Source organism: Actinoplanes couchii (genome assembly GCF_016862075.1).
GTDB lineage: Bacteria > Actinomycetota > Actinomycetes > Mycobacteriales > Micromonosporaceae > Actinoplanes > Actinoplanes couchii.
The window spans coordinates 1-55,770 of sequence record NZ_BOMG01000097.1 but is presented as its reverse complement, the minus strand read 5'-3'; the positions used below and the strand labels follow the sequence as shown (position 1 = coordinate 55,770).

At 71.9% G+C, this 55,770-nt stretch carries 59 protein-coding genes (1 of these 59 only partly in view); 39 read left to right on the top strand and 20 right to left on the bottom strand.

The genetic code is table 11. From position 1 onward, the window contains the following. Together Aco03nite_RS38995 and Aco03nite_RS38990 are read left to right on the top strand one after the other, a co-directional pair. Positions 1-805 carry the 3' portion of a sensor histidine kinase gene (locus Aco03nite_RS38995; RefSeq protein WP_203805562.1) on the top strand. It extends 356 nt beyond the left edge of the window, so the window shows 805 of its 1,161 coding nt (coding positions 357-1,161); its start codon lies beyond the left edge, outside the window; the stop codon is at positions 803-805. After that, positions 802-1,455: a response regulator gene (locus Aco03nite_RS38990; protein WP_203805559.1), complete on the top strand. Its 654-nt coding sequence runs from the start codon at positions 802-804 to the stop codon at positions 1,453-1,455. The genes Aco03nite_RS38995 and Aco03nite_RS38990 overlap by 4 nt, the downstream gene beginning before the upstream one ends. A 2-nt stretch (positions 1,456-1,457) precedes the next feature. On the opposite strand, the gene Aco03nite_RS38985 is transcribed toward Aco03nite_RS38990, so the two are convergent. The 3 genes from Aco03nite_RS38985 to Aco03nite_RS38975 form a co-directional block, all read right to left on the bottom strand. Beyond that, entirely contained in the window at positions 1,458-1,910 is a 453-nt protein-coding gene (locus Aco03nite_RS38985) for a hypothetical protein (RefSeq protein WP_203805557.1), read from the bottom strand. Between the two features lie 61 nt (positions 1,911-1,971). Further along, on the bottom strand, positions 1,972-3,741 hold the full coding sequence (locus tag Aco03nite_RS38980) for a dynamin family protein (RefSeq protein ID WP_203805555.1): 1,770 nt from the start codon (positions 3,739-3,741) through the stop codon (positions 1,972-1,974). Next, positions 3,729-5,201, bottom strand: coding sequence for a dynamin family protein (locus Aco03nite_RS38975; protein WP_203805553.1), 1,473 nt, complete (start codon positions 5,199-5,201; stop codon positions 3,729-3,731). Before Aco03nite_RS38975 ends, Aco03nite_RS38980 begins: the two co-directional genes overlap by 13 nt. A gap of 176 nt (positions 5,202-5,377) precedes the next feature. On the opposite strand from Aco03nite_RS38975, the gene Aco03nite_RS38970 reads away from it, so the two are divergent. The 5 genes from Aco03nite_RS38970 to Aco03nite_RS38950 are packed head-to-tail and all read left to right on the top strand — an operon-like array spanning position 5,378 to position 10,518. Beyond that, entirely contained in the window at positions 5,378-7,858 is a 2,481-nt protein-coding gene (locus tag Aco03nite_RS38970; RefSeq protein ID WP_203805551.1) for a LuxR C-terminal-related transcriptional regulator, read from the top strand. Next, the gene (locus tag Aco03nite_RS38965) at positions 7,855-8,391 is read left to right on the top strand and encodes a LuxR family transcriptional regulator (RefSeq protein ID WP_239145799.1); all 537 of its coding nucleotides are present in this window, start codon (positions 7,855-7,857) and stop codon (positions 8,389-8,391) included. The genes Aco03nite_RS38970 and Aco03nite_RS38965 overlap by 4 nt, the downstream gene beginning before the upstream one ends. A 50-nt stretch (positions 8,392-8,441) precedes the next feature. Then, positions 8,442-9,257 (top strand): hypothetical protein, encoded by an 816-nt coding sequence (locus Aco03nite_RS38960; RefSeq protein ID WP_203805549.1) that lies wholly within the window; start codon positions 8,442-8,444, stop codon positions 9,255-9,257. Between the two features lie 45 nt (positions 9,258-9,302). Then, positions 9,303-9,707, top strand: coding sequence for a DUF7691 family protein (locus tag Aco03nite_RS38955; protein WP_203805547.1), 405 nt, complete (start codon positions 9,303-9,305; stop codon positions 9,705-9,707). A gap of 4 nt (positions 9,708-9,711) precedes the next feature. Next, positions 9,712-10,518 (top strand): hypothetical protein, encoded by an 807-nt coding sequence (locus Aco03nite_RS38950; protein ID WP_203805545.1) that lies wholly within the window; start codon positions 9,712-9,714, stop codon positions 10,516-10,518. On the opposite strand, the gene Aco03nite_RS38945 is transcribed toward Aco03nite_RS38950, so the two are convergent. Next, complete coding sequence (locus tag Aco03nite_RS38945) at positions 10,503-11,147, bottom strand: TetR/AcrR family transcriptional regulator (protein WP_203805543.1); 645 nt, start codon at positions 11,145-11,147, stop codon at positions 10,503-10,505. The genes Aco03nite_RS38950 and Aco03nite_RS38945 overlap by 16 nt on opposite strands. A 64-nt stretch (positions 11,148-11,211) precedes the next feature. On the opposite strand from Aco03nite_RS38945, the gene Aco03nite_RS38940 reads away from it, so the two are divergent. Continuing rightward, the gene (locus Aco03nite_RS38940; protein WP_203805542.1) at positions 11,212-12,531 is read left to right on the top strand and encodes an MFS transporter; all 1,320 of its coding nucleotides are present in this window, start codon (positions 11,212-11,214) and stop codon (positions 12,529-12,531) included. Here the strand turns inward: Aco03nite_RS38940 and Aco03nite_RS38935 are convergent. Then, entirely contained in the window at positions 12,518-13,183 is a 666-nt protein-coding gene (locus Aco03nite_RS38935; RefSeq protein ID WP_203805540.1) for a GDSL-type esterase/lipase family protein, read from the bottom strand. The genes Aco03nite_RS38940 and Aco03nite_RS38935 overlap by 14 nt on opposite strands. Positions 13,184-13,435: 252 nt before the next feature. Between Aco03nite_RS38935 and Aco03nite_RS38930 the strand changes: the two genes are divergently transcribed. Next, positions 13,436-14,026, top strand: a complete 591-nt coding sequence (locus Aco03nite_RS38930; RefSeq protein ID WP_239145798.1) for a P-loop nucleotide/nucleoside kinase family protein — start codon at positions 13,436-13,438, stop codon at positions 14,024-14,026. A 120-nt stretch (positions 14,027-14,146) separates the two neighbouring features. Further along, complete coding sequence (locus Aco03nite_RS38925) at positions 14,147-14,743, top strand: hypothetical protein (RefSeq protein ID WP_203805538.1); 597 nt, start codon at positions 14,147-14,149, stop codon at positions 14,741-14,743. A gap of 77 nt (positions 14,744-14,820) precedes the next feature. Here the strand turns inward: Aco03nite_RS38925 and Aco03nite_RS38920 are convergent, their stop codons facing one another. Both Aco03nite_RS38920 and Aco03nite_RS38915 read right to left on the bottom strand, forming a co-directional pair. Next, positions 14,821-15,537, bottom strand: a complete 717-nt coding sequence (locus tag Aco03nite_RS38920; protein WP_203805536.1) for a hypothetical protein — start codon at positions 15,535-15,537, stop codon at positions 14,821-14,823. Between the two features lie 189 nt (positions 15,538-15,726). Then, complete coding sequence (locus tag Aco03nite_RS38915; RefSeq protein WP_203805533.1) at positions 15,727-16,440, bottom strand: class I SAM-dependent DNA methyltransferase; 714 nt, start codon at positions 16,438-16,440, stop codon at positions 15,727-15,729. A 56-nt stretch (positions 16,441-16,496) separates the two neighbouring features. Between Aco03nite_RS38915 and Aco03nite_RS38910 the strand changes: the two genes are divergently transcribed. Then, on the top strand, positions 16,497-16,988 hold the full coding sequence (locus Aco03nite_RS38910; RefSeq protein ID WP_203805531.1) for an RBBP9/YdeN family alpha/beta hydrolase: 492 nt from the start codon (positions 16,497-16,499) through the stop codon (positions 16,986-16,988). Between the two features lie 48 nt (positions 16,989-17,036). On the opposite strand, the gene Aco03nite_RS38905 is transcribed toward Aco03nite_RS38910, so the two are convergent. From Aco03nite_RS38905 to Aco03nite_RS38895, 3 genes are all read right to left on the bottom strand, one after another. Further along, on the bottom strand, positions 17,037-17,873 hold the full coding sequence (locus Aco03nite_RS38905) for an undecaprenyl-diphosphate phosphatase (RefSeq protein WP_203805529.1): 837 nt from the start codon (positions 17,871-17,873) through the stop codon (positions 17,037-17,039). A gap of 70 nt (positions 17,874-17,943) precedes the next feature. Beyond that, on the bottom strand, positions 17,944-18,870 hold the full coding sequence (locus Aco03nite_RS38900) for a tyrosine-type recombinase/integrase (protein WP_203805527.1): 927 nt from the start codon (positions 18,868-18,870) through the stop codon (positions 17,944-17,946). 13 nt (positions 18,871-18,883) lie between these two features. Then, the gene (locus tag Aco03nite_RS38895; RefSeq protein WP_203805525.1) at positions 18,884-20,452 is read right to left on the bottom strand and encodes an ABC-F family ATP-binding cassette domain-containing protein; all 1,569 of its coding nucleotides are present in this window, start codon (positions 20,450-20,452) and stop codon (positions 18,884-18,886) included. A gap of 168 nt (positions 20,453-20,620) precedes the next feature. On the opposite strand from Aco03nite_RS38895, the gene Aco03nite_RS38890 reads away from it, so the two are divergent. The 4 genes from Aco03nite_RS38890 to Aco03nite_RS38875 all read left to right on the top strand — a co-directional run bounded on the left by Aco03nite_RS38890 (position 20,621) and on the right by Aco03nite_RS38875 (position 22,925). Beyond that, entirely contained in the window at positions 20,621-21,664 is a 1,044-nt protein-coding gene (locus Aco03nite_RS38890) for a hypothetical protein (RefSeq protein ID WP_203805523.1), read from the top strand. Beyond that, positions 21,664-21,993 carry a PadR family transcriptional regulator gene (locus tag Aco03nite_RS38885; RefSeq protein WP_203805521.1) on the top strand — a complete coding sequence of 110 codons (330 nt, stop codon included), beginning with the start codon at positions 21,664-21,666 and terminating at the stop codon, positions 21,991-21,993. Before Aco03nite_RS38890 ends, Aco03nite_RS38885 begins: the two co-directional genes overlap by 1 nt. A gap of 48 nt (positions 21,994-22,041) precedes the next feature. Beyond that, positions 22,042-22,269 carry an acyl-CoA-like ligand-binding transcription factor gene (locus Aco03nite_RS38880; protein WP_239145797.1) on the top strand — a complete coding sequence of 76 codons (228 nt, stop codon included), beginning with the start codon at positions 22,042-22,044 and terminating at the stop codon, positions 22,267-22,269. A 92-nt stretch (positions 22,270-22,361) separates the two neighbouring features. Next, positions 22,362-22,925, top strand: coding sequence for a YdcF family protein (locus Aco03nite_RS38875; protein WP_239145796.1), 564 nt, complete (start codon positions 22,362-22,364; stop codon positions 22,923-22,925). Here the strand turns inward: Aco03nite_RS38875 and Aco03nite_RS38870 are convergent. Further along, on the bottom strand, positions 22,824-23,615 hold the full coding sequence (locus Aco03nite_RS38870; RefSeq protein WP_203805519.1) for an endonuclease/exonuclease/phosphatase family protein: 792 nt from the start codon (positions 23,613-23,615) through the stop codon (positions 22,824-22,826). The genes Aco03nite_RS38875 and Aco03nite_RS38870 overlap by 102 nt on opposite strands. 116 nt (positions 23,616-23,731) lie before the next feature. Between Aco03nite_RS38870 and Aco03nite_RS38865 the strand changes: the two genes are divergently transcribed. The 3 genes from Aco03nite_RS38865 to Aco03nite_RS38855 all read left to right on the top strand — a co-directional run bounded on the left by Aco03nite_RS38865 (position 23,732) and on the right by Aco03nite_RS38855 (position 26,056). Next, positions 23,732-24,493: a sulfite exporter TauE/SafE family protein gene (locus Aco03nite_RS38865; protein WP_203805516.1), complete on the top strand. Its 762-nt coding sequence runs from the start codon at positions 23,732-23,734 to the stop codon at positions 24,491-24,493. A 72-nt stretch (positions 24,494-24,565) separates the two neighbouring features. Further along, positions 24,566-25,048 carry a heme-degrading domain-containing protein gene (locus tag Aco03nite_RS38860; protein WP_203805515.1) on the top strand — a complete coding sequence of 161 codons (483 nt, stop codon included), beginning with the start codon at positions 24,566-24,568 and terminating at the stop codon, positions 25,046-25,048. A gap of 39 nt (positions 25,049-25,087) precedes the next feature. After that, on the top strand, positions 25,088-26,056 hold the full coding sequence (locus Aco03nite_RS38855; protein ID WP_203805513.1) for an NAD-dependent epimerase/dehydratase family protein: 969 nt from the start codon (positions 25,088-25,090) through the stop codon (positions 26,054-26,056). On the opposite strand, the gene Aco03nite_RS38850 is transcribed toward Aco03nite_RS38855, so the two are convergent. Continuing rightward, positions 26,050-26,628 carry a hypothetical protein gene (locus Aco03nite_RS38850; protein WP_203805511.1) on the bottom strand — a complete coding sequence of 193 codons (579 nt, stop codon included), beginning with the start codon at positions 26,626-26,628 and terminating at the stop codon, positions 26,050-26,052. The genes Aco03nite_RS38855 and Aco03nite_RS38850 overlap by 7 nt on opposite strands. A 10-nt stretch (positions 26,629-26,638) precedes the next feature. Then, complete coding sequence (locus tag Aco03nite_RS38845; RefSeq protein ID WP_203805509.1) at positions 26,639-28,309, bottom strand: FAD-binding dehydrogenase; 1,671 nt, start codon at positions 28,307-28,309, stop codon at positions 26,639-26,641. A gap of 111 nt (positions 28,310-28,420) precedes the next feature. Between Aco03nite_RS38845 and Aco03nite_RS38840 the strand changes: the two genes are divergently transcribed. The 6 genes from Aco03nite_RS38840 (at position 28,421) to Aco03nite_RS38815 (ending at position 35,016) form a co-directional block, all read left to right on the top strand. Continuing rightward, on the top strand, positions 28,421-29,890 hold the full coding sequence (locus tag Aco03nite_RS38840) for an IucA/IucC family protein (RefSeq protein ID WP_203805507.1): 1,470 nt from the start codon (positions 28,421-28,423) through the stop codon (positions 29,888-29,890). Continuing rightward, positions 29,887-31,449, top strand: a complete 1,563-nt coding sequence (locus Aco03nite_RS38835) for an IucA/IucC family protein (RefSeq protein ID WP_203805505.1) — start codon at positions 29,887-29,889, stop codon at positions 31,447-31,449. Before Aco03nite_RS38840 ends, Aco03nite_RS38835 begins: the two co-directional genes overlap by 4 nt. Then, positions 31,442-32,569: a type III PLP-dependent enzyme domain-containing protein gene (locus tag Aco03nite_RS38830; RefSeq protein WP_203805503.1), complete on the top strand. Its 1,128-nt coding sequence runs from the start codon at positions 31,442-31,444 to the stop codon at positions 32,567-32,569. The genes Aco03nite_RS38835 and Aco03nite_RS38830 overlap by 8 nt, the downstream gene beginning before the upstream one ends. 10 nt (positions 32,570-32,579) lie before the next feature. After that, positions 32,580-33,140, top strand: a complete 561-nt coding sequence (locus tag Aco03nite_RS38825; protein ID WP_203805501.1) for a barstar family protein — start codon at positions 32,580-32,582, stop codon at positions 33,138-33,140. Between the two features lie 77 nt (positions 33,141-33,217). Then, the gene (locus Aco03nite_RS38820; protein WP_203805499.1) at positions 33,218-33,781 is read left to right on the top strand and encodes a hypothetical protein; all 564 of its coding nucleotides are present in this window, start codon (positions 33,218-33,220) and stop codon (positions 33,779-33,781) included. A 167-nt stretch (positions 33,782-33,948) separates the two neighbouring features. Next, positions 33,949-35,016: a lanthionine synthetase LanC family protein gene (locus tag Aco03nite_RS38815; RefSeq protein ID WP_275415949.1), complete on the top strand. Its 1,068-nt coding sequence runs from the start codon at positions 33,949-33,951 to the stop codon at positions 35,014-35,016. Here Aco03nite_RS38815 and Aco03nite_RS38810 read toward each other — a convergent pair. Then, complete coding sequence (locus tag Aco03nite_RS38810) at positions 35,007-35,669, bottom strand: MSMEG_1061 family FMN-dependent PPOX-type flavoprotein (protein ID WP_203805495.1); 663 nt, start codon at positions 35,667-35,669, stop codon at positions 35,007-35,009. The two genes, Aco03nite_RS38815 and Aco03nite_RS38810, sit on opposite strands and share 10 nt — an antisense overlap. Positions 35,670-35,775: 106 nt before the next feature. Next, positions 35,776-36,648 (bottom strand): aminoglycoside phosphotransferase family protein, encoded by an 873-nt coding sequence (locus Aco03nite_RS38805; protein WP_203805493.1) that lies wholly within the window; start codon positions 36,646-36,648, stop codon positions 35,776-35,778. 33 nt (positions 36,649-36,681) lie between these two features. Here Aco03nite_RS38805 and Aco03nite_RS38800 point away from each other — a divergent pair, with 33 nt between their 5' ends. From Aco03nite_RS38800 to Aco03nite_RS38785, 4 genes are read left to right on the top strand one after another with little or no spacing between them, the layout of a single operon-like run. Beyond that, positions 36,682-37,239 carry a sugar O-acetyltransferase gene (locus Aco03nite_RS38800; RefSeq protein ID WP_203805491.1) on the top strand — a complete coding sequence of 186 codons (558 nt, stop codon included), beginning with the start codon at positions 36,682-36,684 and terminating at the stop codon, positions 37,237-37,239. Further along, the gene (locus Aco03nite_RS38795; RefSeq protein WP_239145795.1) at positions 37,236-37,784 is read left to right on the top strand and encodes a TetR/AcrR family transcriptional regulator; all 549 of its coding nucleotides are present in this window, start codon (positions 37,236-37,238) and stop codon (positions 37,782-37,784) included. Before Aco03nite_RS38800 ends, Aco03nite_RS38795 begins: the two co-directional genes overlap by 4 nt. A 3-nt stretch (positions 37,785-37,787) precedes the next feature. Beyond that, entirely contained in the window at positions 37,788-38,984 is a 1,197-nt protein-coding gene (locus tag Aco03nite_RS38790; RefSeq protein WP_203805488.1) for an MFS transporter, read from the top strand. A gap of 51 nt (positions 38,985-39,035) precedes the next feature. Next, entirely contained in the window at positions 39,036-39,884 is an 849-nt protein-coding gene (locus Aco03nite_RS38785) for a GNAT family N-acetyltransferase (protein ID WP_203805486.1), read from the top strand. Here Aco03nite_RS38785 and Aco03nite_RS38780 read toward each other — a convergent pair. Continuing rightward, a complete protein-coding gene (locus tag Aco03nite_RS38780; RefSeq protein ID WP_203805817.1) occupies positions 39,869-40,864 on the bottom strand; it encodes an NADP-dependent oxidoreductase in 996 nt (331 codons plus the stop codon). The genes Aco03nite_RS38785 and Aco03nite_RS38780 overlap by 16 nt on opposite strands. Positions 40,865-40,987: 123 nt before the next feature. On the opposite strand from Aco03nite_RS38780, the gene Aco03nite_RS38775 reads away from it, so the two are divergent. Then, on the top strand, positions 40,988-41,848 hold the full coding sequence (locus Aco03nite_RS38775; protein WP_203805484.1) for a LysR family transcriptional regulator: 861 nt from the start codon (positions 40,988-40,990) through the stop codon (positions 41,846-41,848). Here the strand turns inward: Aco03nite_RS38775 and Aco03nite_RS38770 are convergent. After that, the gene (locus Aco03nite_RS38770; protein WP_203805815.1) at positions 41,835-42,506 is read right to left on the bottom strand and encodes an alpha/beta fold hydrolase; all 672 of its coding nucleotides are present in this window, start codon (positions 42,504-42,506) and stop codon (positions 41,835-41,837) included. The two genes, Aco03nite_RS38775 and Aco03nite_RS38770, sit on opposite strands and share 14 nt — an antisense overlap. Before the next feature lie 577 nt (positions 42,507-43,083). After that, a complete protein-coding gene (locus tag Aco03nite_RS38765; protein WP_239145794.1) occupies positions 43,084-43,866 on the bottom strand; it encodes a GNAT family N-acetyltransferase in 783 nt (260 codons plus the stop codon). 52 nt (positions 43,867-43,918) lie between these two features. On the opposite strand from Aco03nite_RS38765, the gene Aco03nite_RS38760 reads away from it, so the two are divergent. Genes Aco03nite_RS38760 through Aco03nite_RS38745 form a run of 4 tightly spaced genes read left to right on the top strand, consistent with a single transcriptional unit; the run spans position 43,919 to position 47,690 of the window. After that, positions 43,919-45,832: an endo-1,4-beta-xylanase gene (locus Aco03nite_RS38760; protein ID WP_203805482.1), complete on the top strand. Its 1,914-nt coding sequence runs from the start codon at positions 43,919-43,921 to the stop codon at positions 45,830-45,832. A gap of 50 nt (positions 45,833-45,882) precedes the next feature. Beyond that, the gene (locus tag Aco03nite_RS38755; protein ID WP_203805480.1) at positions 45,883-46,629 is read left to right on the top strand and encodes a hypothetical protein; all 747 of its coding nucleotides are present in this window, start codon (positions 45,883-45,885) and stop codon (positions 46,627-46,629) included. Between the two features lie 60 nt (positions 46,630-46,689). Further along, positions 46,690-47,469, top strand: coding sequence for an AfsR/SARP family transcriptional regulator (locus Aco03nite_RS38750; RefSeq protein ID WP_203805478.1), 780 nt, complete (start codon positions 46,690-46,692; stop codon positions 47,467-47,469). Between the two features lie 17 nt (positions 47,470-47,486). After that, complete coding sequence (locus Aco03nite_RS38745; protein WP_203805476.1) at positions 47,487-47,690, top strand: hypothetical protein; 204 nt, start codon at positions 47,487-47,489, stop codon at positions 47,688-47,690. 23 nt (positions 47,691-47,713) lie between these two features. Here the strand turns inward: Aco03nite_RS38745 and Aco03nite_RS38740 are convergent, their stop codons facing one another. Continuing rightward, on the bottom strand, positions 47,714-48,133 hold the full coding sequence (locus Aco03nite_RS38740; RefSeq protein WP_203805474.1) for a hypothetical protein: 420 nt from the start codon (positions 48,131-48,133) through the stop codon (positions 47,714-47,716). A gap of 114 nt (positions 48,134-48,247) precedes the next feature. Here Aco03nite_RS38740 and Aco03nite_RS38735 point away from each other — a divergent pair, with 114 nt between their 5' ends. The 4 genes from Aco03nite_RS38735 to Aco03nite_RS38720 are packed head-to-tail and all read left to right on the top strand — an operon-like array spanning position 48,248 to position 53,725. Then, complete coding sequence (locus Aco03nite_RS38735) at positions 48,248-51,028, top strand: AfsR/SARP family transcriptional regulator (RefSeq protein ID WP_203805472.1); 2,781 nt, start codon at positions 48,248-48,250, stop codon at positions 51,026-51,028. Between the two features lie 28 nt (positions 51,029-51,056). Next, complete coding sequence (locus tag Aco03nite_RS38730; RefSeq protein WP_203805470.1) at positions 51,057-51,353, top strand: hypothetical protein; 297 nt, start codon at positions 51,057-51,059, stop codon at positions 51,351-51,353. Then, positions 51,337-53,103, top strand: coding sequence for a RiPP maturation radical SAM C-methyltransferase (locus Aco03nite_RS38725; protein ID WP_239145793.1), 1,767 nt, complete (start codon positions 51,337-51,339; stop codon positions 53,101-53,103). Before Aco03nite_RS38730 ends, Aco03nite_RS38725 begins: the two co-directional genes overlap by 17 nt. A 22-nt stretch (positions 53,104-53,125) precedes the next feature. Beyond that, entirely contained in the window at positions 53,126-53,725 is a 600-nt protein-coding gene (locus Aco03nite_RS38720; RefSeq protein WP_203805467.1) for a cadmium resistance transporter, read from the top strand. A gap of 106 nt (positions 53,726-53,831) precedes the next feature. Here Aco03nite_RS38720 and Aco03nite_RS38715 read toward each other — a convergent pair whose 3' ends face one another. Further along, complete coding sequence (locus Aco03nite_RS38715) at positions 53,832-54,581, bottom strand: arginase family protein (RefSeq protein ID WP_203805465.1); 750 nt, start codon at positions 54,579-54,581, stop codon at positions 53,832-53,834. Between the two features lie 64 nt (positions 54,582-54,645). On the opposite strand from Aco03nite_RS38715, the gene lspA reads away from it, so the two are divergent. Both lspA and Aco03nite_RS38705 read left to right on the top strand, forming a co-directional pair. Beyond that, positions 54,646-55,182 (top strand): signal peptidase II, encoded by a 537-nt coding sequence (gene lspA, locus Aco03nite_RS38710; protein ID WP_203805463.1) that lies wholly within the window; start codon positions 54,646-54,648, stop codon positions 55,180-55,182. Continuing rightward, positions 55,179-55,679, top strand: a complete 501-nt coding sequence (locus tag Aco03nite_RS38705) for a hypothetical protein (RefSeq protein WP_203805461.1) — start codon at positions 55,179-55,181, stop codon at positions 55,677-55,679. The genes lspA and Aco03nite_RS38705 overlap by 4 nt, the downstream gene beginning before the upstream one ends. Positions 55,680-55,770 lie beyond the last annotated feature (91 nt).

The following is a 55,770-nucleotide window of genomic DNA, read 5'->3' as shown; positions in this document are numbered from 1 at the left end:
CGAGTTCCGGATGGCCGAGGCGGCCTGGTCGATGTTCAACGGGGTGCTCTTCCTGACCACCGCCGGCGCGATCGCGATCGCGGTCCGTCTGCAGCGCCGGTTCACCGACAGCCAGCGCCGCTATGTGGCCGCCCAGCGTGAGCAGGCCGCCGAGCGGGCGGTGACCGAGGAGCGGCTGCGGATCGCCCGGGAGCTGCACGACGTCCTGGCGCACGGGATGAGTGTGATCACCATCCAGGCGTCGGTGGCCCGGCACGTGTTCGAGCAGCGCCCGTGGGAGGCCCGGCGGGCCCTGGAGACCATCGAGGACAGCAGCCGCGGCAGCCTGGCCGAGTTGCGGCAGATGCTGACCGCGTTGCGGGCCGACCCGCTGCTGGATCCGGCGCCGACCCTGTCCGACCTGGAGGCGCTGGTGGCCCGGACGGCCGCGGCCGGGGTGCCGGTCGAGGTCCGTTCCCGCGGTGAGCAGCGCCCGTTGCCGGCCGGGATGGAGTTGTCGGTGTACCGGATCATTCAGGAGGCGTTGACCAACGTGGTCAAGCATGCCGGGCCGGCCCGGGCCGAGGTGCTGCTGTGGTATCAGCCGGAGTCGCTGACCGTCGAGGTCACCGACGACGGCGGCGGTTCGGTCGCGGATCGCCGGGATCGTGGTGGGGAGCCGGGGCACGGGCTGCTGGGCATGCGGGAACGGGTCGCGGTGTACGGTGGCCGGCTCGACGCCGGGCCGCTCCCGCCGCCGGGCCGGGGGTTCCGGGTCCACGCGCGACTGCCGTTGACGGCCCGGCGCGGGGAGGGAGACGCATGACGCGGGTGATGGTCGTCGACGATCAGGCTCTGGTACGGGTCAGTTTCAGCATTCTGATCGACGCGACACCGGGGCTGACCGTGGTCGGTGAGGCCGCCGACGGCATCGAGGCCGTCGACGTGTACGCCCGGGAGAAACCGGACGTGGTGCTGATGGACATCCGGATGCCCCGGCTCAACGGCATCGAGGCCACCCGCCGCATCGTCGCGGATCACCCCGATGCCCGGGTGCTGATGCTGACCACGTACGACCTGGACGAGTACGTGTATGCGGCGTTGCGGGCCGGGGCCAGTGGCTTCCTGCTCAAGGACGCCCCGCCGACCGATCTGCTGGCCGCGATCGACGTCCTCGCCGGTGGGGAGGCGATCCTGGCGCCGACGGTCACCCGCCGGCTGATCCGGGAGTTCGCCGACCGCCCGGAGCCGCGCCGTGCGTTGCCGCGGCAGTTGGACGGTGTCACCGACCGGGAGCGCGACGTGCTGCTGCTGGTCGCGCAGGGCCTGTCGAACACCGAGATCGCCGGGCGGCTGCACATCAGCACGGCCACCACGAAGACCCACGTCGCCCGGCTGCTGACCAAACTCGGTGCCCGCAACCGGATCAACCTGGTGATCGTCGCCTACGAGTCCGGTCTGGTCGAGGCCGGTTGAGGTCAGGACTGCTGGGTGGTCCACCAGCGGGCCAGGGCCGCGGTGGCCGGGTCCTCGGAGGTGGACAGGAAGGTCCAGGCGTCGGCGCCGGGCGGGATCTCGATGCCGGCGTGGGCCGCCAGTTCCTCCGGGGTGACCGCGTCGACCGGGGGGATGAACCCGCTGATGTCGGGGGCGCCCAGGGTGGCGGTGTCGACCCAGGGGAAACCGTCGACCGGTTCGGGGAGTTCGACGTCCAGCGCCGGCGGGAACAGGTCCTCGGTCACTGTACTCAGGGTGTCGGAGACGTCCGGGAGTTCGATGTCGCCGAGGTCGGGCAGGTGTGGCAGTTCGGGCAGATCCGGCAGGTCCAGGTCCGGGTGGTCCAGCGCGGGCAGCTCCGGGGTGACGTCGTCGTGGTGCGCGTCGTCCGGCAGGTCGTAGTCGAAGTCGTCGTGGTCCCAGTGGTCGGTCATCGGATTCCTTCGTCGAGGCGAGCGGCGGTCGAAGCGGCGGTGCGGTGGAACAGGACGGCGGTCATGACGGGTCCACGGGGGTGGGGGTCAGCGAGCGGGCCCGCATCAGGGCCTCGTCGGCCTGGCGCAGGCGCGTGGTGGCGGCGTCACGTTCGGCGGTGGCGGCGGCCCGGCGTTTGGCCCGGCCCGCGTTGTCTTCGGCGGCGGCCGCGTCGATCTCGGCGATCAGGGCGTCCAACTCGCGCAGCCGGCGTTCGATGGCGTCGTCCAGGGCCACCGCCAGGGAGTACTGCAGGTCGGTGAACCGGCCGCTGATCTCGTCGGTCAGGGCCGCGCGGGCTTCGGCCAGGACGTCACGCAGCCAGGTGTGGGCGTGCCTGCGGTCGGTGTGTACCCGCCGCCGGTAGATGACGTAGCCGCCGGCGGCCAGGCCGAGGCCGAGGCCGGCGAACGGGATCAGGAATCCGGCGCCGGCGACCGCGGACAGCCCGAGCATCGCGCCGCGGCCGGCGATCAGGGCGATACCGCCGGCGGACAGGGCGATCAGCAGGTTGTCGCCCGCGCCGTCGCGGGGTGGGCCGGCGGTCATGGTGTGCCGCAGGGTGGCGCTGACCAGGGCCGGGTCGAACGTGTCGGCGAGGACTTTCTCGGCGACGTCGCGGTAGGTGTCCTCCAGGGTGGCCGACATCTGCGCCGCGACCGCCTGCAGTTGGGTGTCCAGGTCGTCGGGCAGTGCGGTGAGGGCTTCGCCTCTGGCGGCGTCGATGCGGCGGGCGTAGTCGTGCTGGACCTCGGTGATCCGGGTCCGCAGGTGCCCGACGACGGCGACCCGGGCGTGCTGGATCTCGGTGTTGAGTTTCAGCGTCCACTGCCGGGACTCGGTGCGTTTGCGGGCGGCCAGCGCGGCGCGTTCGGCGCGGGTGGCGGCTTGCGCGGCCGGGTCCGCGGCGGTGGCCTGCACGCGTTGTTCGGCGTTGTCGCGTAGCCGGGTCAGGTCGCGGTGCGCGGCCCGCAGCACGTTGGCCAGGCGCAGTTGGTGGCCGCGGCCGGCGAGTTCGACCAGGGCGTGCTGCAGCGCCGGGATCTTGGATTCGCCTGCGAGGGCGTCGCGGGCGGCCGGGTCGGCGGTCAGGGCGATCTCGGCGAGACGGGCGGAGACCGGGAACCAGGGTGCGGCGGCGAACCTCGGTGCGTGGGCCTGCAGCAGGGACCGGTTGTCCTCGGCGATGGTCCGCCACTGCGGATACGCGTCGATCTTGGTGAGGGCGAAGACGACGGCGTCGACGCGTTCGGTGGCGGCGGCCAGGAAGTCCAGTTCCGGCTGGGACAGCGGGGCGGACGCGTCGGCGACGAACAGCAGGGCGGTGGCGCGGCGGACCGCGTCCAGGGCGATGGTGGCGTGCACCGGGTCCAGGCCGCCGGCGCCGGGGGTGTCCAGGAGGGTGAGGTACTGCAGCATCGGCGCCGGGTGGGTGACCTCGATCTTGCGGGTCTTCTGTTTGCCGCGGGCCCACTCCTGCAGGGAGTCGATCTCGATCTCTTCACCGCCGGGCAGCCACGCCCGGGCCGAGAACGCGGTGCCGGGCACAAAACTCAGGTAGGCCGCGGTGGTCACGGCCGCGTCGACAGGTGACAGGCCGGGCACCCCGAGCAGGGCGTTGACCAGGGAGCTCTTGCCGCGTTTGGTTTCGCCGACGACGACCACGCCGGGGCGGGTCAGGTGGGCGCGGCGCAGCTCGATCAGGTCGGCGGCCGCGTCCGGGTCGGCGGTACGCAGGTAGGAGACGATGTCGCGCACGGCCGTATCCAGAAGGGAGGTCAGGTCCTGCACTGGCGCACCTCCTGGGCGAGCAGCTGGTATCCGCGGTGGGCGACGTGGGCGAGCCGGGCCTGGGCCGGTCCGGCGCCGTCGACGGCGTACGCCCGCCAGCGTCCCGCGGCCCGCACCGCGGCGGTGGCCAGTTCCCCGGCGTCGGCTTCGGGCAGCCGCAGGATCCAGCGCGGATCGTCGGAGGTGGCCAGGCGGATCAGTTCCTGCTCCCACTCCGGCGGCAGCGGCACGGTGCCGGTGGCGGCACGCTGGGCGGCGTCCAAAAGCCGCAGCCGGTGGTAGGCCGGGTCACGCAGGGCCTCCTCCACGGCGTCGCGGATCACCGACCGGGACCGCTGGTCGAAGGAGGCCAGGCGTTCCAGCCGGGTCAGCGCCCAGCCGGCTTTGATGGCGTCGGAGCGCCAGCGGAAGGTCTGGTCGACGGTGGCGGTGAGCCGGTCCAGGCCCGACGCGGCGTTCAGCCGGCGCACCAGTTCACCGGTGCCCAGCCGTGGTTGGTCGGTCAGCAGGGCGCAGGCGTAGCCGATGCCGTACAGGTCGAGCCGGATCAGCAGGCGTTCGCGCTGGTCGGGGCCGATCGGTGCGGGCCGGGTGCGGAACAGGTCGGCCGACAGCAGCAGGATCTGCAGGTCCGCGGCGGGCAGCGCGGCCAGGGCGGCCAGGGCATCGCGGTCGGCGCCGGTGAGCCGTCCAGCGGTGGTGGTCTCGGCGATCAGCCCGGCGACCGGGACGACGTCACCGACCGTGCGCAGCAGCAGCCCGGCCTGCTGGCGGGCCAGGGGTTCGGCGACCGGCCACGGGTCGCCGGCGCCACCGACCAGGGTGTCGATCTTGCCGAGGACGCCGATGGCGTTGATCGGGCTGGTCGCCAGGCGGGCCGAGGCGGTGTGGAAGGCCTCCAGGGCGCGCACGTCGTCGGCACGCACGGCCTGGGTGAAGACGTAGACGACGGCTTCGGCGGCGGCGACCTCGTCGGCGGAGTCGTCGTCGATGCCGACGGCGGCTTCGGCGCGGGCGCTGCCGGCGGTGTCGGTGGACGCGAGACCCGGGGTGTCGACGACGGTCAGGTCACGCAGCCGGTCGGTGGTCAGGGCCACGTCGACGTACGCGATCCGGGTGGCGGGCACGCCGAGGCGGCCCGGGACCATGCCGTCCTCGTCAAGGGGCAGGCTGTGGCGTTCACCGTCACGGGTGACCACGTCGATGCGGTCGGCGGGCCCGTACCGGAACCGGGTGACCACCCGGGTGCACTCGCCGGCGGCGGTGGGGGCGACACGACGCCCGATCATGGCGTTGACTAGTGTCGACTTTCCGGCTTTCAAGCGGCCCGCGATCGCCACTCGTAACGGATCGTGAAGCCGGTTGCTGATCTGCCGGACCTGTTGACCAGCATCGGAGGAGACCCGGGTGACGATCTCGTGACACAGCGTCGCAATCCCGGTGGTGAGCTGACCGGTCACTGCGACTCGTCAGCGCAGCACACCGTCGGCGACAATGTGCGTATCGCGGCTGTCGTCGTCACGAAGGGACCTCTCGATCGCGCAAACAGTGGTTGTCGCACCACAGACTACGGACGCACCCGGCCCCGCCGGGATCCCGTGTTCGTGCCAGTGACGTCGTCAAGGGGGGAGCACAGGTGACGGACGAGCCAGAGGTGGCCGCCCGAACCGTGTTGCGCCAGGGGCCCGCCCTGGTCGTGCTCACCGGCCCGCCCGGTTGCGGTCGCTCCACCCTGCTGCGCCGCATCGCCGGCGCGGTTCCCGGCCCCGCCCACCTCGGCGGTGGCCTGGCCATGCTGTCCGAGGTCCCCGCCCTGGCCCTGTCGCGGGCGGTACGGGCCCGGCTGCCCGCCGACGACGTGCCGCTGCTGGCCGAGGCGGTGCGGTCCCGCGTACGCGGCGGCCTGCTGGTTCTGGACGATCTTCAGTATGCGGACCCGGCGACCGTCGCCGCCCTGCCGCACCTGGCCCGCTCGTGCCGGGTCCTGGTCGCGTTGCGGACCCCGCACCGGCTCGCCGAGCCTCTCGCCGCGGCGCTGCGGGAAGCGGCCACGGCCTGGCTGCCGGTGCCGCCGCTGACCGGTGACGAGGCCTCCGCCCTGGTCCGGCAGACCGCCGGCGGCCTCAGTGAACAGAGCGCCGCCGCGGTCGTCGCCCGGGCCGGCGGCAACCCCCTCGCCGTCATCGCCCTGGCCCGGCAGGCCGCCGCCGGCCGCGCCCCGGTCGGCGAGGACATCGACCAGGTGGCGTACGCGATCGCCACCGCCCTGGCCGACCTGCCCCGCCCGGCCCGCACCGCCCTGGCCGCGCTCGGGCTGCTCGGCCGGCCCGCCGACGCCGCCCTGCTCGGCACCGGCGCCGCCGACCTGCTCGCCGCCGGCCTGGTCACCGCCGAACCCGGCGGATCCCTCATCCCGGTGTCCGGTTACGTCGCCGAGACCGCCGCCGGCCTGCTCGATGCCGGCGCCCGCGCCGAGATGCACGCCCGCCTGGCCGACCTGACCCCACCCGCCGAAGCCGCCCGGCACCTGGCCGCCGCCGGTGACCCGGCCGGGGCGTACCGCAAGGCCCTGTCCGCCGCCGACCACACCGCCGGCGCGCAGCGGTCCGCGCTGCTGCTGTTCGCCTGCGGCCTGGACACCCCGGTCGACCCGCGGGTGCGCCTGGCCGCCGCCGACGCCGCCCTGGCCACCGGCCGCGCCCCGGACGCCGCCGACGTCCTGCGGCCCCTCGCGACGGGCATCGTCCCCGGCCCCGCACCCGACCCCCTGGCCCTGGAAGCGGCGGTGCTGCGCGGTGAGGCCCTGCTGCAGGCCGGGGAACCCGCCGCGGCCCGCGACGCGGTCCGCCCGGTCCCGGACACCGCCGCGACCGCCGTGGTGTCGGCCCGTGACCGGGTGGTGCTGCTGGCCACCCTGGCCGCCGAACCGATGGCCGCCCGGGAACTCGCCGACAAGATCGCGGTGCGGTACCCGTCGCCGCCACCCGGGATCGTCGCCGCCCTCGCCGCGGTCCGCGCCACCCACCGGCTGCCCGGCTGGGACACCGGCCTCGCCCAGGCGGCCGGGTTCGCCGACCCGCTGATCGCCCGCTGGGCGTCGTGGCTGCTGGTCGAACACCTCGCGGCCGAGGGCCGCCTGGTGGAGGCGGCCGGTGCGGCGTTGCGGGCGGCCGAGGCCGCCGGACAACAATTGGCGTACGGGTGGCAGACCCGTTTCCTGGCCGCCGCCGACTGGGCCCTGGCCCTGCACGGCCCCGGCTTCCCCGAACAGCTGTCCTGGGACGGTGTCGAAGGCGTCCTGCGGCGGGCGGCGAACCTCACCGACCTGGCCCTGCCCGCCCAGGCCCGGGCCTACGCGACCGCGGCGACCGCCCTGATCGAAGCCGACACCGGGCTGCTCGCCGCCGCCCGGGCCCGGCTGGAGACCGCCCCGTCACATCCGGCGTCCGCATGGGTGGCCCGCGAGGCCGCCTGGCTCGACGGCCAACCCGACCGGGCCGCCCGCATCCCCGCCGACTCCGGTCAGGGCCTGCTCGCCGGACTCCACGCGATCACCGCCCGGTGGGCCGCCTACGACCTGGGCGAACCGGGCAGCCCACAGATCCCGGTCGACCTGCCCGTCCCGGCCCGCCGCACCCTGACCGCGTGGGCGGTCGGCTCCGGCCTGGACGCCGCCGCCGACAGCTGGCAGCCGGTGGCCCTGCGCGAACAGATCCGCTGCCTGATCGCGGCCGGGCTGACCGGCGCCGACCGCGACACCGCCGTCGCGGCGCTGCTGCGGGCCGAGGAACTCGCCGACACCGCCGGGCTGACCGTGCTGGCCGGGCGGGCCCGCCGCGGGCTGCGCCGGCACCAGATCCAGCGCGACACCCGCAGCCCCCGCTCCGACGGGCGCCTGACCCGCCGCGAACTGGACGTGCTGCGCCTGGTCGCGGCCGGGGAACCGACCCGCCGCATCGCCGGGCAGCTGGGGATCTCCGCCGAGACCGTGGACACCCACATCCGGGCCAGCATGCGCAAACTCGCCGCCCGAACCCGTACCGAAGCCGCCGCACTGGCCTTCGCCGTCACCACGGCCGGGGCTGAACCCTTCGAACCCAGCGAGGATGGCCGGTGATACGACAGCCCGAGGACGCTCCACGCCACGTAGTCGCCACTACCGCCGAAGCAGACACCGTTCTGCGCCGGCTGGCCCGCGAGGGATGGACCGCCCGGGCCGGTTTCGCCCTGCCCGACCCGGCCTGGGACGTCGGCGCCGCCCACCTGGTCCTGCACGGCCGCATCGGTGACGACGACACCGAGTCCGCGCAGCTGGCCGTGCTGGCAGCGGCCCGCGGCGCCGGAGTGGTGGCCGTCTGCGACACCGAATCAGCCGCCGGGCGGGCCCTGATCGACGACCTGTCCCGGCTGGGCCCGGTCAACCGCGGTGTCGACGGCTCCGACGTGATCGCCAACCTGATCCCCGAACAACGGGCCCTGCTGGACCGGCTGGCCGCCGGTGACACCATCGCCGCGGCGGCCGCCGCCGAGTTCCTGTCCCTGCGCACCGCCAACCGCCGGATCGCCGAGGCCCGGGCCCTGTTCGGGGTCCGGACCACCCGCGAGGCGGTCCTGGCCTACCTGCGGCAACGCCAGCGCTCGCCCGAATAGGACAGCCGTGGCGACAGCGCCCAAGATCAAACGCGATAGGGTGCGCGGCCATGGGTTCCGACGCGGAGATCTACGTCTTCGACTACCGGCGTTACCGTGGCGAGGTCGTACCGGCGCTGCTGGATCTGCTGCGCGGTGGTGAGCCGGGCGGTTACCTGACCGCGTTCGTGCGTGACACCGTCACCGGCCACCGCCTGGATTTCGGATCCCGCTGGCCGGAGATCTCCGGGCGGCTGCGCGGCGAACCGGCCCGCTGGTGCCGGCTGCTCGGCGACGATCTGCGGTTCTCCGGCGTGCACCGGGCCGGGCGGGACCTGATCTGCCCGGACGGTGCGCTCTGCGCCCTGCACCGCGACCCCGACGGCCTGGAGAACCTGAACGTCCTGTTCGAAGCCCTCGTCTGCAGCCGCTGCCTGGACCGGCCGCAGTTCATCGGCCGCGGTTTCGACCCGTACGACTACTGGCCCCTGCTGGACGCCTTCGGGGTACCCGCCGGTGACCGGGTGCGCCGGCTGCTGTCGATGCTGTGCAGCCGCGGCGCGATCCTGGGCTATCCGGCCGGCGCCACCGAAGGGGTGCACGGCTGGCTCACCGAACCGGAGACCGCGGAACTCGCGCACCGGCTGTCGGCGCTGCCGCTGCCGCAGTTCGAGGCGACCTATCCGGCGATGCGTGACCTGCACTACGCCAGCCTGATCCGGACCGCCCGGGCGCGCCTGGGCGAATACGACGACGGTCCGGGATGGACCGAGCTGAGCCTGTCGTTCGTGCGGACCGTCGCGACGGTGGCCGCCGCCGAGGGCCGGGCCGTGCTGTGGGGCAACGACGTCGGCTACGACCACTGGATCGACCACTTCCTGGACTGATGCGTACGATCATCGGCTGAATCGCCGAACGGGAGAAAACTTTTCATGGGGTACGGGGCGATGGTGTTCGCGGTCGATCTGGACCGGCTGCGCGCCGAGATCGGCTGCGAGCAGCACGGCCGGTTCCTGGACAACACCGGCTGGATGCCCGTGCCGGTGGACTTCAGCGCCCGTGTCGACGAGTACCTGACCGGACATGATCTGCTGGCGGACGGGTTCACCGTCACCGGCCTGCTGTTCGGCGGGGCGCCGGTGCCGCTGCCGCCGATCGACGACTTCCCCGGCATCGGCTACCGCGAGTACGGCACCCTGACCGAGGCGGCGGCGAAGCTGGCCGAGGCGGGACTGCTGGACATGCCGGCCGACATGGGGAGCGCGGTCTACGAGGTGTTCCAGTGGCTGGCCCAGGCCGACGACCGGAAGCTGTCCGTCGTCGGGTTCTTCCACTGAACCGGTGGGATCCGACGCGGAGCTGTACGTCTTCGACTACCACCGTTATCGCACCGAGGTCGTTGCGGCGCTGGTGGATCTGCTGCGTACCGGGGAGCCCGGCGACTATCTGACCGGGTTCCTGCGGGCGGCCGAGCCACGGTTCGACCAGCTGCGGGACCGGATCGTGGCCGGGCTAGGTGTGCAGCCGGCCGACCTGGCCCGGCACTGCACGTACCTCGGTGCGGATCTGCGGTATCTGCACGGCGAACCCCGTGTCGACCAGCGCAACACGCTGACGTGTGTGTCGGCGTCCTGCCCGGAACGGGACAGGTGTGTGCTGCACCGGCAGCGCAACGCGGTGGAGCATCTGAACGTGCTGTACGAGGCCCTGGTGTGGCGGCGCTGCCTGGACCGGCCGCGGTTCGTGGGCCGCACCTTCATCCCGTTCACCTACGACCCGCTGCTCGACGATCTCGGCGTGCCGGCCGGTGACCGGTTGGGGCGGCTGCTGGCGGCGCTCGGCACCCGGGGTGCGGTGTTCGGGTACACGTTCGGCACCACCGAGGGGGTGCACGGCTGGCTGACCGGCGACGAGACCGCCGAGCTGGCGTCGTTGCTGGACGCGCTGCCGCTGCCGCGGTTCGCGCCGACGTACGAGAAGATGGACGAGTTGCACACCGTCAGCCGGCAGGGCGGCGGGCCGCCCTGGTTGGGGTTGAGCCTGGCGTTCGTGCGGACCGTCGCGACGATCGCCGCCGCCGAAGGCAGAGCCGTGCTGTGGGGCAACGACGTCGGCCTGGACGACTGGGTCGGTTACCTGCTGGACTGAAGCAGCCCGGCGGTCATCGCGGTCAGCCCGGCCGTGTAGGTGTCCTGGGCGGCCAGTTGCGGCCACCGCTGTCCCACGGCGGCCAGGGCCGGGGTGCGTGCGGCGTCGAACCCGAACTCGCCGGGCGGTGGGCGGCGTTCGTGGGAGCGGACCCGGACCAGGATCTCGCCGACGGTGTAGTACCAGATGCCGCGGAACACGTGCACCGCCTGGTCGGGGCTCAGGCCGGCGTCGACGGCCGCCGCGACGATGGTCTCGACGAGCTGGACGGCGTTGCTGTCGAGCAGGCCGAGGAAACCGTCGGTGGCCAGGACGTCCACGGCCCAGGGCCAGTCGGCCAGCACGTCGTGCATGACGGTGGCGGCGGCCACGATCCGTGCGGCCGGTTCGGCGGGCAGCTCCGGCACGGTGACGGCGGCGGCCGCCTCGTTGAGCAGCAGGAGCAGCAGGTCGCCCTTGTCGCGGACGTGGTGGTAGAGGGTGGTCGGGCCGATGCCGAGTTCGGCGGCCAGCCGGCGCACGGTGAGCCGGTCCCAGCCGTCGGTGTCGATGAGGCGGCGGGCGGCGGCCAGGATCTGCGGGCGGGAGGTCACCGGGGGGCGTCCGGTGCGGCCGGGAGTCGGGGGCACCGGTCCATCTTGATGGCACGTTGCGGGGCTGTGCGCGGGGGCCCGCCGATGCTACTTTCCGAACATGTTCCGAAAGTCGGGTCTTCTGCTGTCCACCATCGCTCTCGCCCAGTTCCTGGTGTCGCTGGACCTCTCCGTCGTGAACGTCGGACTCCCCGCCATCGCCGCCGGCCTCGGCTTCACCGCACCCGGGGTGACCTGGGTGATCCACGCCTACGCCCTCACCTTCGGCGGCCTGCTGCTGCTCGGCGGGGCCGCCGCCGACCGCTACGGGCGCCGCACCCTGCTGATCGGCGGGCTGACCGTGTTCGCCGTCGCGTCGCTGGCCGGCGGCCTCGCCCAGCAGCCCGCCCACCTGATCGCCGCCCGCGCCGCCCAGGGCATCGGCGCCGCGGCCCTGGCACCGGCCGCGCTCGCCCTGCTCAGCGCCGGATTCCCGGCCGGCCGGGCCCGGGTCCGCGCGTTCGGGGTATGGGCCGCCGTCAACGCCGCCGGCGGCGCGCTCGGCGTCCTGATCGGCGGCGCGCTCACCGAGTGGGCGGGCTGGCGCTGGGTGATGTTCGTCAGCGTCCCGATGGCCCTGGCCGCCCTCGCCCCAGGCCTGGTCCTGCCCGCCGACCGGCCGGTCACCGCCGGGCGCCCCGACGTGCCCGGGGCGCTGCTCGGTACGGCCGGGATGACGTTGCTGGTCCTCGGGATCGTGCGGACCCACCCGTACACGATGATCGTGGCCCTGGGTTTGTTGATCCTCTTCGTGCTGGTGCAACGGCGCACGACACACCCGCTGCTGCGGCCCGGGCTCCTGGCGAACCGGTCGGTGGCCGGGGCGAACCTGTTCAACCTGCTCGCCGGGGCCGGCATGGCGTCGTCGTTCTACTTCGCGTCGCTGTACCTGCAGCACGTCCTCGGGCACGGCCCGGCCCGGACCGGGCTGATGTTCCTGCCGTTCGCCCTCGGGGTGGTGGCCGGCGCGGTCGCCGCGATCCGCCTGGGTTACCGGCTGCCGGCGCGCACCCTGCTGATCGGCGGCGGGCTGCTCACCGCGGCCGGGTTCGCCCTGTTCGGCCGGATCACCCCCGACGGCACCTACCTCGGCGGGGTCCTGTTGCCGTCGATCGTCACCGCCATCGGCTTCGGACTGTGCCTGGGCCCGGTCGCGTCCACCGCCACCACCGGGGTCGCCGCACCCGAGGCCGGCACCGCGTCGAGCCTGCTGAACAGCTCCCGCCAGCTCGGCGCCACCCTGGGCCTGGCCGTCCTCGGCACGATCGCCGGTGCCGACCACGGCCTCGGGCTGACCCTGTGCGGCGCCCTGCTGCTCGCCGGAGTGCTGCTGGCGGCCTTGGTGCTGCCCCGCCGGACCGCCCCGGTCACGGTCGGATGACGGCCTGCCAGGTGTCGCGGATCCGCTGCGCGCCGTACCGGTTCGGTTCGACGACACCGCAGAACCACAGGTCCCGCGACGCCGGGGTGGGGCTGGACTGCGCCGGGTCACCGGCGGTGACACCGTGACCGTGGAACGCGGCGTGCACGTCGGCGACCGGCGCGCCGTGCCGCCCGGCCACCGTGGTCAGCGCCTGGTTGAGAGTGCGGATCCAGTGCGGGCCGCGCGGCCACGGCCCCAGCCCCGAGCCGGGGACGACGCCGGTGCCGTCGCTGGGGTCGTAGACGGTGGTCACCACGATCCGGCCGGTCAGCCGGCGCAGCCGGGCCAGGACCCCGTCGGCCTGTGCTTCGACGCGGGCGATCACCGCCGGGGCGGCGATGTCGTCACCGTAGGCGGAGAGGAGGTCGTTGCCGCCCATCGTGACGGTCGCCAGGTCCGCCGCGACCGTCAGTTGCGGCAGCTGCCGGTTCAGGACGTCGGCGGTGACCGCGCCGTCGCGGGCCAGCACCAGCAGGTCCCACCCGCTCTTGTGTCCGCTCTCGTGTTCGTTGAGGTCCCGGTGCAGCAGGCTCGCCGCGCCACGGCCCGGGCCACCCGCGTAGTCGTCGATCGACATGGAGTCGCCGAGAGCGACGTACAGGCTGTTCATAACGGTCGATGGTGGCCGGTCGGCCGTGCGCCGGGCCACCGATTTTCGGTAGGGTGACGCCCATGGGTTGCTTCGCCGCCATGCAGATCCGCGCCGCCGTCTGACCGCGGCGCCACTTCCCGACAGCGGTCCTGCCGTCATCGGCGGGCCTGCTGTTTCGCGGCGGCCCCGCGCCAGGTGTACCGCTTCCTGCCGGCAGCCTCTCTTCCTCGGGCTGCCGGACCGCCCTGGTGTGATCCGGAGAGCAGACCCATGTCGCCACAACACCCACTCGAAGATCAACTTCCCTTTGCCGGTACGCCGCCCCAGCTCCTGCTGATGGTCGGCCTCCCCGGAGCCGGCAAGACCACCCGCGCCGAAGAGTTGGCCACCGAGCACCGCGCGTTACGGCTGACCCCCGACGAGTGGATGCTCCCCCTGTTCGGCGAGCTGGACGTCCCCGGCAAACGTGACGCCCTGGAAGGCCGGCTCATCACCCTGGCCCTGGAAGCACTGCACCTGGGCACCCCCGTCGTCCTCGACTTCGGTCTCTGGAGCCGCGACGAACGCTCGGCCCTGCGCTGGCTCGCGTCGACGACCGGCGCCGGCTGCCGGGTGGTCTATCTGCCCGTCACGCCTGATGTTCAACGCGCCCGCATCGCCCACCGCCAGGCAACGGCCCCGCACACGACGGTCCCGATGACCGAGGCCGACCTCATCTCGTGGCGCCGCCAGTTCCAGCCACCCGACCGCGCCGAACTCGCCGGCGACGCCATCCCGGCCCCACCGCCGGGCTGGCCGGGCTGGCCGGAGTGGGCCGCGGACCGGTGGCCCTCACTGCTGAACGCTGCCGTGGCGCGGTGATCGGCCTTCGGATCCGGCCCGGATACTGCGGGGACCACCTGTTCGGCTCGGTGTCGTCCACCGGCGAGGCAGTCCCGGCCCGGGAACGGATACCAGGGGGCTCGTCGAGATACTGACTCGATGCGGGACGAGTGGATTCATGTCGGGCGGCTGTGGACCAACGGTGAACAGTTCCTCGCCATCGACAGTGCCGGCCGGGGCGACTGGCGGGGAGACAGCGACGAGGAGTTCGATCGCACTCTGGAGTTGACGCCGCGGGAGACCGGGCTCGTGGTCGGCACGCGGACGGCGGTTCTGGTCGGCGGGGACGGTGTCGTGCGGGACGACAGCTGGATCGAGGTTTTCCGGAGTGAGTCCGGCGTGCTGGCGTTCGTGCAGGCCGGCGGGCCGGACTACCGGATGGCGCTGGCGGCGGCGTTGGCCTGTCCCGATGAGGACGACCTCGACGGTGCCGTGGTCGGTGTCGACAGCAGCGAACTGGCCGTCTTCACCGCGGCGGCCGACGGCGACGGGGAGTTCGCGAATCCGTTCGAGCGGGCGCGGCCCGGCCCGGTCCCGGCGGAGCACGGGCCGCCGCCGCGGGGCGCCGGCCCGGGGTTGCTGATCAGCACTGAGGGTGTGGCGGCCTACCGGCTGAAGGTCCGCTGGTTCACCGAACTCGACGATGAGAGCCGCTTCGCGCGGTGGCTGCTCATTCCGTTGGCAGCCGGTCACTGACCGCCCCCGCCCGGCGGCGGTTGCCGGGCAGGTGGACGACTCCGCCGCGGCAACGTGCACCGCGACCGGGGCTGGGGTCAGACGTAGTGGGCGATCAGTGCTGTGGTCAGCCACAGCAGGGCGGCGGCGACGGTGGTTGCGGCGGCGGTCAGCAGCAGGGCCGGCCAGTGCGGCCACAGGCGGTGGCGGGTGGCCAGCCAGGCCAGGATCAGCATCGGGACGATGAGGCCGATCATGTCGGTGGGCCACAGTGGGCCGTAGAACTCGCGGGCTCCGGACTGGAACAGTTCCATCAGTTCGGCGGGTGGGTTGCGCAGCAGGTGGTAGCCGGATTCGGAGGCCAGCAGCCCGCACGCGGCGCCCGCTGCCATCGCCGCTGGTGGGCCGCAGCGGTGGCGGACGGTGTGGGCCAGGATGCCGAGCAGGGCGCCGGCGGCCAGTGATCCGGCCAGCCATACGCCGGTCATGACGGCGATGTGGGTCAGGCCGTACCGGTCGGCGGAGCTGCCGTCCTGCAGGGTGCCTCCGGACCAGCGGCGGCTGATCAGCACGATCATCAGGTAGTAGGTGACGGTGGCGGTGGCCAGCAGGACGGTGGCGTTCCGCATCGCCTGCCGCCGGGTGCCGGTGGTGCGGGCGATCAGGAAGGCGGCCAGTCCCCAGGTCAGGCCGCTGCTGGTGACGGCGGACAGCATCATCGCGGTCCAGAAGTCCAGGCCGAGGTCGATGTCGTCGCCGGCGTAGGCCAGCAGTGCGAGGAGGATCCCGGCGAGGACCGGTCGGATCGGCGTCACGGCCGCATTCTGCCGCCCATGGTCAACACCGTTCCGCCCGCAGGCGACGGCATCGCCGTCGTGGAGGAAGCGAGCCGGCGACGGTGCGGGATCACGGTGACGGTCGCATCCGCCCCCGGCGGTCGCGGGGCGGCCGGGACGGGCCGCCTGCCTCGCGGGGCCGCCACGGGAGCGTGGTCAACTCGTACTTCAAAAGGGTTTCTGGCAGAGGAACACCCGTTCGCGGGCCGGCCGGTCCGGTGCCTGGCGGACGTCGACGATCTGGAAGCCGCTGGCGGCCAGGGTGTCGTCGAGTTCGTTGCGGTCGCGGAAACGCAGGGTGGAGTCGGAGGTCAGGGTGTCGCCGCCGGGGAACGTCCACGTGTAGCGGAACGACACCAGCGGCAGGTGGACGCCGGTGAGCCGGCGGCGGCGTTCGACCGGGCCGACGCCGGGGACGTCGCGGGTGTGTGCCTCGGTGCCGGTGGCCCATTCGTCCCAGACCCGGTATTCGGGGCGGCGGGTTTCGAACACCAGGTGGCCGCCGGGCCGCAGCCGGGTGTGGATGTCGCGCAGGATGGTGTGCCACTGGTCGTCGGTGGTGAACACGTCGGCGACGTTGGCGGTCATCACGGCCAGGTCGAACGGGCCGTCGGGCAGTGTGTCGGTCCAGGTGACCCGGTCGGCGCCGGGTTTGCCGCGGGCCACGTCCAGCGACGCCTGTGCGGGGTCGTAGCCGGTGACGGTGTGACCGGTTGCGGTCAGGCGCAGGGCCAGGCAGCCGGTGCCGCAGCCGACGTCGAGGATCTCGGCGGCCTCCAGTTCGGCGACTATCTCCTGGTAGGCGTCGAGGTCGTGGCGTTCGCCGTCGAAGGTGTCGTAGACGGCGGCCAGTCGCGGGTGGGCGAAGATCGGATCGGGCACGGCTTCGACCCTACGCCTCCCGGCACACATTCATGTTTGCCGCTACGCTCCTGCGGGTGACCCGTTTTCTGCTGGTGCCCGGCCGCGGGGTGCCGTTCGGCAATCATTGGTCGCGGCAGTGGGCGCGCCGGCGCGGGTTCACGTGGGCGCCGGAGCCGCCGGGCACGCCTGTGATGTTCGCCGACCGGGTGGCCGCGTTACAGAGCGTGCTGGTGTCGTCGGAGGAGCCGGCGGTGCTGGTGGCGCACAGTGCGGGGTGTCTGACGGTGGCGCACTGGGCGCGGGAGCATGCCGGTCCGGTGGTGGCGGCACTGTTGGTGACGCCGCCGTTGGTCGAGGACGCGCCGCGGGAGCGGTTGCCGTTCCGCTCGTTGCTCGTTGTTTCCCGCGACGACCCGCAATGTTCATTCGAGGACGGGGTGGCTTACGCCACAGCGTGGGGTGGCGAGGTGATCGACGCCGGTCCGGTGGGTCATCTGGACTCGTCGTCGGGTTTCGGGCCGTGGCCCGACGGCGAGAAACTCCTCGCCCGGCTGGCCGCGGAATGACACGACGCCCGCCCCGATCATCGGGACGGGCGCCGTGTTTCAAGCCAGCTATTTGTGGTCGATGGTGCCGGTCGCGAGCAGGACCAGCAGCAGCGAGCCGAGGGCGAGCCGGTAGAAGATGAACACGCTGTAGGAGTGCTTGGACACGAACTTCAACAGCCAGGTCACCGAGGCGTACGCCACCACGAAGCTGACCACGGTCGCGACGATCGTGTTGGTCCAGCCGACACCGGTGGAGATCCGGTCGTACTCCTGCACGCCCTGCAGGATCGACGCGCCGGTCAGGGCCGGGATGGACAGGAAGAACGACAGTTTCGTGACGGTGACCCGGTCCAGGTCGCGCAGCAGGCCGGCGGACATGGTGGCGCCGGAGCGGGACACGCCGGGGATCAGGGCCAGACACTGGACGGTGCCGATGATCAGCGTGTCCTTCCAGGTGACGTCGTCCTGTTTACGGACCTGGGTGGCGGCGTGGTCGGCGAACGCCATCACCCCGGACCAGATGATCAGGGCGCCGGCGACGAACCAGAGGCTGCGCAGGGTGCCTTCGACGGCGTCCTTGAACAGCAGGGCGGCGATCACGATCGGGATGGAGCCGAGCAGGGCGCCCCACCCGAACCGGAAGTCCGGGTTGTCGCGTTGTTGCTTGTCGAACAGGCCCCGGAAGAACGCCGGGACGACGCGGGCGATGTCCTTGCGCAGGAACAGGATGGTGGCCAGCACCGCACCGGACTGGATGATCACCGTGAAGGCGGTGATGTCCGGGTCGTCGATGGTGTGGCCGAACAGTTTCTCCAGGATCGTCAGGTGCCCGGTGGAGGACACCGGGAGGAATTCGGTGATGCCCTCGACGGCGCCGAGGATCACCGCCTCGACGATACTCATTTCGGTAGCCAAAGTGTGTTCTTCCCGCCCGCGATTGGTCGTGACCGGGTTCAGAGCATAGGGGTTTTCCTCACGCGCTGTTGCGGCGGGCACGGGCCGCGGCGATCGTGTACGCGGGGTCACGGTCGAGGTTGTGGCGGTCACGGTCGTAGCGCCGGGTGGTGCGGGGGTCGGCGTGTCCCATGGCGTCCTGGACGTCTTCGAGGGGAACCCCTTCGGCGCGGGCGGTGGTGGCGAACGCGTGCCGTAACGAGTGCGGGGACAGCCGGTCGGCTTCGGTGATGCCGGCGGTCGCGGCGAGGCGGCGGATGAGCCGGAAGACGGCGTGCCGGTCGACGCGGCCGCCGGTGGAGGTCCGGAACAACGGGCCGGGTGCCAGGCCGCGTTCGGTCAGCCACGCATCCAGCACGGCCGCGGTGCTGGGGGTGAGGGCGCGGCGGCGGGCTTTGCCGCCTTTGGCGATGAACCGGACGGTGCGGTGCCCGCGTTCGGTGCCCATGTCGGTCAGGTCGAGGCCGACCAGTTCACTGACGCGCAGCCCGAGGTCGGCCAGCAGGGTGAGCATGGCGTGACTGCGGGGCCCGGCCGCGGCGGCGGCGTGCAGGAGGTCGTCGACTTCGGTGGGGGTCAGGCCGAGGGTGGCGGAGTGGTCGCGGTCGACGTAGGGCCGGTCGGCGCCGCCGACCGGGTTGGTGGTGACGGCCTGGAGTTTGACCAGGAAGTCGTACCAGCTGGACACTCCGGACAGTTTGCGGGCCACGGTCGCCGGGGCCAGACGCAGTTCCAATTGCCGGGCGTACGCGTTGACGTCCAGGAACGTGGCCCGCAGCGGTTCCAGGCCGCGGCCGTCGCACCAGCTCAGCCAGGTGGTGACGTCGCGGCGGTAGGCGGTGCGGGTGTGTTCGGACAGTCGCCGGTTGGCCAGCCAGGCTTCGGTGAACTGGTGTGCCGTGCCGGGTAGCGCGGGTGTCCAGGACTGGTGGGGTTGCAGCGACATGCCGGTCAGTGTGTCAGTTCTCGATCACGTGTCCGCCGGTGACATGCCAGTGCCGGGTGTGCCCGATCGCGTCGGCGAAGTACCTGTCGTGCGACACCACGAGCAGGGTGCCCCGGTAGCGGCGCAGGGCTTCTTCGATGACGTCGAGGGCGGCGAAGTCGAGGTGGTTGGTGGGTTCGTCGAGCAGCAGGATCCGGGCGGGGCTGTTGACCAGGACGGCGAGCAGCAGCCGCCGTAACTCCCCGGAGGACAGGTCCTTCACCGGGCTGTCCCACTGGTCGTCGTCGAACTGGTGGCCGTGCAGGAGTTTCTCGGCGTCGTCGGCGTAGACGGGCACGCGGGCGCGGAAGAAGTCCATCACGGTGGTGGCGTCGCGCAGCCCGTCGTCGGTCTGCGGGAGCACGGCCACCTCGTCGCTGTGGCCGGCGGCGATGGCGCGCAGCAGGCTGGTCTTGCCGGCGCCGTTACGGCCGGTGATGAGGATCCGGTCGCCGCGGGTGATGTCCAGGTCGATGTCACGCAGCAGGTCCCGCACGGACAGGCCGCGGATCTTGAGGACGTCGTCGCCGGTGTCAGCCGGGAACGCCAGGGTCAGCGGCGGCCGGGTGCGGGGCCGGGCGATCCACGCGACCGACGCCATCTGCCGGCGCAGCCGCCGTTCCCGCACCTTCGCCTTGCGGGCCACGAGACGGGCGACGCGGCGCAGGTGCGGGGCGGCGGCGCTGGAGCGGTCGGCGTTCTCCACGCCCATGGCGTAGCCCTTGGTCCGTTCGATGTCGGCTTCCCATCGGCGCCGGTCCTTCTCCTGGGCCTCGTAGTCGAGCAGCAGTTTCTCCCAGCGGCGCTGTTTGACGTCGCGGTAGGCGGTGTAGCCGCCGCCGGGGTAGTCGTGGGGTTGTTCGTCGATGCCGTCGAGTTCGACGATGCGGGTGACGGTCTCGTCGAGGAACGCCCGGTCGTGGCTGACGGCGAGGACTCCCCCGTCGTAGTCGCGCAGCCACTGCCGTAGCCAGGCGGCGCCCTCACCGTCGAGGTGGTTGGTGGGCTCGTCCAGCAGCAGCAGGTCGGGGGTGTCCAGCAGGGCGCGGGCGAGCAGCAGCCGGGCCTGCTCGCCGCCGCTGATGCATGCCAGGGTGAGCTGGTCGTCGAGGTGGTCGATGTCCAGGCGCTGGCGGATCTCGGTGAGGCGGGTCTCGGCGGTCCAGCCCTGCAGGGTGGTCCAGCGGTCCTGGACCGTCGCGTACTCGTCGAGGACGTCCTCGGTCTCCAGGCGTTTCTCCAGCTCCCGCATGCGGGTGAGGACCGTGGCGAGTTCGCCGAGGCCGCTGGTCAGGTAGGCGCCGACGGTGCCGGACGGGTCGGGCATGCGCTGCGGCACGTAGCCGATGCGGGCCTCGGTGGTCACCACCCCGAAGGTGGGGTGCAGTTCACCGGCGAGGATGCGCAGCAGGGTGGTCTTGCCGGCGCCGTTGGGGCCGACGACGCCGATCCGGTCGCCGGGGCGCAGGGTCAGGTCGAGGCCGGTGAACAGCGGGTCGCCGTCGTGGGCGTGGCCGAGGCCGGTGGCTTTGAGGTGGGGCAAGACGGACTCCTGGTGCTCAGAGGGTGGGGGCGACACGGGGGTGTGTCTCTCAGAGCACCGGAACTCCTCACGTCGGGTGACTTCCACTCTGCTCCCCCGCCGTCGCCGGCCGCAACCACAATTCACCACTCGGTTGACGATATATAACGACTCTCTTAATGTGGGGGGATGTCGACCTCCGATTGGCCACCGGCCGATCCTGTTCTCGAGCGCGCCTACCGGCGGCTGCTGCACGCCTATCCACGGTCCTACCGGCGCCGGCACGGCGCCGAGATCGTCACCACCCTGCTGGAGATGACCGAGCCGGGCCGCCGCCGCCCGGCGCTGTCCGACTGCTGGTTCCTGGTCGCCGCCGGGCTGCGCCAGCGGTTCCGGCTGCCGTCCCGGCGCCCCCTGGCCTGGGTCGCGGCGGTTCTCGCGCTGCTGGCCGGCGGTGCGCTCGGCGCGGCCGGCGCGTCGTGGGCGGCCGAGCAGACGTTCACCGCGCTGCCCGCCGCCGAGCAGGGCCGCGAGGTCCTGACCCGGGTCACCGGCATCCCGGCCCGCCTGCAGATGGACGTCACCTCCGGCCCGCCGCTGACCGGCCGCTACCTGTGGGGGTCCGCCGACGTGAAACACGCCGCGTGGGATCCGGCCGGCGCCCGCGACCGGCTGACCGCCGACGGCTGGCAGGTCGGCCCGTCCCGGGCCACCGACCAGGTCGACGTCCCGATCCCCGGCCCGGAGACCGGTTTCGAGGCCACCCGCGACGGTCTGCTGCTCAGCGTGCACGGCGAGTCCGACACGGTGTTCGCCGAGATCCACGTCGCCGACAACGGCCTGCTGCGCCCCGCGGTGGTCCTCGGCCTGCTGGCCGGTGCGCTCGGCGGCTGGCTGATCGCCGCCGCGGTGGCCCGCCGCCGGTCCCGGCAGGCCGCGGTCGCCGCCGTGGCCACCTTCACGGTGCTGTTCGCGCCGGTCTGGTCGCTGTACGACAACACGGTCACCGTGCTGCGCGGCCTGCCCGGCCCGGATCTGCTGACCGTGCACAGTGTGCTGCGGCCGTCGCACTACTGGCCGGCCGGCCCCGACTGGATGTCCGGGCTGTGGCCGGCCACCGCGTGGACCAACGTCGGCCTGGTCACCGTGGGTCTGCTGCTGGCCGGCGTTACGATCGGCCTGTCGCGGGCCCGGCCGGGCCCGGCGGCGCCGGTGCGGGAGGTGGCGCTCTGATGCAGGAGCCGACGTTTCTGATCCTGACCGCCCTCGCGGCCCGGCCGCTGCACGGTTACGGCATCATCCAGGCCGTCGACGGGCTGTCCGACGGTGAGGTGCGGATGCGGCCCGGCACCCTCTACGGCGCTCTGGACCGGCTCACCGACCAGAACCTGATCGAGGTCGAGCGTGAGGAGGCGGTCGAGGGCCGGCTACGGCGCTACTACCGGCTCACCGACGGCGGCGCCGAAGTCCTGTCCACCGAGGTCGAACGGCTGCGCCGCCGCGCGGCCACCGCCGAGGCCCAGCTGCGTGACCGCGGCAGGGTGGTTCCGGGCCTGGCCTGACCCAAAACTTTCGCGTGCCACGCATCTCTGCGTGGCACGCGGTTTTTGTTGGCGTGGGGTGCAGGACCGGGCTCCGCGAACGCCGAGGCCGAACTGGCCGCCGCGGTCGCCGAACGCACCGGCACCGACCTGACCACCGACATGTACCCGCGGCTCGTCGCGGCCGCCGCCGGCACAGCCATGCAGCACTACCTCGACGGCGGCGACCCCACCCCGATCGAACAGCTGATCACCGAGGCCTTCACCCAGATCACCCCGGGCCCGCCCCCACCCTGACCTGCGACTCTCATCCCCTATTTTTCCGCCTGATCGCCGGCGGCCACGGCCACTCCACCGACGCCCTGCGCGAAGCCACCGGCTGGGACGACGTGGCCGACACCACCGAAGCCGCCATCTTCGACCGCTACCTGCGCGAACACCACGGCGTCCACGCCGATCTGCTGGAACACGCGTCGACGAACCGCGGCAACAACGTCAGCAACACCCTGGCCCTGCTCACCGCCCACAACATCACCCACGACCGGATCCTGATCATCCAGGACGCGTCGATGCAGCGGCGCATGGACGCCGGGTTCCGGCTCCTCGCCCCACAGATCCGTGTGGTCAACTTCGCCGCCCACCGCACCCACCTCCACCAGACAAGTAGCGGGGAGCTGGGGTTCCGGTCGCCACCGGCCGGCATGTGGCCGGTGCACCAGTACGTGTCGCTGCTGATGGGCGAGATCCCCCGCCTGACCGACGACCCCGGCGGCTACGGCCCGGCCGGAAAACAGTTCATCGCCCACGTCGACGTCCCGGAGCCGGTGACCCGGGCACACCGGGACCTGCTGTCAGCCGGGTACCTGTCCCGGACGGTCCAGGTGCACGACCAGCGGCCGATGGTCGGAGACCCCAGCACGCGGGGCACGGACCTGCACGACCCGGCCCAGTGACCGCATCCCGTGCGGATCGGCCAGCACATGATCGAGCTGGGTCTTCGGCAACGGGCTGGGGAACGTCGCCGTCCGGGCCAGGGGCTGCCAGCCGGTGAACGCCCGGACCGGCCCGGCGGGCATGTTCAGGTCACCGAGCAGGATCCGCGGCCCCGGCAGCGCCCGCAACGCCCGGACCGCGGCCCGCAACTGCCGCACGTTCCAACCCGGAACGAACGACAGATGCGTCGTCGCGACCGACAACGGCCCGTGCGGGGTGTCCAGAACCGCGGCCAGCAGCACCCGCGGCTCGTCCCGCAACAGCATGATCTTGCCGCCGGGCACGATCACCGGGGACCGGACCGGCGCGCCGGGCAGCTGGGTGATCAGCCAGCGTTGCACCGGGAACCGGCTGACCAGGGCGATACCGTACTGCGGATGGGTGATGTCGGCGGCCGCATGCCACGGCTGCCACACATCACCGGGAGTACCGACAACCGCCGCAGCGAACCGGTGCGTCGTCGCGCCGAGCGCGTCGGCGGCCAGGGCGGTGAGGTCCAGCAGCCCCGAACGGGGCTGCGCACGGTCGACCTCCTGCAGCCCCAGGACGTCGGCGTCGAGGTCGGTGACAGCGGCATGGATCCGGTCGGCGTGTACGGTGCCGTCGGACAGTGATCTGCCGTGCAGCAGATTGAAGGTGGCCAGGCGCACCAGCCGACCCTAGCCAACGGAAGGTATGGGATGTTCATCAAGGCAGTGTTGTGTCTCGCGGTGCTGTTCATCGCGGGCGCGTCGTTCGGTATCTGGCTGCAGAAGCAACGCCAGAAGTGATCGCGACCCTTCTGGCGGCGGCGTTCGCGGCCGGCTGGATCGACGCGGTCGTCGGCGGGGGCGGGCTGCTGTTGCTGCCCGCGCTGCTGGTGGTGGCGCCGCAGTTGCATCCGGCCACCGCCCTGGGCACCAACAAACTGGCGGCGATCTGCGGCACGTCGACGGCGGCGGTCGCGTACGCCCGCAAAACAAAGATCGACTGGGGGGTCGCCGGCCCGGCCGCCGCCCTCGCGCTGGTGTGCGCCGGATGCGGGGCGGCCCTGGCCGGGGCGATCCCGGCGAGCGCGTACCGGCCGGTCATCATCGCCGTGCTGATCCTGGTGGCGATCTTCGTCACCGTACGGCCGCAGATGGGCCTGGTCGAAGAACCCCGGAAACGGACCGCGCTGCGCCGGGGGATCGCGGTGGCCGTCGCCGGCGCCGGGATCGCCGCCTACGACGGCCTGATCGGCCCGGGAACCGGCACGTTCCTGGTACTGGCGTTCACCGCCCTGATCGGTGCGGACTTCGTACACGGCTCGGCCATGGCGAAGATCGTGAACACGGCGACGAACCTGGGCGCCCTGATCGTGTTCGCCGCCACCGACCACGTCGCCTGGAAACTGGGCGCCGGCATGGCGGTCTGCAACGTCCTCGGCGCCCTGCTCGGCGCGCGGATGGCGTTACGCCGCGGCGCCGGGTTCGTGCGGATCGTGCTGCTGGTGGTGGTCCTGGCGCTGATCGCCCGGCTCGGCTGGCAGCACTGGCAGCAAACCTGACGGCTGCCGGACCGGCGTCGCCGCCCGGTCTCGGGCAGGATGGGTGATCATGCGTTGCCGAAAGGACACCTGATGAGTGACGAGCTGCAGCAGTTGATCGGCGCGGTCGAGGAGCAGGAACGGCGCCTGGTGTTCCCGGCGTTCACCGAAGCCGACGCCTGGGAACTGGGATCCCTGCTGGTGCGCCTGGCGACCGAACGCGGACTGCCGGTGGCGGTCGACATCCGCCGGGGCCAGCAGCAACTGTTCCACGCCGGCCTGGCCGGGTCCAGCGCCGACAACGACGCCTGGATCGACCGCAAGGTGCGGGTGGTGTACCGGTTCGCGGCCTCCTCCTACCTCGTCGGCCGCCGCCTGGCCGCCAAGGGCGCGGCCCTGGACGCCGCCATGGGAGTGGATCCGGCGTTGTTCGCCGCGCACGGCGGCGCGTTCCCGGTACGCCTGCCCGGCGCGGGAGTGGTCGGGGTGGTGACGGTGTCGGGGCTGCCGCAGGCCGACGACCACGCCCTGGTCGTGGAGGCGATCGAAACGTTCCTGTCTGCCGACGGCAGATGACTCTCGGCGTGTCGCCGCCGGTTCGGGCAGCCTGACCGTATGCGGATTCTGATCCTGGGCGGTACCGGTTTCGTCGGCCGGGCGGTCGCCGACCTGGCGGTGGCCCGCGGTGACACGGTGACGGTGTTCAACCGGGGCCGGCGGTCACCGGTCGGCGGCGTGCACGTGCTGACCGGTGACCGCACGGCCCCCGGCGGCCTGGACGCCCTGAGAACCGGCGAGTGGGATGCGGTGGTGGACACCTGGTCCGCCGACGGCCAGGTGGTCGGTGCCGCGGCGGGTCTGCTGCGGGGCAGAGCCGGGCATTTCTCGTACATGTCGAGCCGCTCGGTGTACCGGTTCGACGACGACGACCACCAGCCCGGCCTGGACGAGACCAGCCCCCTGGTGTCCGTCGAAGATCCGGACTACGCCGGTCACAAACTACGCGGCGAACACGGCGCGCAGACGTTCGACGGCCCGGTGCTGCTGGCCCGGGCCGGGCTGATCCTGGGCCCGCACGAGGACGTCGGCCGCCTGCCCTGGTGGCTGCACCGGCTGCGCCGCGGCGGCCCCACCCTCGCGCCGGGCCCGCACGATCTGCCGTTGCAGTACATCGACGCCCGCGACCTGGCCGCGTTCCTGCTGCACGCCGCCGCCACCGGCCTGCAGGGGCCGGTCAACACGGTCAGCCGGTCCGGGCACACCACCATGGGCGAGTTCCTGACCGTGGCCACCGAGGTCACCGGCGGCCGGGCGCAACTGCGGTGGACGGATCCCGCCACGATTCTGGCGGCCGGGATCGAACCGTGGATCCAGCTGCCGGTGTGGCTGCCACCCGGGCCGCTGCACAACATGCTGCACTGCGGGGACGTGTCCCGCGCCCACGCGGCCGGTCTGCGGTGCCGTCCGATCACCGAGACGATCGCCGACACGTGGGCGTGGCTCCCGGACCAGCCACCACAGCGCACCGACCGCCCCACCCTGGGCCTGGACCCGCACCGGGAGGCACATGTCCTCGCTCAGTAGTAGAACGGCTGCTCGGCGCCCGGATCGGCCGCCACCACGTCCAGGACGGGGTCGCCGAGCAGGACACCGATCGCGGTCGGCCCGGCACCGATGCCCGCGAAATGCGGGTCGACGTCGCTGGTGAAACACCAACTCTGGTCGGCCGGCCACACGAACCCGGGCGGGGCGATCGGGAAACCGTCACCGAAGTCGGCCTCCCACGAGTCGATCGCCCGCAACGGCCCGCGCAGCAGGGCGAACTCCCGGTAGGGCAGCCCGGTCAGCAACGGCCCGGGCGGCAGGTGGATGTCGCTGTAGCCGTCCCACACCGCGAAGAAACAGTCATCGGGGGTCGCGGTGTGGGCGGCCAGCAGGTGCAGGGCACGGCGGGCCTGGTCCAGGTCATGCGGGTGATCGGCGGGCAGGTCGATGTCGTTCTCGCTCTGCCCGACGGCCGCCGGGTCCGGCACGTACCGCAGCCGGGCGTACGCACCGAAACCCTCCGGGCCCATCACGATCAGCTGGTGGGCGGCGGTCGCGGACTGGACCAGCCAGTCCGCGACCGCCATGTCGGTGCAGCGGCGCAAGGTCACCGCCGGGAAACTACACCTGCCCGGCCGCGTGCCGTCCCGCGGCGCGCCCGGAGAACAGGCACCCGCCGAGGAACGTGCCTTCCAGGGCGTTGTAGCCGTGCACCCCGCCGCCACCGAACCCGGCGACCTCCCCGGCCGCATACAACCCGGCGATCGGGTTGCCGGACGCGTCCAGGGCCCGCGAATGCAGGTCGGTCTGGATACCACCGAGGGTCTTGCGGGTGAGGATGTGCAGTTTCACCCCGATCAGCGGCCCGGCCGCCGGATCCAGCAGCCGGTGCGGGACGCTGGTACGGCCGATCCGGTCCCACACGTAACGGCGCGAGTTGTGGATGCCCTGGATCTGCGCGTCCTTGGTCACCTTGTTCGCGATCTGCGCGTCCCGGGCCTGCACCTGCGCCCGCACCCGGGCGGTGTCCAGCAGCGGCTGCTCGGTGAGCCGGTTCATGCCGGCGACGAGGCCGTCGAGATCGTCGGCGACCACGAAGTCCGCACCGTGCTGCTTGAACGCCTCCACCGGCGCCGTCGCGCCCTTGCTCAGCAGACGTTCCTTGAGGAAGGCGCGACGGTCCCCGGCGGTCAGGTCCGGGTTCTGTTCACTGCCGGACAGGGAGAACTCCTTCTCGATGATCCGCTGGGTGAGCAGGAACCACGAATGGTCGTAGCCGGCGATCTCCGGTGTGGTCCGCAGATACCGCAGGGTGCCGAGAGTGTCGTACGACGGGAAGAAGGGTGCCGGCAGACGACGGCCGAGAGCGTCCAGCCACAGCGGTGACGGCGCGGACAGGATCCGGATGCCGTGACCGGGCCAGATCGGATCCCAGTTCTGCACCCCTTCGGTGTAATGCCACATCCGGTCCCGGTTGACCAGCCGCACCCCGGCGGTCTCGGCGATCTTCAGCATGCGGCCGTCGACATACGCCGGCACCCCGGTGACCATGGTCTTCGGCGGGGTGCCGAGACGCTCGGGCCAGAACTCGCGGACCAGGTCGTGGTTGGCGCCGATCCCGCCGGTGGTCACCACCACCGCCTGCGCGCGCAGTTCGAAGTCGGCGATCACCTCCCGGCTGGAGGGCCTTCCCCGCTCGGCGTCGTCCGGGGCGAGGATCTTCCCCCGTACACCGGCCGCGGTCTGATCCTCGATGATGATCTCGTCCACGCGGTGCCGGTGGTGGAACACCAGCAGGCCCGCCTCGGCCGCACGCTGCGCCGACGCGGCGAACGGCGCCACCACCCCGGTACCGGTGCCCCAGGTGACGTGGAACCGGGGCACCGAGTTGCCGTGCCCGTCGGCGGTCAGCGAGCCGCGTTCGGCCCAGTTCGCGAACGGCATCCAGCTCAGGCCCAGCCCCGCCAGCCAGGACCGTTTCTCCCCGGCGGCGAACTCGACATACGCCCGCGCCCACCGCACCGCGTGCGCGTCCTGGTCGCCGAGGCGGTCGAAACCGGCGCTGGCCTGCCAGTCCGACCACGCCAGTTCGACACTGTCACGGATGCGGCCGCGGCGCTGCTCGGGGCTGTCGACGAAGAACAGGCCACCGAACGACCACCAGGCCTGCCCGCCCAGGTTCGCGGCGTTCTCCTGATCGAGCAGGGCCACCCGCTTGCCCGCGGCGGTGAGTTCGTGCGCGGCGGCCAGCCCCGCCAGCCCGGCCCCCACCACGATGACGTCGACGTCCACGACTTCCCCTTCCGATGAATACGAGAATTTATCGGATTCGTGGTCGTGGCGGAACACACTCACCCGCCCACTGACGGGCACACCCCCCACCGCCCGCCGCACAATGAGACCGTGCCGCACCCCACCGCCGACCCTGACGGCACCCGCGCCCAACTGGCCACCCTGCGCCCACACCTGCTGGACGCCTACGACACCGCCCTGCCCGGCGCCCACGCCGCCATCCTCGCCCGGCTGCTGACCGCCCTGGAACACGAGCCGCTCCCCGCCCTCACCGGCCGGCACCACCACAACGGACATACTCACGTACGGTTCACTCGCGCCGTCGTCACCTATCCGACCGCCGCGGCCACCCCCTTCACCGACCCCTTGCCCGCACCGGCCGCCACCGTCCACGGTGAAACGGTGACCGACCCCGCCCGGCTGACCGCCCTGCTGTGGCCCGGCAGCCCGCTCACCACGGAGATCGCCAACAGCGTCGCCAACCTGGCCCTCGCCCGCGCCGCCGCCGTCGAAGACCTCACCGAAGGCCCGGGAATCATCGAACAGTCCCTCGTCGACGGCCACCCCCTGCACCCCTGCTGCCGCACCCGCACCGGCATGACCGTCGCCGACGTCCTCACCTACGCCCCCGAACACCGCCCCGTCATCCACCTGCGCCGCCTGCTCGTCCCGGAAAACCGCTGGTACGGGACCGCACCCCCAGTGCTGCTCGCCCACCCGTGGCAGGCCGAACGACTGCTCACCGAATACCCGTGGCTCACCGACGACGGCGACACCGGCCCGGCACGCCCACTGATGTCCCTGCGCACCGTCGCACCACTCGACGGCGGCCCCCACATCAAAACCGCCGTAGACGTACAGATGACCTCAGCGGTCCGCACCGTCTCCCCCGCCGCCGTCCACAACGGGCCACGCCTGTCCGCCCTGCTCCAGGACCTGACCGCCGACCTGCCCCTGGACATCCTGGCCGAAACCGAAGCCGGCGCCGCCATCACCGCCCACGGCCCCGACCGGCGCCTGGCCCACCTGATCCGCCAGGCACCACCCGACGACGCCATCCCCCTAGGTGTACTGCCCAACCTCCTGCAGACCGTCCACGACCCGTACAGCTTCATGGAAGATCTCGCAGAAGTACTCTTCCGGCCCCTCGCAGTCGTGCTCGAACGCGGCGTCGCCCTCGAAGCCCACGGCCAGAACACCCTGATCCGGATCGTCGACGGCCGCCCCGTCCGCGCCTACTACCGCGACCTCGGCGGCGTCCGCGTCCACCCCGGCCGCCTCGGCGCCGACCCCGGCCTGCACGGCGACCTGCCCACCGACGACCTCACCGAACTACGCACCAAACTGTCCGCCGCCGCCCTGGCCACCGTCGCCCGGCAAACCATCGCCGCCCTGCAGCAGCACGCCGACCCCGCCCGCCTCTGGCAGACCATCGCCCGCGCACTGCACGGCACCGCCGACACCCAACACCTGCTCACCGACCCACTCCCGGTCAAAGCCACCACCGCCATGCGCCTGGCCACCAACCCCCTCCAGGACATCTGGACCCGCCTCGACAACCCGATGAAGGAGCACCGATGATGCGCATCGTCTCCACCGGACGGCTCGCCGCGGCCGCCACCCGCACCGAAGCCGCCCTCGCCGTCCACGCACCCCACCTGGTCGACGCGTTCACCCGCAACCTGCCACACGCCGCCGACACCGTCGGCCGACGCCTACGCGCCGCCCTCGTCCGCGAAGACCTCACCCCCCGCACCGCCGGCGGCCACCGCCACGCCTTCAACCGCGTCGAATACCCCCACGCCGGCGTCGCCGACCCCGTCGACCTGCTCACCGGCATCGACCCCACCGGCAGCATGTCCGCCGAGATCCGCAACGCCGTCGTCAACCTCGCCATCGCCCTGGCCCGCTTCGACCCGAAGATCCCCCCCGACGCCGGACCCGACCTGCGCGCCGTCCACCTCGAACGCCTCGCCGTCACCGGCCACAACCTGCACCCGTGCGGCCGCACCCGCCTCGGCTGGGACACCGCCGACGTCCTGGCCCACGACCTGGAAGCCGGCCACACCCCCATCCGGTTCGTCGCCGTCCGCGACGCCACCCACCTCGGCGACGACCTCGGCACCATCCCCGCACCACCCGGCTACCGCGCCCAACCCCTCCACGCCTGGCAGTACGACACGATCCTGCACCGCTACGCCGACCTGTTCACCGACGGCACCCTCAAACGCCTCGACGGACACATCGACGCCGTCCCCACCGCCGCCCTGCGCACCCTGCTGCTCCCCGACGGCACCTACCTCAAAGTCAGCCTCGACATCCAGGTCACCTCCACCCGCCGCAGCATCTCCGTCGCGTCCACCCGCAACGGCCCCGCCCTGTCCCAACTACTGCACCGCCTCACCGCCGACAACGACCGGCTACTGCTGATGGCCGAAACCGGCGGCGCCGCCGTCCCCATCGGTTCCGGCCGCGACCTGTCAGCCATCGCCCGCACCGGCCTCACCGGCCGCCTGCACCCCGGCGAAGAAGCCGTCCCCGGCGGGGCCCTGCCCGCCCACGACCCGGCCACCGGCCGCACCGTCCTGGCCGGCCTCGTCGACAGATCCGGCCACACCGCCGCGACCTGGCTCACCGACTACACCCGCCTGCTGCTGCCCCCACTGCTACGACTGCTCGCCGACGGCGTCGCCCTGGAAGCCCACCTGCAGAACTGCCTACCCACCTTCGTCGACGGCAAGCCCTACCGCCTCGCCCTGCGCGACTTCGCCGGACTACGCCTGCACCCCGGACGCCTGCACCAGGCCGGCCACACCATCGACCTGTGGCCCGGCTCCGTCGTCGGCACCACCGACACCGAAACCCTGCGCGCCAAACTCGGCTACACCGCCCTGCAGGCCCACCTCGGCGAACTCGTCATCCGCCTCGGCGAATCCCACAACCTCGACGAAACCACCGCATGGCGCCTGATCCGCGACGTCGTCGACGAAACCTACGACCGGCTCGGCACCCACCCCTACGCCGCCGCCGACCACAGCTGGTTCCTCGCCGCCCGAACCCCCCACAAAGCCCTCGTCCGCATGCGCCTCGCCGGCCACGGCGACCTGCACATCCCGGTCAGCAACCCACTCCATGGCTGACCTCACCGCGGCCCTGCACCGCCTGCCCACACCCCGATGCGCCTACCTCTACGACACCGACGTCCTACGCGCGCGTGCCGGTCAGCTGCGGGCCGCGGTTCCCCCACGAACCACACTGTTGTACGCGGTGAAAGCCAACGGCCACCCCGACGTCGTACGCACCATGGCCCAGCAATGCGACGGCCTGGAAGTAGCCTCCGGCGGCGAACTCGCCCTCGCCGTCACCGCCGGAGCCGACCGCATCGTGTTCGGCGGCCCCGCCAAGACCGACACCGAGCTGACGGCCGCACTGAAAGCCGGAGCACTGCTCAACGTGGAGAGCCCGCACGAACTGCGACGGCTCGCAGCACTGGGGGCGAACACCGACATCTGCCTCCGCGTCAACCGCGCCGAAGGCTCCCTCACCGGCAGCCACACCATGACCGGCACCCCCACCCCGTTCGGCATCGACGAAACCCAACTCCCGTCAGTGCTCGCCGACATCCCACCCGGGCTGCGCGTCATCGGCTTCCACCTGCACGCCGTCTCCAACAACCTCGACGGCCCCGCCCACGCCGCCTTCCTCACCGACGCCATCGACTGGTCCTTGAAAACCGCTTTCTCGTACGACATACCCCTGCGAGTCGTCAACGCCGGCGGCGGACTCGGCGTCGACTACCTCACCGACGCCTCCATCGACCTCACCCCACTGTCCTCGGTACAGGTCCCCGACGGGGTGGAACTGATCCTCGAACCCGGCCGCTGGCTGGCCGCCGACGCCGGCTGGTACGCCACCGAAGTCCTCGACCTGAAAACCACCCACGGCCGCACCTTCGCCGTCCTCCGCGGCGGCACCCACCACTTCCGGCTCCCCGCCGCCTGGGGCTACTCCCACCCCTTCCAGATCATCCCCATCGACGAATGGCCCCACCCGTACCCCCGCCTGCAAGTCACCGACACCCCCGTCGACGCGGTCGGCGAACTCTGCACCCCCCGCGACGTCCTCACCCGCAACCAACACGTCCCCCGTCTACGAACCGGCGACCTACTGGTATTCCCACGAGCAGGAGCCTACGGCTGGGACATCTCCCACCACGACTTCCTGCGCCACGACCCACCCACCTTCCTCACCCTGCCCTAGGGTTCCCGGCATGAACGACACCACCACCCCGCAAACCCTCACCGAACGCCGGCCACCATGGCTGATCGTCACCCACACCGACGACCCCTGGGTCACCACCGCCACCACCGAACTCACCGACCACGGCGGCACCGTCATCCACCTGCCCGGACCAAACCTGAACACCCCCGCGGCAATCTTCACCACCTTCGCCCGCGCCCTGAACTTCCCCCGATACTTCGGCCACAACTGGGACGCCCTCGTCGACTGCCTCAACGACTGGCACCCCCACACCACCGCCGGCAAAGGCCTCACCGTCGTCATCGACCACGCCGACCACCTGGCCCACGCCGACTTCCTCGGCATCTTCGTCTCAGTCCTCTGCCAAGCGGCCTGGAACGCCAACCGCCGCCTCGACACCGACGGCAACCCCCACGACGAACGCCCCGCCTACCCTCTGCACTTCATCCTGCTCACCGAGCAGACCACACCCGCCGCCTTCACCGACGGCGCCACCACCGGCATGGACGTCGCCGTCACCGTCACCGACGGCCGCCTGACCGCCACCCTCACCGGCCCCGACTGGCCCTGACCCCGACACACCTCAGGGACACTCTCCGGGAACCGCCCTGAGGCGCCCGGCACCCCCACACCACCAGGATCGTCCACATGACACGCATCGCGTTCCTGGCCGCACCCCTGGCAATGACCGGCTACGGCATCACCCGCATCATCGGCCGCCTCGACGACAACTACGGCCCCGGCGCCGACTGGCAGATCGCCCACGCCTTCGGCCTCGCCGGCATGCTCCTGTTCATCCCCGTCATCCTCACCATGCGACCCCTGATGAGAACCGCCGCCACCCCGGTCACCGCCATCACCCTCACCGGCCTGGCCACCACCATCGTCCAGTTCAGCGCCGACATGATCCTCGCCCTGGCCGCCACCGACCGCACCGACCTGAAAACCCTCCAACACCAGTTCGCCGACCTACCCGGCGTCCAACTCGCCGTCTACGACGTGGGCCCCATGCTGTTCTTCCTCGGCATCGCCACCATCGCGGCCCTCACCGCAGCCGCCGGAAACCTCCCCTGGTGGAGCCCCGCCCTCATGCTGACCGCCGTCCTTCTCCCGGTAGCCGACCTCAACCTGATGCCCCTGACCGGCCTGCTCATCCTCGCCGCCCTGCACCCCCTGACCCGAACCCGAACACCGATCCCGACCAGCGCCTGAACGCGCCGTCCTTGGCCGGACACGACAGCGCAGAGAAAATGGGCGCGTGCCCCACCAAAACGTGTCCCATCACGACGTGGAAACCCTGGCCGCCGGAGCACTCGACTGGATGATCCGGGCCGCCCGCACCGAAACCGACCACACCCTCTACCACGGCAAAGCCGGCCATCGTCCTCACCCTCCTGGAAGCCCACCACCACTTCCACGACGACCGCTACGCCGACACCGCCCAGCAACTCGCCACCCACCTGGCCACCACCGTCGACACCGACGACGACAGCTCCCTGTACTTCGGCCTCACCGGCACCGCCGTGGCCCTGCAGGCCGTACACACCCGCCTCGGCGACCCCACCGCCGAACGCGCCGCCACCCGGGCACTGGACCACGTCCGGAAACGGTTCGACGGACAACGCTGGGGACCGATGTTCGAACTCCTCTTCGGCAACGCCGGCATCGCCCTCGGCGCCCTGCACACCGCAAACCTCGACCTCGCCGTCCTGGCCGCCGAGCCCTACCTCATCACCGCCGACCCCACGCCGGGCGGCGTCAACTGGCCGGTCCGCCCCAGCCCACCCCGCTCACACCACATCGCCCACGGCACCCTCGGCATCGTCCACGCCCTCGCCGCCGTCGGCGCCGCCACCACACGCACCGACCTCACCGACCTGGCCCTCGCCGGAGCCGCCGACGTCATCACCCGCAACGAAGCCGGACCCGACGGCTTCCTCGTCCCGCACTCCGACCCACCACACCGGCCCGACATCATCGAACGCATCAGTTACGGCTGGTGCAACGGCCCCACCGGCGACGCCCAGGTCTTCCGGCTGCTCGCCGCACTCACCCACGACCCCGCCTGGGACCGGCTCATCGACCGCTGCTGGCACACCATCACCCACAGCGGACTTCCGCGCCGCCTGCACCCCGGCTTCTGGGACAACAACGGCCGCTGCTGCGGAACCGCCGGCGTCCTGGCCCTGGCCTGCGACCGCAACGACAAAGACTTCGCCGGCCTGCTCGTCGACGACCTGATCGCCCACGCCACCATCGACACCACCGGCGTGCGCTGGTCGAACCACGAACACCGGGCCACCCCCAGCACCCTGCCACCGCAGACCGGCTGGGCGATGGGCAACGCCGGCATCATCCGCGAACTCCTGCGCTACGCCCGCATCACCGCCGGAACCGACCCCCGGTACGCCATATCGTGGCCCGACCACCAGCAGACTCACTCGTAGCGGTACCTCAACGCGTCCGACTCCGTCTGCTCGATCTCCGCGATCGTCAACTCCGGCATCCGCAACTGCGCCAGGGTCACCTCGGCCGAACTCGGCTGCGCATCGGCCGCCAGCCACTGGTCCGGTTTCCACGCCGCACCGCGCATCAACGATTTCGGGCAGTGCGGGTACACCTCGTCGATGCCCACCACCAGCGCACTGGCCGGCGCCTTGCCCACCGGCGTCAGCTGGGACAGCAGGTCCGGGCGGGTGGACACGACCGCCCGCCCGTTGACCCGCAGCGTCGTGGTCCGCCCCGGGATCACGAACAGCAGCCCGGCCCGGCCGGTGACGACCACATTCTGCAGGGTGTCGAGGCGTTTGTTGCCCGTCGCGTCCGGGATCGCCACCGTCCGCGAATCCAGAACGGCGACGAACCCCGGCGGCCCGCCCCGCGGCGACACGTCACAGTTGCCGTCCGCGTCGACGCTGGCCACGAAGACCAGCGACGCACACGCGATCAACTGCCGGGTCTGCTCGGTCAACTCGGTCATCTGCTTGCGCACCGCCCGGTCCCCGGGCAGCTCGTAGACCTGGCGCAACCCGTCCAGGTCGGCCACGGCATCCTGCCGCAACGAGTCGAAGGCACTGGTGGTGGCGAGGGTCGACGTCATGCCCACGACCCTAGACACCGGTACCCACGTACCGGCAAATCTTTTTTGGTTTGTCGGCGAAGCCGTCCTTTTCGGTTATGACAGGGCGCTCTGCGCCTAAGCCATCCTAGGATTCTAGTATGAAAGCCACGCGGGCCCGGCACTCGGTCACGAACGCCGGGAACGTCTCCCAGTAGTAGGAGATGCCGCTCACGGCCACCGCGACGGCCCAGGCACGCGCGCGCGTGCAGGTCACCTCATCAAGATCGAGAGCTGTGCGGTACGCCTGACGAGCCGCCCGTGGCAGGTCCCAGATCGTCGCGTGCTCGGCGTCCGGCAGCCCCACCGACACCGCCCCGAAATCGATGACCGCCGCCAGCCTCCCCTCCCGGACCAGCAGATTCGTCGGCTTGAGATCCCCGTGCAACCACACGTGCCCGGCTGTGGACACCGGCAGCGCCAGCCCGGCCCGCCAGATCGCCTCGAGGTCGTCCACCTGCTCGTCCCCGATCAGCGGCCGGCACTCGGACAGCGCCCGGCTGATCCGCTCGTCACAGGGCGCCAGGTCTCCACCGCGATACCAGCTCAGCGCGGCACCGTCATGCGCGATGGCATGCAGTTCCCGCACGAACCCGGCCAGGTCGGCACCGAACGCCGCCCAGTCGCCGACCGTCGACGGCCCCGCCTCGGCACCGTCGATCCAGTCGAGGACGGCCCACTCCGCCGGATAGTCAGGTGACGGTTCCCCGACGTACCGAAGCCGGGGAATTTGCAGTGTCAGACCCACCGCGAGCCGCGGCAGCCACCTGATCTCCTTGCGCAGCGCGTCCGTCCGGTTCACCGTGCGCGGCAACCGGACCACCAGGTCGTCGCCGAGCCGGAACATGGTGTTCTCGGTGCCCGCCCCGGCCGGCCGCAGCGGCAGGTCCGCCCACCGCGACGGCAGCAGCCGGCGCACCAGCGCCACGTCGACGGCGATCTCGCCCTCATGCAACCCCATACAAAACCCCTCCCGTTATGTACGCTCGTACACATGACCACGATGCGCGACCGCATGCTCGCCGGCGAGCTGTACCAGGCCGACGACCCCGACCTCGCCGAAGCCCTGCTCACCGCCCAGGACCTCACCGCCGCCTACAACACCACCGGCGCCCGCGAGCCCGCCGAACGCCGCCGCATCCTGGAAGAACTCCTCGGCCACATCGGCGACGACGTCGACATCCGGCCACCGTTCCGGGTCGACTACGGCCGGCACATCAGCATCGGCGCCCGCACCTTCGCCAACTACGGCCTGATCGCCCTGGACGTCGCCGCGATCACCATCGGCGAAGACTGCCAGATCGGCACCAACGTCCAGATCCTCACCCCCACCCACCCGATCGAACCCGGCCCCCGCCGCGACAAATGGGAAGCCGCCAAACCCGTCACCATCGGCGACAACGTGTGGCTCGGCTCCGGCTGCATCATCCTGCCCGGCGTCACCATCGGCGACGACACCGTGATCGGCGCCGGCGCGGTCGTCACCAAGGACCTGCCCGCCGGGGTGGTGGCCGTCGGCAACCCGGCCCGCGTCATCCGCGACATCACGTGAGACGCCCCCGGCGACACGACCCGCACCGCCGCGACCGGCTCATCGACGCCGCCCTCGCCGTCATCGCCCGCAACGGCGTCGCCGGCACCACCCACCGCGAGATCGCCCGCGAAGCCGACGTCCCCCTCGGATCGATGACCTACCACTTCGCCGGCCTCGACGAGATCCTCGCCGAAGCCTTCACCCGCCACGCCAACTCGATCGCCGAGATCTTCGACGCCCGCCTCGGCACCGCCCGCACCCGCACCGAAGCCGTCGAAGCCGTCATCGACCTGGTCACCGACGACCTGCTCTCCCCCGCCAACGACATGGTGCTCACCGTCGAGCTCTACGTCGCCGCCGCCCGCAACCCCGTCCTGCGCGCCGTCACCCAGGCCTGGATGCAACGCAGCCGCGACGCCCTGGAACGCCACTTCGACCCCGTCACCGCCCGCGAGGTCGACGCCCTCATCGAAGGCCTCACCCTGCACAGCGCCCTCTCCACCGCCCCGATGACACCGGCCCAGATCCGGCACGCCATCGAGCGGTACCTAGCACCGGAGTAACTCATGACCACCCCCAGCCGGCAGGTACGCCACGCGCGCGCCGCCGTCGCCGCCCTGTTCCTCACCAACGGCGCCATCTACTTCAACGTCGTACCCCGGTTCCCGCAAATCCGCGACGAACTCGGCCTCAGCAACGTCGCCCTCGGCAGCGCCATCGCCGCCATGCCCGTCGGCGCACTACTGGCCGGGCTCCTGGCCGGCACCCTGATCCGCCGCTACCGCTCGGCCCGCCTCGCCGCGTTCGGTGTCGTGCTCACCACCATCACCAGCCTGGCCATCCCGTTCGCCCCCAACGCCGTCGCCCTCGGCGCCGTCCTGTTCGTCTTCGGCGCCGTCGACTCCATCATCGACGTCGCCCAGAACACCCACGGCCTGCGCGTCCAACGCCTCTACGGCCGCTCCATCGTCAACTCCCTGCACGGCGTCTGGAGCATCGGCGCGGTCATCGGCGGCCTGATGGGCTCCGCCGCGGCCGGCCTGAACCTGTCCCTGGGCCTGCACCTGACCATCTCCGCCGCCATCTTCACCGTCGTGGCCCTGGCCGCCTACGCCTTCCTGCTCCCCGGCCCCGACGACTCCCCCACACCCGCCGCCACCACCGTCGAAAAAGATCAAAAGACAACCACCACGATTGCCGTACGCCTCCTCGCGGCCCTGGGCATCCTCGCCGCGTGCGGCGCCCTGGTCGAGGACGCCGGCGCTTCCTGGGGCGCCATCTTCCTCACCGACGAACTGAACACCGACGCCGCCACCGCCGGCATGGCAGTGGTGGCCATGCAGGTGGCCATGACCATCGGCCGCCTCACCGGAGACCGCGCCGTCGACCGCTTCGGCCAGCGAACCGTCGTCCGCACCGGAGCCGCCCTGACCGCGGCCGGCATGGCAGCAGCCCTCGCCTACCCCACGGTGGCGACGGCCCTGGCCGGTTTCGCCCTGGCCGGCCTGGGCGTGGCAACCCTGGTCCCCGCAGCCATGCACACCGCCGACGAACTCCCCGGCCTGGCCCCCGGCACCGGCCTCACCGTCGTCAGCTGGCTGCTCCGAGCCGGCTTCCTGATCTCCCCACCCCTGGTCGGTTTCCTCGCCGACCAGACCAGCCTCCGCATCGGCCTGCTGACCGTGGTGGCAGCCGGCCTGACCACCATGGCCCTGGCCCGAGTCCTGGTGAACCACACCACCCCCACCCCGGCCGACACCTGAGCCCAGCCACCGCCGGATCCGCCACGTCGGCGGATCCGGCATTCTCACCACATGCGACCGGACGGCTGGCACCTCACCGAAGACCTCGACGACTTCATCAGTGACACCACCGCATTCCTGCGCTCCCGGCCCGCCCTGCACACCATGGCCCTCACCAGCATCGAGAGACTGCGGGTCCGCGGGCAGACCACCCCCGCCACCCTCCTCGGCCGGCTTCACCAGGGCGGCCAGGTCCGCGCCACCTTCCACCAGCCCCCGGGCCGCGGCCCGGCCCTCACCCCGCTGACCCCGGACCAGGCCGACTCCCTCGCCGCCCACCTGATCGCCACAGGCCACCGGCCGCCCTCCGCCGGCGGCGACCGGAGCACCGCCGAGAACTTCACCGACGCCTGGCGGCGACACACCGGAACCACACCCACCGTCCGGGTACGCCTGATCCTGCACCGCCTCGCCACCCTCACCCCACCGCAGCCGAAACCACCCGGCCGGGGCCGCCCCGCGACCGCAGCCGACCACGACCACCTCCTGCAGTGGTGCCGGGACCTGGCCGTGGACCTGCACGAGGACGTCACCGTCGACGACACCACCTGGCCCGGCACCCGCTTCGCCGAGAAGACCTACACGTTCTGGCAGAACCCCGACGGCGAAGACGTGGCGATGGCCGGCGTCACCCCGATGATCGGCGGCCAGATCCGCGTCGACCCCGTCTACACCCCGCGACGACATCGCCGCCACGGCTACGGAGCCGCCGTCACCACCGAGGTCACCCGCGCCGCCCTGGCCGCCGGGGCCACCGACGTGGTCCTGTTCACCGATGCCGGCAACCCCACCAGCAACGCCCTCTACCGCCGCCTCGGCTACGTCCCGCTCACCGACTGGGCCGTCTACGACCTGGGCTGATCCACCGCCAGCACGATCTTGCCCTGAAGGTGGCCCCGCGCCGCCCGCACATGCGCACCGACCGCATCCGACAGCGGGAAGACACTGTCCACCCCCACCCGCAGCACACCGGAGTCGAACAACCGCCCGATCTGCGCCAGCTGCGCCCCGGACGACCGCACCTGGATGTTCGACACCGTGATGCCCCGCCGCTCGATCTCCACCGGGTCGTACTCGGCGAAGAACACCGGCAGCATCGTGCCACCGTCCTTCAGCACCGGCAGCAGATTCCCGCCGACCGCGTCCACCACCACGTCGACATCCCGGACCACGTCCACCGCCCGCTCCCTGGTGTAGTCGACGAACTCGTCGGCACCGAGATCTCGCAGGAACTCCTCGTGCCGCCCCGACGCCACCGCCACCACCCGGGCGCCCTTCCACTTCGCCAACTGCACCGCGAAGTGCCCGACCCCACCGGCGGCACCGTTGACCAGCACCGTCGTCCCCGGCCCGAGCGCCACCGGCCGGTGCACCCGCCCGGTGAACGGCGACGGCACGTCATGCCCCAACTCGACCAGGAACTGCCACGCCGTCAGCACCGCCATCGGCGCACCCGCCGCCCGCACATGATCAAGACCGGTCGGCTTGCGCGCCAGATCAGCGGCGGGAGCGGCCACGTACTCCGCATACCCCCGCCCCTCGAATCCCGGGAACCGCAGCATCCCGTACACCTCATCACCCACCACAAGGTCGGAGACTCCTGGGCCGACCGCCTCGACCACCCCGGACACGTCGGTCCCCGGCGTCAACGGGCACGACAGCTCCGGCCGCATCTCCGGCGGCATCACCGTCAGACCCTCCCGCAGGTACCAGTCCGGCGGATTGATCCCCGCCGCACGCACCCGCACCAGCACCTCTCCCGCCCCGATCGCCGGGACCGGCACCTCCTCGTACCGCAGAACCTCCGGACCGCCGGCCGCATGGAACCGAATCGCCTTCATCACGCCTGTCACTTTCTCGCCGGGAATCTCGCACCCCCAGTCAAGCCCCGGCCCGGCACCACCGTCCAAGACCGGTCCAGCAACAGATCATTCCGAAAAGACATCGTCCTGTACGTTGTACAGGTGAACGATTCCGGACAAGACCTGGAACTACGGCTGGTGCGCTACTTCACCGCCGTCGCCGACCACCAGAACTTCGGCCGGGCCGCCACCGCCCTGCACCTGGCCCAGCCCGCCCTGAGCCGCCAGATCCAGCGCCTCGAGAGACACCTCGGCGCACGCCTGCTCGACCGCATCCCCCAGGGCACCCGCCTCACCCCCGCCGGCCAGGCCTTCCTCCCACACGCCCGCGCCCTGCTCCGCGCCGCGGGCGACGCCGAGAAGGCCGTCCACGACCACACCGGCACCCCACGCATCACCATCGGCTACGTCGAAGACCTCACCATCACCGCGGCCGTACGGCGACTGCGCCGCGCCCACCCCACCGCCGACATCACCACCTGCCACCTGAACTGCCGCGACATCACCGCCCTGGCCGACGGTCACGTGGACGCCCTGATCGCCCGAGCCCCACTCCCCCTGACCGAGAACGACATCGAAACCCTGCCGCTGTACGACGAACCGAGAATGCTCGTGGTCCCGAACGACCACCCCCTGGCCACCCGGACCACGGTCACCACCGCCGACCTGGCCGGCGAACCCACCGCACCGTGCGCCTTCACCACCACCGACTGGACGTCCTACCAACTGTTCGGCACCGGCCTCCCACCCGTGGACGCCTACCAGGACAAACTCCAGCTGGTGGCCGAAGGCCGGGCCATCGCGGTACTCCCCACCGGCGACCGCCGCAGCACCCTGCGCCCCGACCTGACCACCATCCCGGTCCAGGACGCGCCCCCGAGCCGGATCATCCTGGTCAACCGCCGCAACGACCCCAACCCGATGCTCCCCGCCCTGCGAGCCGAGGCTCTCAGCCGGAGGTAGACCGCAGGAACGGCAGGACGGCGTCCAGGTACGCCGACGGCCGCTCCCGATGCACGTAGTGACCGGCCGGAATCGTGACCAGCCGGGCGTTCGGCATCCGATCCGCCGACGCGGCCAAGAACTCCTGACGATCGGCACTGCTCGCCCCGTCGATGATCAGGGTCGGAACCGTCACCGCGTCGGTGGCGTCCCACCAGGCCGGGTCCGGATCGGTCAGCTGAGCCCGGACGGCGTTGACAGCCCGGAAATCGTAAGGCGTCGGCTCATCCGGCTCAGGCAGCGGCGGCCGGTCCAGATCACCGGGCCGCGGCACCGTAGCGTCCTCCAGAACCAGATGGGTGACCCGTTCCGGGGCGAGCTGTGCCAGCAGCACCGCCACGACCGCCCCCAGCGAATGCCCGACCAGCGCGGCCCGCTCCAGCCCCGCCCCGTCCAGAAACCCGAGCACGTCGTCACGCATCAGCTGGAACGAGTACTCACCGGGCTTCCCACTGTCCCCGTGCCCCCGCAAATCCAGCGCGAACACCCGGAACTCACCGGCCAGCCGCTCCGGCACCGTCCCCCACCCGGCCCCGCTGCCCCCGAGCCCGTGCAACAGCACCACAGCCCGCCCACCCGCATCCCCGCCCACCCGGTAGCGAACGGCAACCCCACCCACATCCATCGATTCCCCCACCCCGCCACCGTAGCCCGGCGGCTCACGGCCGGTCCGCGAAGGCTGCTCACGGCTACATGGAGGAATTCCGGCCGATCTTCCGGCCCCCACCTGCCCCGGCCGCCAGCGCCCAGCCCGCGCCAGCCGGCCCGCCGGGCAGGCTGGGCGGCGGGCTAGCGAGCAGCCGGGCTGGCCGGGCTGGCCGGGCCGGCGAGCTGGCCGGCTGCGTCGGCGGGCTGGATCGGCGGGCGGGCTGCGTCGGTGGGCTGGGTCGGCGGGCTGGGTCGGGCCCGGCCAGCCCACCCGACCCGCACGGCTGGGCGGGTCGGGTGGGCGGCGGGCTGGGGCGGGCTGCTGGCTGGCGGGCGGGATGCTGGCTGGCGGGCGATCAGAGCCCCGCCCACCCTCGACCAGCACCCACCCGACGCGCGAGGAAAACCTTGTCTCGCGTGCAAGGAAGGCCGTGTCCCGTGCCGAGAAGAAGGCCGCGTCCCGTGCCGAAAGCGTCTCGAAAGTTTGTGGTCTCGGCGAAGCCGTCCTTTCTCAAGGGTGCGGCTTGCCGCACACCGCCTAGAGCATCCTAGGATGAGGATGTGACCAGAGGCTTCGTGCAGAGCACGTCCGGGCACGGCAGATAACCCAGCTCCTGCCAGAACCGGAGCCCGGCCTCGTTGTCCGGCATGACCAGCAGATTCACCCGAGGACAACCGAGCGCAGCCAGCCGACCCTCCAACTCGGCAACAAGGCGCCTGGCGATCCCCTGCCGCCGATACGCAGGATGAACGGCAAGCCGAAAGATCCACCCCCGACGCCCGTCATAGGTCCCCAGCACCACCCCGGCAATCCCACCACCGCCCAGAACACCGTCACCGCCCGAAGGAAGGTCACCGGCAGCGGAGGGCCCGCCCGCCGAGGAAGGATCCCAGCCCGGAGAAGGGGCAACGCCAGCCAAAGGGCCGCCCGCCGCAGAAAGGTCACCGGCCGAGGGAAGATCGCCGTGCAGGTCGACGCCGCAGGTCAGGGCAAGGTCGCCGGCCACGACCACGCCACCGACCGGAGCAGGGTCAGCAACCGGGCTGAGGTCGCCGCCCGGGGGAAAGTCACCGCCCGGGGAAAGGTCACCGCCCGAAGAGGGGTCGCCGGCCACGGTAGGGATGCCTCCCGGAGTGGGGTCACCGGCCGTCGCGACCAGGAACAGCTCCGGGTCTCGGGACAGTTTGGCCTCCAGCTCCTCCCGGCCCATCACGTCGCGGCCGGCGGCTCGCCACACCTCGAGGACGCCCTCGTAATCGCTCCACCCGAACTGTCGAATCATCAGTTGATCATGGCAGAGGTAACGCCATTGTAATGGGAGCGCTCCCATGCAACGATGTCGCTCTATCCCCGCCGGGAACCACCCTGACAAGGAGCCGTGGATGCGCGCTCTCCCCCGCCTGCTGGCCGCCCTCATCGTGGCGGTCCCCCTGGCCACCGTCACCGCGGTCGCGAACGCCGCCGACGACCCCACCCCCGTCACCGTGCTGACCAAGGACTTCGAGGACGGCACCGTCCAGGGCTTCGCCGGGCGGTCCGCCGAGACCCTGGCGCACAGCACCGCCCAGGCCCACGGCGGCACCGGCAGTCTGCTCACCAGCGGCCGCACCGCCACCTGGCAGGGCCCGTCGCTGGACGTGCTGCCGACGTTCACCAAGGGCACGGCGTACACCGTCTCGGTCTGGGTCCGGCTCTCCACCGGCTCGGACAACGCGCGCCTGAGTGTGGAACGGCGCACCGGCGGCGTGGCCGCTTACGATCAGGTCGTCGGGAACACCGCGGTGTCCAGCACCGGCTGGACCCAGCTGACCGGCCGGTACACCCTGGCCACCGACGTCGAGTTCCTGCGCCTGTACGTGGAGACCGCCTCGACCACGAACCCGATCCACATCGACGACGTCACCGCCAGTTACGTCCCGGCGCTGCCGATCCAGACGGACATCCCGTCGGTGAAGGACGTGATCACCGAGTTCCCGGTCGGCGCGGCGATCACCGGCGCGGAGATCCTGGCCGAGCACGGGCAGCTGCTGACGAAGCACTTCGACAGCGTGACCCCGGGCAACGCGCTGAAGTGGGACGCCACCGAACCGGCCGAGAACACCTTCACCTATGCCCAGGCCGATCCTCTGATGGCGTACGCGAAAAGCAAGGGTCTCGCCGTCCGCGGGCACACCCTGGTGTGGCACAACCAGACCCCGGCCTGGGTGTTCACCGGCGCCGACGGGCAGCCGATGACGGCGACCGCGGAGGACAAGGCGCTGCTGCTGGCGCGTCTGGAGAACCACATCCGTAACGTGGCCGCCCACTACGGCACCGACATCACGGTGTGGGACGTGGTCAACGAGGTTATCGACGAGAGCCAGTCCGACGGTCTGCGCCGCAGCAACTGGTTCACCGTGGCCGGCCTGGACTACATCCGGACCGCGTTCCGGGTGGCCCGCGAGGTGGCGCCGCACGCCAAGCTGTTCATCAACGACTACAACACCAACGTGGCCGCCAAGCGGGACTTCCTGTTCGGCCTGGTCCAGCAGCTGAAGGCGGAGGGGGTGCCGATCGACGGGGTCGGTCACCAGGTGCACATCAACGTCAACTGGCCGACGGTCGCCGAGACCAAGGCGATGATCGACAAGTTCGTGCCGCTCGGCATCGACCAGCAGGTCACCGAGATGGACGTGAGCATCTACACCGCGAACAGCGAGAACTTCCCGGCACCGCCGGCGGACCGGCTCCTCAAGCAGGCGTACGTCTACCGGGACATGTTCGCCCTGTTCCGCCAGTACCCCGGGGAGATCACCTCGGTCACGCTGTGGGGTCTGGCCGACGACAACACCTGGCTGGACACGTTCCCGGTGACCCGCAAGGACGCGCCGCTGCTGTTCGACACCAGGCTGCAGGCGAAGTCCGCGTACTGGGGTGTCGTCGACCCGAGCAAGATCGAGACGACATCGTCCCCGTCGCCGTCGAATCCCACCACCGGCGCCTGCGCGGTCACCTACCGCGTGACCGGCAGCTGGACCGGCGGCTTCCAGGGCGAGGTCACCGTCACCAACTCCGGCGGCACCGCGCTGACCTCGTGGAACGCGGCCTGGCAGTTCACCGGCGGCCAGCGGATCACCCAGCTGTGGGGCGGCACGCTCACCCAGTCCGGAGCCGCGGTCACGGTGGGTAACGCGTCCTGGAACGGCAGCCTGGCCGCCGGCGCCTCGGCGTCGTTCGGTTTCCTCGCGAACTGGACCGGCAGCAACCCGGTTCCGGCCGCTTTCAGCCTCAACGGAACCGCCTGCACCGTCCGGTGAGGCCACCCCCCGAATGATCCTCTTTGGCGCGGTAGGGCAGCATACGGCGAGTGCACTACGTGACGGCTCTCGCCATCGATTGGATCGGTGATCAGCCGGCCCTGATCGAGGTCCGCCTACCCGAGGTGAACGGCGACGAGGCCGTGATCCTCGGGCGGGCGCCCCTGCTCAGCTCGGGCTCCTCCCTGCCCGCCTCCCGGTTGCCGGCGCAACTCGACCTGCGCTGTGACGTCGTCGGCCACGACGGCGACCACGTCGTGCTGGTCCGGTTGCGCTACGGCCTGACCGACCAGCGAGGGCGGGACACGTTCCGGGTCGCCGCGACGGCGGTGCGCCCGGAGAACCCGCGGGAGATATTCGACCGGCTGCTGCTCAGTCACCACGTGCACCCGGAGAGCCTGGGTGACGTGGAGCTCGCCTGGCTGGCCTTCACCGAGTTCACCCAGACCGAGATCGATCACCTGGATCCGGCCGCCGCCCCGGACGCCGACGGTTTCCTCGTGCAGTGGGGCCGGTACTCGTGGATCGACCGTACCGCCGCGTTGATCTTCACCCGGCAGTTGGCCCTGGTCACCGCGGACGGGCCGGGCCGCTGGCAGGTCAGCCTGGACATGCGGTTCCCCGGTTTCCACACGGTGCCCAGCGGCGACAGCGGCCTGGACTTCACCCCGGTCGGCCCGGGACGCGCGGCCGCCCTGGCGCAGATCCGGGCGACGATCAAGAACCTTCCCCAGCTGTACGCGTTGTGGCGCGCCGTGCCCCGCCGCAGCACCCTGACCTTCGAACGCGCCGACTGACCCGGGCACTGCAGCGGGTGGTGCAACGGACGGTGCAGGGGCCCCGCCCACGATGGCGGCATGCCGGTTCTCACCGCCCACTTCCTCGGGACCTTCCAGCTCACCGTCGACGGCGCCACCGTCGACACGACGTCGCGGCGGCGTACCCGGCACGTGCTGGCGTACCTGCTGGCCCACCGCCGGGCGCCGGTCCCGCGGGACGTGCTGACCGACGTGTTCTGGCCCGGCGCCGACCCGGCCGCCGCCCGCAACAGCCTGCACGTGGCGCTCAGTTCGGCCCGGTCGGTGCTGCGCGCGGTGGCCCCGCAGGCCGGCATCGAACGGCGGTTCGACACCTACCGGATCGCGGACACCGTGCCGGTGTGGACCGACGCCGAGCAGTTCGCCCGGGACCGGGCCGCCGCGATCCGGGCCGAGCGCCACGGTGACCACGACGCGGCGCTGGCCCACCGGGAGGCGGCGTGCCAGTTGTACCTGGGTGACTTCCTGGCCGACGAGCCGTATCTGGACTGGGCGGCGCCGGTCCGGGAGTCGCTGCGGCTGGAGATGATCGAGACGCAGGGGCGGCTGGTCGAGGCGTACCTGGGCCGCGGTCTGTATGCCGCGGCGGCGTTCCTGGCCCGGCAGATCCTGGCGATCGACCCGTGCAACGAGGCGGTGAACCGGCGCCTGATGGCCTGTTACGCGGCGACCGGGCAGCGGCACCTGGCGCTGTCGCAGTACCACCGGCTGGCCGATCTGCTGTGGAGCACCTACCGGGTGCGCCCGTCGGCCGGCACCACGGCCCTCTTCGACCGGCTGCGCCAACCTCGATGCGAGTACGCGTCCCTGGTCGCCTGACGGCGTATGGTGCGGGAATGACGAGCTTCCATCGGTTGATCGGCACCGCCGAACCGGGCGGCCTGCTCTTCGCGTGCGAGATCGAGTCCTGCGGCCGCCGCCTGACCGTCGACCGGGACTCCGGCGACCTGACCGTGATCGATCACGGCGACCGGGCGGCCCTGCACCGCGGCGCGATCGGTGGCGTCGACATGCCGCCGCCCGGCCTGAAGCAGGTCTGACGGCGGCACGTCCGCGGGGTGTCTCAGCCGATCCGGACCAGAGGTCCCTCGGCCACCGCGGACACGTTGCTGATCCGGTTGAAGTTGCGGTGGGTGAGCACCGTGACCAGCTTGTAGACGCCCGACGCCGGTGGGGCCGGCGCGTCCGGCAGGGTGTTCGCCGGGACCTCCACGATCGCCGTGTACGTCTGCCCGCCGTCGAGTGGCACCGTCACGGTCCCGATCAGCTGCTCCGGTCCCGGCCCGATGGCCTCGACGTAGACCGAGACCTGCCAGTCGCCGCCGAAGTGCAGCGCCGTCAGCGGGTCGACCCGCCAGGACGTCTTGACCTGGAACGGCAGGCTCGCCTCGAGCACCTCCGCCGGGGTGCTGTTGTTGTCCAGGACCTCGGCAACGAAGGCACCGGGGCCGAAGAGCGTGTTCGGGAACTGGATGTCAGCCATTTCTTCCTTCCTGCGACCGCACTGTGCCGTCGTCGTGGACAGAGGATGGCCGCCCGTAGTTCCATGGCACTTACCTGAGACTTATCTGCCAGGCCGTCCTGAATAAGAGGGGGCATGGACGAACCCGGGTTACGTTTCGCGATCCTCGGCCCTCTGCGGGTGTCCCGCCGCGGCACCCCGGTCCGGCTCGGCCCGGTCCAGCAGCGGGTGGTGCTGGCCGTGCTGCTGCTGCGGGCGAACCGGCCGGTGGCCCGGCAGAGCCTGATCGACGCGGTCTGGGGCGAGGAACCGCCGGCGTACGCGGTGAACCTGGTCCAGCGGCACGCCTCCGGACTGCGCCGGGCCCTGGGCGTACGCCTGACCTGGACCGACGCCGGTTACACGCTGACCGTGCCGCCCGGCTGCCTGGACCTGGCCGAGTTCGAGGCGGCCCTGGGCCGGGCCCGGGCGGCCCGCGACGGCGACGACCCGGCGACCGCGGCCGGGGCGTTCCGGGCGGCCGCGGCGCTGTGGCGGGGCCCGGTCTGTGCCGGGCTGTCCAGCCCGTGGCTGGACGCCGAACGCGACCGGCTGGCCGAGGTGCGCCTGGACGCCGACGAGGACCGGCTGGACGCCGAGATCAGCGCCGGGGAGCACGCCGGCTCGATCCTGGAACTGCGCCGGCTGGCGGCCCGGCATCCGCTGCGGGAACGCCTGACTACGCTGCTGATGCTGGCGCTGTCGCGGTCCGGGCGGCAGGCCGACGCGCTGGCGGTGTTCACCGCGGCCCGGACCCGGCTGCGCGACGAGCTGGGTGTCGACCCGGGCGAGCCGATGCGGCTGATGCACCGGCGGATCCTGACCGGCGCCGGTGCCGGCGACACGACACCGGCCGGTGCCGGGCCGGTCGCCGCCCAGTTGCCGCGGCCGGTGCGAGAGTTCGTCGGCCGTTCCGGCGAACTCGGCTGCCTGGACAGCCTGCTCGACGACGACCGGGGTTGCCTCGCGGCGATCTCCGGAACCGCCGGGGTCGGCAAGACCACCCTGGCGGTGACCTGGGCACACCGGGTGCGGCACCGGTTCCCGGACGGTCAGCTCTACGTCAACCTGCACGGTTTCGACCCGACCGGCCGGGCCACCGAACCGGCCAAGGCGATCCGTGGTTTCCTGGACGCGCTCGCGGTGCCGCCGGACCGGATCCCCACCGACCCGGAGGCCCTGTCCGCGCTCTACCGCAGCCTGCTCGCCGACCGGCGGATGCTGGTGCTGCTGGACAACGCCCGGGACGCCGCCCAGGTCCGGCCCCTGCTGCCCGGCTCCCCCGGGTGCCTGGTCGTGGTTACCAGCCGGGACCGGCTGCTCGGCCTGGTCGCCGGCGACGGCGCGTACCCGGTGCCGCTGGACCTGCTGCCGGAGTCGACCGCCCGGCAGCTGCTGGGCCGGCGGCTGGGCGACGGCAGCCTGCGGGCCGAACCGTCGGCGATCGACGAGATCATCGCCGGGTGTGCCGGGCTGCCGCTGGCCCTGACCGTGGTCGCCGCCCGCGCCGCGATGAGCCCGGCACTGCCGCTGTCCGCGGTGGCCGGGGAGTTGCGCGAGGCCCGCGGCAACCTGGACGTGTTCGACGGTGGTGATCCGGCCACCGACGTCCGGGCCGTGTTCGCCTGCTCGTACGAGGCCCTGAGCAGCGGCGCGGCCTGCCTGTTCCGGCTGCTGTCGGTGCACGCCGGCCCGGACGTCTCCAGCCGGGCCGCGGCGAGCCTGGCCGCCGAGTCGCCGGCCGCCGCCCGCGCCGGGCTGGCCGAGCTGACCCGGGCCAACCTGGTCACCGAGCGGGCGCCGGGACGGTTCACGATGCACGACCTGCTCCGCGCGTACGCCCGGGAACTGACCGGCCGCCTGGACAGCCCGCGGTTCCGGCAGGACGCCCTGGTCCGCGTCCTGGACCACTACCTGCACTCGGCGGACCGGGCCGGCACCCTGCTGCTGCCGCACCGCGACGACCCGGTCACCCTCCCGCCACCCAGCCCCGGGGTGCGGCCGGAACAGCCGGACGGGCACGAGGCGGCCGGCCGCTGGTTCACCGTCGAGGAGCCGGTCCTGCTGGCCGCCGTCCGGCAGGCGTCGCGGGAGGGCCACGACCGGCACACCTGGCAGCTGGCGTGGGCGCTGGCCCACCCGCTGTTCCGGCGCGGCCACTGGCAGGACGCGGCCGCGATCGGGCAGGCCGCCCTGGACGCGGCCCGCCGGCTCGGTGACCCGCGCGGGCTGGCGGTCAGCCACGGCGGGGTCGCCTACGCCTGCATCCGGCTGGAGCGCTACCACGACGCGTACCTGCACCTGCACGAGGTCTTCGAGCTGTACCGGGGGCTGGACGACCCGATCGGGATGGCGCACGCGCACCGGTCCACGGCGTGGGCCCTGGACCGGCAGGACCGGTTCCGGGAGGCGCTGACCCACGTACACCGGGCTCTGCATCTGTTCCGGCAGGCCGGGCACAGCACCGGCGAGGCCCGCTGTCTCAACGCGATCGGCTGGTTCCACTACCGGCTGGCCGATCCGGAGAAGGCCCTCGATCACTGCCGCCGGGCCCTGGACCTGCAGGAGAAGATCGGCGACCGGTTCGACATGGGCGACACCCTGGACAGTCTGGGCCGGATCCTGCACCGGCTGGGCCGGCTCGGCGAGGCGGCGGACTGTTTCCGGCAGGCCATCGACCTGTACCGGGAACTCGGCGACAGCTACAACACCGCGGACACCAGCGTCAGCCTCGGCGACTCCCGGCACGCCGCCGGAGATCTCGACGGGGCTCGGGAGAAATGGCGTACCGCGCTGGCGATCTTCGAACGTCTGGGTCATCCCGACGCCGACGGTGTCCGGGCCCGGATGCGTGAATCCAATCATCCGATTGACTGACCCGGCGGGGCCGGCGAACCGTGGGGGTATGCCTGAGGACGACATCGCCGAGGTACTGCACCGCCTCACCGCGCTTCGGTCGAGGCTGTCCGCCGAGGAACACGCCGAACTGCGGGAGACCCTCACCTCGTGGATCACCCGCCTGGAGACGGCCCCCGAACAGCGCACGCCCCTGGGCTCGTTCCGCGACGGTGTGCCGCCCGACCTCGAGGACGTCCACCCCGGGAAGATCGGCCCGATCCTGTGCGCGGTCGGCGACCTGCTCAAGGCCACCGCGGACGCGCTGCCGCCGCCGGGGAAGGTGGGCCGTGCCGGCGACGGCTGACCTGACGGTCCTGCTGGTCTCCATGCCGTTCATGGAGACCGACCGGCCGTCGATCCAGCTCGGCCTGCTGTCCGCGATCGCCCGGGACGCCGGGTTCCCGGTCCGCACCTGGCACGCCAACCTGGACCTCGCGGCCCGGATCGGCGCCGCCGAGTACGCCGGGATCGCCCGGTTCCGGGGCCCGCTGATCGGCGACTGGCTGTTCTCGGTGGAGGCGTTCGGGGCGGACGCCCCCGACCCGGACGCCCGGTTCCGGGCCGAGCTGGCCGACATCAGGCGGCACGACATCCCGGCCTATCTGGACGCGCTGGCCGACGAGTTCGACCGGCAGCCGGCCCGGGTGGTGGCGTTCACCTGCACGTTCCAGCAGAACACCGCGTCGTTCGCGCTGGCCCGGCGGCTTAAACAGCGGCACCCCGGGCTGATCACGGTGTTCGGCGGGGCGAACTTCGACGGCGAGATGGGCCCCGAGTACGTCCGGACCGTCGACTGCATCGACTACGCGGTCGTCGGCGAGGGCGACACCGCGTTCCCCCAGCTGCTGACCGCCCTGGCCGACGGCACCGATCCCACCGGGATCCCCGGCGTGGTGGCCCGGACCGGCGGCGCCTCGACGGAGTCGCCGCCCGAACACCGGCTCGACGACTCCCCGGTGCCCGACTACGACGAGTACTTCACCCGGGCCGCACGCCTCGGGCTGCTGCCGGCCGGCGTCTGGATCCCGGTGGAGACGTCCCGCGGCTGCTGGTGGGGTGCCCGGCACCACTGCGTGTTCTGCGGGCTGAACGCCACCTCGATGCGGTTCCGGGCCAAGTCCCCGCGCCGGGTCCGCGACGAGCTGGCCCGGCTGGCGCGGCGGCACGGCGGTTTCCGGTTCGCCGCCGTCGACAACATCCTCGACGTCCGCTACCTGACCGAGCTGCTGCCCGGACTGGTCGCCGACGACACCGGATACCAGCTGTTCTACGAGGTCAAAGCCAACCTCAACCGCGATCAGGTACGCCTGCTGGCACGCGCCGGGGTGACCGCCGTACAGCCCGGCATCGAGTCGCTGAGCACTCCCGTCCTCCGGCTGATGCGCAAGGGTGTCACCGCCGCACAGAACGTGAACCTCCTGAGATGGGCCGGCTACTACGGCATCCATCTGTCGTGGAACATCCTCTGGGGTTTCCCCGGCGAGACCGTCCGGGACTACACCGATCAGGCCGCGGCCGTCCCCACCCTGACCCACCTGCAACCACCGGACACCGCCGGCCCGATCTGGATGGAACGCTTCAGCCCGTTGCACGCCACCACCCAGGGCCAGATCAAACCCGAGGCCAGCTATGCGTACGTCTACCCGGCTCACGTGAACCTGGACCGCATCGCCTACTTCTTCGACCGGACTCCCGAACTGCCCGACGACACCTACGACGGCGTGCGCAAGACGGTCCACGAATGGCGCCGGTCCTGGACCGCCCCACGCCGCCCGGTGTTGACATACCGGTCGGCCCCGCACTACGTGGAGATCTACGACGGCCGCCACCCGGGCCGAGAGGGCACCTACGCCTTCGAGGACACCGCAGCCGACGTCTACCTGCAATGTGTGGACCGCCCGGTCTCCGCCTCAACGATCCACACCCGCCTGCACGGCAGGGTAGCGATCGAGCTGATCGACGAGATCCTCACCGAGTTCACCCGCCTGGGCCTGCTGTTCCGCGACGGCCCGAAGACACTGGCCCTGGCCCTACCCGCCATCCCCGGCCGCTGACCCCACCTCTACCCTCGTCCCGGTGAGCCCGGGAGTCATCGGCCAGGCAGTGGCCCTTTTCGCCGTCACCAACATCGACGACATCCTGATCCTGGCGCTCTTCTTCGCCCAAGGCGCCGGGCACCCGCACACCACCCGCAACATCCTGGCCGGCCAGTACCTGGGCTTCGCCGGCATCCTGGCCGTCGCGGTGGCCGCGGCCCTCGGCGCGACGTTCCTGCCCGACGCCGCCGTCCCCTACCTGGGCCTGCTCCCACTGGCGCTGGGCATCAAGGCGGCCGTCCAGTCCTGGCGACACCGCAACGACGAGGACGACGAGGCCACCGGGACCAGCGGGGCCGCCCCGGGAATCCTGGCGGTGGCCACGGTGACCTTCGCCAACGGCGGCGACAACATCGGCGTCTACGTGCCGGTGTTCGCCACCGCCGGCCCCGCGGGCATGACCGTCCACGTCGTGGTCTTCCTGCTCCTGGTGGCCGTCTGGGTGGCGGCCGGCCGTTTCTTCGCCACCCGCCCGCTGATCGCCACGGCCCTGAGCCGCCGGGGCCACATCCTGCTCCCGATGGTCCTGATCGCCATCGGCCTGCTGATCCTCGTCGAGGGTGGAGCCTTCGGCCTGTAACGCTTCTCTGTTGTCCCCGCCAGATCCGGCGGGGACAGCAGAGAGCGGAGTAGCGGCTGCGGCTCGGCAAGATCCGGAGATGAATGAGATTTCGGGCGGCCGTGGCCTACTGCCGCACCCCCAGCACGGCTGCCAGGCGCGGGCCGATCGTCGCCGCGGCGCCGTGGCCGGGTAGCCAGCTGCAGGCCAGGCCCACGGCGGCGACCCGGCCGGTGGCCAGCAACAGCTGTAACGCGCCGGCGAGCTGATCGGCGGACGGGCCGCCCGGTGCCGGGAACCGCAGACCCGGCAGGTCGGACGGTGTGACGACGTCCAGGTCGACGTGGACGTAGAGCGGCCCGTCCGGCAGCCCGGCAACGGTCAGGTCTGCCACCTCGTACCGGCGGATCCGCGCTTTGTGCAGGTAGTCGGCCTCGGGCGGGTCCAGATCCCGCGAGCCGGTCAGCACCATCCGCTCCTCCGGGACGGGGCGCAGACCGAGCGGCTCGGCGATCAACTCGGGCCGGTGGCCGGTGAGCATCCGCAGCGACATGCCGGCCAGGTAGCCGGACGTGGTGGTCTCCGGCGTCTGCACGTCGCCGTGCGCGTCGAACCACACGATCGCCGGATCCGTGCCCGCACGCTGCAGCCCGGTCACCGTTCCCAGCGCGGTGAGACAGTCGCCGGACACGACCACCGGCGGGGTCTCACCGGCGCCCGCGGCCACCGCATCGGCGACCGCCGAATACAACGGGGCCAGCCGCGCCCACATGTCACCGGCGCTGAACTCCGCGGTCACGATCTCGTCGGGACGCAGTGCGAAGTCCGGCTCGGTCAGGAACTCGTCGAGGTGATACGGAACGCCGATCACTGGCATCCCCACAACGTAACCGGAAGCTCACTGTGGTATCCATAGGCCCGCCGCCGCCCGCGAGAAAAGGATGACGATGCCGAAAACCGACCGGCCAGGCGTCTCGGCCGCGACCGTCACGATGCTCGGCGTCGTCGCGGTGCTGGCGGTCGCGCTGGACCAGCTCGTCAAGGCGCTGTCCACCAGCGGGCTGACCGAGAACGAGCCGGTCCGCATCCTCGGCGGCCTGGTCTACCTGTGCCTGTGGCGCAACAGCGGCGCGGCGTGGAGCGTCGGCAGCGAGTACACGTGGGTGTTCTCCCTGGTGGCGTTCGCGGTCGCCGGGTGGATCGGCGGGGTCGCGCTGCGCCTCCGCTCGAAACCGTGGGCGGTCGCCCTCGGCCTCGTGCTCGGCGGCGCGCTGGGCAACCTCGCCGACCGCCTGTTCCGCGCCCCGGGCGTGCTGCAAGGTCACGTCGTCGACATGATCAGCCTCTTCGGCCCGGACGCCCAGTACTTCCCGGTCTTCAACGTCGCCGACATGTGCCTCTTCATCGGTGTGGCCCTGGCAATAGTCCTGGAACTGACCGGCCGCACCCGCGACGGCTCGAGCGGGCCGCGGGCGTGACACCCGTTCCGTGGCGTGACGGGGCGCAGGAACTGCGCCGGTTGATCATGGCCGAGGGCGGCGCTCCGGACCGGATCGCCGATGTGAGGCTCGCGTGGCGCGCTTTCCGCGCGTTCCTGGCCGTACCGCTGGGCGGGCTCTTCGATCGCTGGTCCGGCACCCACGCCGAGGCGGACATGCTGATCGTCGATTTCGGCGTCTCCGGTGGGACGAACGGGTTGCTGCTGCTCCGGCGCTTCACCGTCCCGGCCGTCGAATGGCAGGACGGGGTGCCGGGCGAGCAACCGGAGGACGACGACGATTATGCGGACACGGTGCAGATCCAGCTCGAACTGACGTTCCCCGGCGACGTCACCGCGGAGGTGGACGACTTCTGGACCGCTGCCCGCAGCGGCGGGTTCGCCCCCGAAGACCTGGCCGAGGCCGAGAGCCTGGTCATGACCTTGAGCGGAGCACGTGCGCTGCGCAGCCGAGTAGAGCTGGTGAATCCGAACTGAAACGCGGCGAGCCGCCACCCACGGGGAAGTGGGGTGGCGGCTCGGTGGCGCGGGTCAGCCGATGGTGACGTTGAAGATCGGGTTGGCGGCC

Excerpts from the sequence above, each read along its gene's own strand:
- Aco03nite_RS38990 (WP_203805559.1), top strand. The coding sequence starts at position 802 with ATGACGCGGGTGATGGTCGTCGACGATCAGGCTCTGGTACGGGTCAGT.
- Aco03nite_RS38985 (WP_203805557.1), bottom strand. The coding sequence starts at position 1,910 with ATGACCGACCACTGGGACCACGACGACTTCGACTACGACCTGCCGGAC.
- Aco03nite_RS38960 (WP_203805549.1), top strand. The coding sequence starts at position 8,442 with ATGGGTTCCGACGCGGAGATCTACGTCTTCGACTACCGGCGTTACCGT.
- Aco03nite_RS38955 (WP_203805547.1), top strand. The coding sequence starts at position 9,303 with ATGGGGTACGGGGCGATGGTGTTCGCGGTCGATCTGGACCGGCTGCGC.
- Aco03nite_RS38940 (WP_203805542.1), top strand. The coding sequence starts at position 11,212 with ATGTTCCGAAAGTCGGGTCTTCTGCTGTCCACCATCGCTCTCGCCCAG.
- Aco03nite_RS38935 (WP_203805540.1), bottom strand. The coding sequence starts at position 13,183 with ATGAACAGCCTGTACGTCGCTCTCGGCGACTCCATGTCGATCGACGAC.
- Aco03nite_RS38930 (WP_239145798.1), top strand. The coding sequence starts at position 13,436 with ATGTCGCCACAACACCCACTCGAAGATCAACTTCCCTTTGCCGGTACG.
- Aco03nite_RS38925 (WP_203805538.1), top strand. The coding sequence starts at position 14,147 with ATGCGGGACGAGTGGATTCATGTCGGGCGGCTGTGGACCAACGGTGAA.
- Aco03nite_RS38905 (WP_203805529.1), bottom strand. The coding sequence starts at position 17,873 with ATGAGTATCGTCGAGGCGGTGATCCTCGGCGCCGTCGAGGGCATCACC.
- Aco03nite_RS38900 (WP_203805527.1), bottom strand. The coding sequence starts at position 18,870 with ATGTCGCTGCAACCCCACCAGTCCTGGACACCCGCGCTACCCGGCACG.
- Aco03nite_RS38890 (WP_203805523.1), top strand. The coding sequence starts at position 20,621 with ATGTCGACCTCCGATTGGCCACCGGCCGATCCTGTTCTCGAGCGCGCC.
- Aco03nite_RS38885 (WP_203805521.1), top strand. The coding sequence starts at position 21,664 with ATGCAGGAGCCGACGTTTCTGATCCTGACCGCCCTCGCGGCCCGGCCG.
- Aco03nite_RS38860 (WP_203805515.1), top strand. The coding sequence starts at position 24,566 with ATGAGTGACGAGCTGCAGCAGTTGATCGGCGCGGTCGAGGAGCAGGAA.
- Aco03nite_RS38855 (WP_203805513.1), top strand. The coding sequence starts at position 25,088 with ATGCGGATTCTGATCCTGGGCGGTACCGGTTTCGTCGGCCGGGCGGTC.
- Aco03nite_RS38835 (WP_203805505.1), top strand. The coding sequence starts at position 29,887 with ATGATGCGCATCGTCTCCACCGGACGGCTCGCCGCGGCCGCCACCCGC.
- Aco03nite_RS38830 (WP_203805503.1), top strand. The coding sequence starts at position 31,442 with ATGGCTGACCTCACCGCGGCCCTGCACCGCCTGCCCACACCCCGATGC.
- Aco03nite_RS38825 (WP_203805501.1), top strand. The coding sequence starts at position 32,580 with ATGAACGACACCACCACCCCGCAAACCCTCACCGAACGCCGGCCACCA.
- Aco03nite_RS38820 (WP_203805499.1), top strand. The coding sequence starts at position 33,218 with ATGACACGCATCGCGTTCCTGGCCGCACCCCTGGCAATGACCGGCTAC.
- Aco03nite_RS38810 (WP_203805495.1), bottom strand. The coding sequence starts at position 35,669 with ATGACGTCGACCCTCGCCACCACCAGTGCCTTCGACTCGTTGCGGCAG.
- Aco03nite_RS38805 (WP_203805493.1), bottom strand. The coding sequence starts at position 36,648 with ATGGGGTTGCATGAGGGCGAGATCGCCGTCGACGTGGCGCTGGTGCGC.
- Aco03nite_RS38800 (WP_203805491.1), top strand. The coding sequence starts at position 36,682 with ATGACCACGATGCGCGACCGCATGCTCGCCGGCGAGCTGTACCAGGCC.
- Aco03nite_RS38790 (WP_203805488.1), top strand. The coding sequence starts at position 37,788 with ATGACCACCCCCAGCCGGCAGGTACGCCACGCGCGCGCCGCCGTCGCC.
- Aco03nite_RS38785 (WP_203805486.1), top strand. The coding sequence starts at position 39,036 with ATGCGACCGGACGGCTGGCACCTCACCGAAGACCTCGACGACTTCATC.
- Aco03nite_RS38780 (WP_203805817.1), bottom strand. The coding sequence starts at position 40,864 with ATGAAGGCGATTCGGTTCCATGCGGCCGGCGGTCCGGAGGTTCTGCGG.
- Aco03nite_RS38765 (WP_239145794.1), bottom strand. The coding sequence starts at position 43,866 with ATGGGAGCGCTCCCATTACAATGGCGTTACCTCTGCCATGATCAACTG.
- Aco03nite_RS38760 (WP_203805482.1), top strand. The coding sequence starts at position 43,919 with ATGCGCGCTCTCCCCCGCCTGCTGGCCGCCCTCATCGTGGCGGTCCCC.
- Aco03nite_RS38750 (WP_203805478.1), top strand. The coding sequence starts at position 46,690 with ATGCCGGTTCTCACCGCCCACTTCCTCGGGACCTTCCAGCTCACCGTC.
- Aco03nite_RS38745 (WP_203805476.1), top strand. The coding sequence starts at position 47,487 with ATGACGAGCTTCCATCGGTTGATCGGCACCGCCGAACCGGGCGGCCTG.
- Aco03nite_RS38740 (WP_203805474.1), bottom strand. The coding sequence starts at position 48,133 with ATGGCTGACATCCAGTTCCCGAACACGCTCTTCGGCCCCGGTGCCTTC.
- Aco03nite_RS38735 (WP_203805472.1), top strand. The coding sequence starts at position 48,248 with ATGGACGAACCCGGGTTACGTTTCGCGATCCTCGGCCCTCTGCGGGTG.
- Aco03nite_RS38730 (WP_203805470.1), top strand. The coding sequence starts at position 51,057 with ATGCCTGAGGACGACATCGCCGAGGTACTGCACCGCCTCACCGCGCTT.
- Aco03nite_RS38715 (WP_203805465.1), bottom strand. The coding sequence starts at position 54,581 with ATGCCAGTGATCGGCGTTCCGTATCACCTCGACGAGTTCCTGACCGAG.
- lspA (WP_203805463.1), top strand. The coding sequence starts at position 54,646 with ATGACGATGCCGAAAACCGACCGGCCAGGCGTCTCGGCCGCGACCGTC.